Source organism: Lysinibacillus sp. NPDC093688 (assembly GCF_050280145.1).
Lineage (GTDB): Bacteria > Bacillota > Bacilli > Bacillales_A > Planococcaceae > Lysinibacillus > Lysinibacillus xylanilyticus_B.
The window spans coordinates 280,786-337,300 of record NZ_JBNNUX010000001.1 but is presented as its reverse complement, the minus strand read 5'-3'; the positions used below and the strand labels follow the sequence as shown (position 1 = coordinate 337,300).

69 protein-coding genes, 1 pseudogene and 1 other annotated feature (1 of these 71 cut by a window edge) are annotated in these 56,515 nt (G+C 34.6%); of the genes and pseudogenes, 23 read left to right on the top strand and 47 right to left on the bottom strand.

The window, feature by feature from the left end; all coding sequences use genetic code 11:
• The first annotated feature begins 63 nt into the window (after positions 1-63).
• The gene (locus tag ACQKN2_RS01670) at positions 64-1,242 is read left to right on the top strand and encodes a YhgE/Pip domain-containing protein (RefSeq protein ID WP_427413378.1); all 1,179 of its coding nucleotides are present in this window, start codon (positions 64-66) and stop codon (positions 1,240-1,242) included.
• Between the two features lie 146 nt (positions 1,243-1,388).
• On the opposite strand, the gene ACQKN2_RS01665 is transcribed toward ACQKN2_RS01670, so the two are convergent.
• The 5 genes from ACQKN2_RS01665 to ACQKN2_RS01645 form a co-directional block, all read right to left on the bottom strand.
• Positions 1,389-1,604 (bottom strand): hypothetical protein, encoded by a 216-nt coding sequence (locus ACQKN2_RS01665; protein WP_427413377.1) that lies wholly within the window; start codon positions 1,602-1,604, stop codon positions 1,389-1,391.
• Positions 1,605-1,619: 15 nt separating this feature from the next.
• On the bottom strand, positions 1,620-1,823 hold the full coding sequence (locus tag ACQKN2_RS01660) for a helix-turn-helix transcriptional regulator (protein ID WP_427413376.1): 204 nt from the start codon (positions 1,821-1,823) through the stop codon (positions 1,620-1,622).
• A 12-nt stretch (positions 1,824-1,835) separates the two neighbouring features.
• Positions 1,836-2,222: a hypothetical protein gene (locus ACQKN2_RS01655; protein WP_427413375.1), complete on the bottom strand. Its 387-nt coding sequence runs from the start codon at positions 2,220-2,222 to the stop codon at positions 1,836-1,838.
• A 556-nt stretch (positions 2,223-2,778) separates the two neighbouring features.
• Positions 2,779-2,988 (bottom strand): hypothetical protein, encoded by a 210-nt coding sequence (locus ACQKN2_RS01650; protein ID WP_376075702.1) that lies wholly within the window; start codon positions 2,986-2,988, stop codon positions 2,779-2,781.
• Positions 2,989-3,321: 333 nt separating this feature from the next.
• Positions 3,322-3,852 (bottom strand): GNAT family N-acetyltransferase, encoded by a 531-nt coding sequence (locus ACQKN2_RS01645; RefSeq protein WP_427413374.1) that lies wholly within the window; start codon positions 3,850-3,852, stop codon positions 3,322-3,324.
• A 492-nt stretch (positions 3,853-4,344) separates the two neighbouring features.
• On the opposite strand from ACQKN2_RS01645, the gene ACQKN2_RS01640 reads away from it, so the two are divergent.
• Positions 4,345-5,514: a multidrug effflux MFS transporter gene (locus ACQKN2_RS01640; protein ID WP_427413373.1), complete on the top strand. Its 1,170-nt coding sequence runs from the start codon at positions 4,345-4,347 to the stop codon at positions 5,512-5,514.
• Positions 5,515-5,597: 83 nt separating this feature from the next.
• On the opposite strand, the gene ACQKN2_RS01635 is transcribed toward ACQKN2_RS01640, so the two are convergent.
• From ACQKN2_RS01635 to ACQKN2_RS01625, 3 genes are all read right to left on the bottom strand, one after another.
• A complete protein-coding gene (locus ACQKN2_RS01635) occupies positions 5,598-6,104 on the bottom strand; it encodes a hypothetical protein (protein ID WP_427413372.1) in 507 nt (168 codons plus the stop codon).
• A gap of 241 nt (positions 6,105-6,345) precedes the next feature.
• Positions 6,346-6,789: a GNAT family N-acetyltransferase gene (locus ACQKN2_RS01630; RefSeq protein ID WP_427413371.1), complete on the bottom strand. Its 444-nt coding sequence runs from the start codon at positions 6,787-6,789 to the stop codon at positions 6,346-6,348.
• 25 nt (positions 6,790-6,814) lie between these two features.
• On the bottom strand, positions 6,815-7,132 hold the full coding sequence (locus ACQKN2_RS01625; protein ID WP_427413501.1) for a MazG nucleotide pyrophosphohydrolase domain-containing protein: 318 nt from the start codon (positions 7,130-7,132) through the stop codon (positions 6,815-6,817).
• A gap of 148 nt (positions 7,133-7,280) precedes the next feature.
• Between ACQKN2_RS01625 and ACQKN2_RS01620 the strand changes: the two genes are divergently transcribed.
• Positions 7,281-7,856, top strand: a complete 576-nt coding sequence (locus ACQKN2_RS01620; RefSeq protein ID WP_427413370.1) for a TIGR00730 family Rossman fold protein — start codon at positions 7,281-7,283, stop codon at positions 7,854-7,856.
• A 275-nt stretch (positions 7,857-8,131) separates the two neighbouring features.
• Here ACQKN2_RS01620 and ACQKN2_RS01615 read toward each other — a convergent pair whose 3' ends face one another.
• The gene (locus ACQKN2_RS01615) at positions 8,132-9,349 is read right to left on the bottom strand and encodes an ROK family protein (protein WP_427413369.1); all 1,218 of its coding nucleotides are present in this window, start codon (positions 9,347-9,349) and stop codon (positions 8,132-8,134) included.
• A gap of 279 nt (positions 9,350-9,628) precedes the next feature.
• Between ACQKN2_RS01615 and ACQKN2_RS01610 the strand changes: the two genes are divergently transcribed.
• Both ACQKN2_RS01610 and ACQKN2_RS01605 read left to right on the top strand, forming a co-directional pair.
• A complete protein-coding gene (locus tag ACQKN2_RS01610) occupies positions 9,629-10,447 on the top strand; it encodes a purine-nucleoside phosphorylase (protein WP_427413368.1) in 819 nt (272 codons plus the stop codon).
• A gap of 279 nt (positions 10,448-10,726) precedes the next feature.
• Complete coding sequence (locus ACQKN2_RS01605) at positions 10,727-11,974, top strand: nucleoside permease (protein WP_427413367.1); 1,248 nt, start codon at positions 10,727-10,729, stop codon at positions 11,972-11,974.
• Positions 11,975-12,129: 155 nt separating this feature from the next.
• Here the strand turns inward: ACQKN2_RS01605 and ACQKN2_RS01600 are convergent.
• Together ACQKN2_RS01600 and ACQKN2_RS01595 are read right to left on the bottom strand one after the other, a co-directional pair.
• Positions 12,130-12,794: pseudogene (locus ACQKN2_RS01600) on the bottom strand (HAD family hydrolase).
• 26 nt (positions 12,795-12,820) lie between these two features.
• Positions 12,821-13,003 (bottom strand): transmembrane Fragile-X-F protein, encoded by a 183-nt coding sequence (locus tag ACQKN2_RS01595; RefSeq protein WP_427413366.1) that lies wholly within the window; start codon positions 13,001-13,003, stop codon positions 12,821-12,823.
• A 242-nt stretch (positions 13,004-13,245) separates the two neighbouring features.
• Between ACQKN2_RS01595 and ACQKN2_RS01590 the strand changes: the two genes are divergently transcribed.
• The 3 genes from ACQKN2_RS01590 to ACQKN2_RS01580 all read left to right on the top strand — a co-directional run bounded on the left by ACQKN2_RS01590 (position 13,246) and on the right by ACQKN2_RS01580 (position 16,760).
• Positions 13,246-14,394 carry a hypothetical protein gene (locus ACQKN2_RS01590; protein ID WP_427413365.1) on the top strand — a complete coding sequence of 383 codons (1,149 nt, stop codon included), beginning with the start codon at positions 13,246-13,248 and terminating at the stop codon, positions 14,392-14,394.
• Positions 14,395-14,838: 444 nt separating this feature from the next.
• A complete protein-coding gene (locus ACQKN2_RS01585; RefSeq protein WP_427413364.1) occupies positions 14,839-15,975 on the top strand; it encodes a hypothetical protein in 1,137 nt (378 codons plus the stop codon).
• Positions 15,976-16,448: 473 nt separating this feature from the next.
• Positions 16,449-16,760: an RNHCP domain-containing protein gene (locus tag ACQKN2_RS01580; protein WP_427413363.1), complete on the top strand. Its 312-nt coding sequence runs from the start codon at positions 16,449-16,451 to the stop codon at positions 16,758-16,760.
• Between the two features lie 390 nt (positions 16,761-17,150).
• Here the strand turns inward: ACQKN2_RS01580 and ACQKN2_RS01575 are convergent, their stop codons facing one another.
• The 3 genes from ACQKN2_RS01575 to ACQKN2_RS01565 all read right to left on the bottom strand — a co-directional run bounded on the left by ACQKN2_RS01575 (position 17,151) and on the right by ACQKN2_RS01565 (position 20,168).
• Positions 17,151-18,743, bottom strand: coding sequence for a HEAT repeat domain-containing protein (locus ACQKN2_RS01575; protein WP_427413362.1), 1,593 nt, complete (start codon positions 18,741-18,743; stop codon positions 17,151-17,153).
• Positions 18,744-19,026: 283 nt separating this feature from the next.
• On the bottom strand, positions 19,027-19,596 hold the full coding sequence (locus ACQKN2_RS01570; RefSeq protein ID WP_427413361.1) for a hypothetical protein: 570 nt from the start codon (positions 19,594-19,596) through the stop codon (positions 19,027-19,029).
• A 422-nt stretch (positions 19,597-20,018) separates the two neighbouring features.
• Positions 20,019-20,168, bottom strand: coding sequence for a hypothetical protein (locus ACQKN2_RS01565; protein ID WP_427413360.1), 150 nt, complete (start codon positions 20,166-20,168; stop codon positions 20,019-20,021).
• 147 nt (positions 20,169-20,315) lie between these two features.
• Here ACQKN2_RS01565 and ACQKN2_RS01560 point away from each other — a divergent pair, with 147 nt between their 5' ends.
• On the top strand, positions 20,316-20,561 hold the full coding sequence (locus ACQKN2_RS01560; RefSeq protein WP_376075675.1) for a YkuS family protein: 246 nt from the start codon (positions 20,316-20,318) through the stop codon (positions 20,559-20,561).
• Positions 20,562-20,622: 61 nt separating this feature from the next.
• Here ACQKN2_RS01560 and ACQKN2_RS01555 read toward each other — a convergent pair whose 3' ends face one another.
• Together ACQKN2_RS01555 and ACQKN2_RS01550 are read right to left on the bottom strand one after the other, a co-directional pair.
• Positions 20,623-20,925 (bottom strand): YfzA family protein, encoded by a 303-nt coding sequence (locus ACQKN2_RS01555; protein WP_427413359.1) that lies wholly within the window; start codon positions 20,923-20,925, stop codon positions 20,623-20,625.
• Positions 20,926-21,039: 114 nt separating this feature from the next.
• The gene (locus ACQKN2_RS01550) at positions 21,040-21,330 is read right to left on the bottom strand and encodes a hypothetical protein (RefSeq protein WP_427413358.1); all 291 of its coding nucleotides are present in this window, start codon (positions 21,328-21,330) and stop codon (positions 21,040-21,042) included.
• 373 nt (positions 21,331-21,703) lie between these two features.
• On the opposite strand from ACQKN2_RS01550, the gene ACQKN2_RS01545 reads away from it, so the two are divergent.
• A complete protein-coding gene (locus tag ACQKN2_RS01545; protein ID WP_427413357.1) occupies positions 21,704-22,627 on the top strand; it encodes a VanZ family protein in 924 nt (307 codons plus the stop codon).
• A 188-nt stretch (positions 22,628-22,815) separates the two neighbouring features.
• Here the strand turns inward: ACQKN2_RS01545 and ACQKN2_RS01540 are convergent, their stop codons facing one another.
• On the bottom strand, positions 22,816-22,953 hold the full coding sequence (locus tag ACQKN2_RS01540) for a hypothetical protein (protein ID WP_427413356.1): 138 nt from the start codon (positions 22,951-22,953) through the stop codon (positions 22,816-22,818).
• A 206-nt stretch (positions 22,954-23,159) separates the two neighbouring features.
• Here ACQKN2_RS01540 and ACQKN2_RS01535 point away from each other — a divergent pair, with 206 nt between their 5' ends.
• On the top strand, positions 23,160-23,669 hold the full coding sequence (locus ACQKN2_RS01535) for a tubby C-terminal domain-like protein (RefSeq protein ID WP_427413355.1): 510 nt from the start codon (positions 23,160-23,162) through the stop codon (positions 23,667-23,669).
• Positions 23,670-23,835: 166 nt separating this feature from the next.
• On the opposite strand, the gene ACQKN2_RS01530 is transcribed toward ACQKN2_RS01535, so the two are convergent.
• From ACQKN2_RS01530 to ACQKN2_RS01520, 3 genes are all read right to left on the bottom strand, one after another.
• A complete protein-coding gene (locus tag ACQKN2_RS01530) occupies positions 23,836-24,063 on the bottom strand; it encodes a hypothetical protein (RefSeq protein ID WP_427413354.1) in 228 nt (75 codons plus the stop codon).
• Positions 24,064-24,962: 899 nt separating this feature from the next.
• Positions 24,963-25,898: a PD-(D/E)XK nuclease family protein gene (locus ACQKN2_RS01525; RefSeq protein WP_427413353.1), complete on the bottom strand. Its 936-nt coding sequence runs from the start codon at positions 25,896-25,898 to the stop codon at positions 24,963-24,965.
• Positions 25,899-26,153: 255 nt separating this feature from the next.
• Positions 26,154-26,894, bottom strand: coding sequence for a sulfite exporter TauE/SafE family protein (locus tag ACQKN2_RS01520; RefSeq protein ID WP_427413352.1), 741 nt, complete (start codon positions 26,892-26,894; stop codon positions 26,154-26,156).
• A 92-nt stretch (positions 26,895-26,986) separates the two neighbouring features.
• Between ACQKN2_RS01520 and ACQKN2_RS01515 the strand changes: the two genes are divergently transcribed.
• Entirely contained in the window at positions 26,987-27,484 is a 498-nt protein-coding gene (locus tag ACQKN2_RS01515) for a DUF1648 domain-containing protein (RefSeq protein ID WP_427413351.1), read from the top strand.
• 261 nt (positions 27,485-27,745) lie between these two features.
• Positions 27,746-28,465: a metallophosphoesterase family protein gene (locus ACQKN2_RS01510; RefSeq protein WP_427413350.1), complete on the top strand. Its 720-nt coding sequence runs from the start codon at positions 27,746-27,748 to the stop codon at positions 28,463-28,465.
• A gap of 189 nt (positions 28,466-28,654) precedes the next feature.
• Here the strand turns inward: ACQKN2_RS01510 and ACQKN2_RS01505 are convergent, their stop codons facing one another.
• From ACQKN2_RS01505 to ACQKN2_RS01470, 8 genes are all read right to left on the bottom strand, one after another.
• Positions 28,655-29,278, bottom strand: coding sequence for a hypothetical protein (locus tag ACQKN2_RS01505; protein ID WP_427413349.1), 624 nt, complete (start codon positions 29,276-29,278; stop codon positions 28,655-28,657).
• A gap of 8 nt (positions 29,279-29,286) precedes the next feature.
• The gene (locus ACQKN2_RS01500) at positions 29,287-29,454 is read right to left on the bottom strand and encodes a hypothetical protein (protein WP_427413348.1); all 168 of its coding nucleotides are present in this window, start codon (positions 29,452-29,454) and stop codon (positions 29,287-29,289) included.
• Positions 29,447-29,632: a hypothetical protein gene (locus tag ACQKN2_RS01495; RefSeq protein WP_427413347.1), complete on the bottom strand. Its 186-nt coding sequence runs from the start codon at positions 29,630-29,632 to the stop codon at positions 29,447-29,449. The genes ACQKN2_RS01500 and ACQKN2_RS01495 overlap by 8 nt, the downstream gene beginning before the upstream one ends.
• A 272-nt stretch (positions 29,633-29,904) precedes the next feature.
• Entirely contained in the window at positions 29,905-30,513 is a 609-nt protein-coding gene (locus tag ACQKN2_RS01490; RefSeq protein ID WP_427413346.1) for a CPBP family intramembrane glutamic endopeptidase, read from the bottom strand.
• On the bottom strand, positions 30,510-30,680 hold the full coding sequence (locus tag ACQKN2_RS01485; RefSeq protein ID WP_427413345.1) for a hypothetical protein: 171 nt from the start codon (positions 30,678-30,680) through the stop codon (positions 30,510-30,512). The genes ACQKN2_RS01490 and ACQKN2_RS01485 overlap by 4 nt, the downstream gene beginning before the upstream one ends.
• Before the next feature lie 157 nt (positions 30,681-30,837).
• Positions 30,838-31,239, bottom strand: a complete 402-nt coding sequence (locus ACQKN2_RS01480; RefSeq protein WP_427413344.1) for a hypothetical protein — start codon at positions 31,237-31,239, stop codon at positions 30,838-30,840.
• A gap of 60 nt (positions 31,240-31,299) precedes the next feature.
• A complete protein-coding gene (locus tag ACQKN2_RS01475) occupies positions 31,300-31,728 on the bottom strand; it encodes a GNAT family N-acetyltransferase (protein ID WP_427413343.1) in 429 nt (142 codons plus the stop codon).
• 15 nt (positions 31,729-31,743) lie between these two features.
• Positions 31,744-32,184, bottom strand: a complete 441-nt coding sequence (locus ACQKN2_RS01470) for a GNAT family N-acetyltransferase (RefSeq protein ID WP_427413342.1) — start codon at positions 32,182-32,184, stop codon at positions 31,744-31,746.
• A 113-nt stretch (positions 32,185-32,297) separates the two neighbouring features.
• Between ACQKN2_RS01470 and ACQKN2_RS01465 the strand changes: the two genes are divergently transcribed.
• Complete coding sequence (locus ACQKN2_RS01465; protein ID WP_427413341.1) at positions 32,298-33,695, top strand: PLP-dependent aminotransferase family protein; 1,398 nt, start codon at positions 32,298-32,300, stop codon at positions 33,693-33,695.
• Between the two features lie 15 nt (positions 33,696-33,710).
• Here the strand turns inward: ACQKN2_RS01465 and ACQKN2_RS01460 are convergent, their stop codons facing one another.
• From ACQKN2_RS01460 to ACQKN2_RS01445, 4 genes are all read right to left on the bottom strand, one after another.
• Complete coding sequence (locus ACQKN2_RS01460) at positions 33,711-34,109, bottom strand: DUF5412 domain-containing protein (RefSeq protein WP_427413340.1); 399 nt, start codon at positions 34,107-34,109, stop codon at positions 33,711-33,713.
• Between the two features lie 224 nt (positions 34,110-34,333).
• Complete coding sequence (locus tag ACQKN2_RS01455; RefSeq protein WP_427413339.1) at positions 34,334-35,557, bottom strand: GNAT family N-acetyltransferase; 1,224 nt, start codon at positions 35,555-35,557, stop codon at positions 34,334-34,336.
• On the bottom strand, positions 35,554-36,282 hold the full coding sequence (locus ACQKN2_RS01450; RefSeq protein WP_427413338.1) for an AAA family ATPase: 729 nt from the start codon (positions 36,280-36,282) through the stop codon (positions 35,554-35,556). The genes ACQKN2_RS01455 and ACQKN2_RS01450 overlap by 4 nt, the downstream gene beginning before the upstream one ends.
• Before the next feature lie 38 nt (positions 36,283-36,320).
• On the bottom strand, positions 36,321-37,232 hold the full coding sequence (locus tag ACQKN2_RS01445; RefSeq protein ID WP_427413337.1) for an EamA family transporter: 912 nt from the start codon (positions 37,230-37,232) through the stop codon (positions 36,321-36,323).
• A gap of 146 nt (positions 37,233-37,378) precedes the next feature.
• Positions 37,379-37,578, bottom strand: a binding site (T-box leader).
• A 241-nt stretch (positions 37,579-37,819) separates the two neighbouring features.
• Here ACQKN2_RS01445 and ACQKN2_RS01440 point away from each other — a divergent pair.
• Both ACQKN2_RS01440 and fumC read left to right on the top strand, forming a co-directional pair.
• Positions 37,820-38,035 carry a hypothetical protein gene (locus tag ACQKN2_RS01440; protein WP_427413336.1) on the top strand — a complete coding sequence of 72 codons (216 nt, stop codon included), beginning with the start codon at positions 37,820-37,822 and terminating at the stop codon, positions 38,033-38,035.
• A 380-nt stretch (positions 38,036-38,415) separates the two neighbouring features.
• Complete coding sequence (gene fumC / locus ACQKN2_RS01435; RefSeq protein WP_427413335.1) at positions 38,416-39,807, top strand: class II fumarate hydratase; 1,392 nt, start codon at positions 38,416-38,418, stop codon at positions 39,805-39,807.
• A 331-nt stretch (positions 39,808-40,138) separates the two neighbouring features.
• On the opposite strand, the gene ACQKN2_RS01430 is transcribed toward fumC, so the two are convergent.
• Both ACQKN2_RS01430 and ACQKN2_RS01425 read right to left on the bottom strand, forming a co-directional pair.
• Entirely contained in the window at positions 40,139-40,546 is a 408-nt protein-coding gene (locus ACQKN2_RS01430; protein ID WP_427413334.1) for a hypothetical protein, read from the bottom strand.
• A gap of 143 nt (positions 40,547-40,689) precedes the next feature.
• Positions 40,690-40,839 carry a hypothetical protein gene (locus ACQKN2_RS01425; RefSeq protein ID WP_427413333.1) on the bottom strand — a complete coding sequence of 50 codons (150 nt, stop codon included), beginning with the start codon at positions 40,837-40,839 and terminating at the stop codon, positions 40,690-40,692.
• A gap of 321 nt (positions 40,840-41,160) precedes the next feature.
• Here ACQKN2_RS01425 and ACQKN2_RS01420 point away from each other — a divergent pair, with 321 nt between their 5' ends.
• The gene (locus ACQKN2_RS01420) at positions 41,161-41,475 is read left to right on the top strand and encodes a hypothetical protein (protein ID WP_427413332.1); all 315 of its coding nucleotides are present in this window, start codon (positions 41,161-41,163) and stop codon (positions 41,473-41,475) included.
• Positions 41,476-41,520: 45 nt separating this feature from the next.
• On the opposite strand, the gene ACQKN2_RS01415 is transcribed toward ACQKN2_RS01420, so the two are convergent.
• The 3 genes from ACQKN2_RS01415 to ACQKN2_RS01405 all read right to left on the bottom strand — a co-directional run bounded on the left by ACQKN2_RS01415 (position 41,521) and on the right by ACQKN2_RS01405 (position 43,261).
• A complete protein-coding gene (locus ACQKN2_RS01415; protein ID WP_427413331.1) occupies positions 41,521-42,069 on the bottom strand; it encodes a hypothetical protein in 549 nt (182 codons plus the stop codon).
• Between the two features lie 104 nt (positions 42,070-42,173).
• Positions 42,174-42,998 (bottom strand): helix-turn-helix domain-containing protein, encoded by an 825-nt coding sequence (locus ACQKN2_RS01410; RefSeq protein WP_427413330.1) that lies wholly within the window; start codon positions 42,996-42,998, stop codon positions 42,174-42,176.
• A gap of 32 nt (positions 42,999-43,030) precedes the next feature.
• A complete protein-coding gene (locus ACQKN2_RS01405; RefSeq protein WP_427413329.1) occupies positions 43,031-43,261 on the bottom strand; it encodes a hypothetical protein in 231 nt (76 codons plus the stop codon).
• Between the two features lie 227 nt (positions 43,262-43,488).
• On the opposite strand from ACQKN2_RS01405, the gene ACQKN2_RS01400 reads away from it, so the two are divergent.
• Positions 43,489-43,704 carry a helix-turn-helix domain-containing protein gene (locus tag ACQKN2_RS01400; protein WP_427413328.1) on the top strand — a complete coding sequence of 72 codons (216 nt, stop codon included), beginning with the start codon at positions 43,489-43,491 and terminating at the stop codon, positions 43,702-43,704.
• 23 nt (positions 43,705-43,727) lie between these two features.
• Positions 43,728-44,030: a hypothetical protein gene (locus tag ACQKN2_RS01395; protein WP_427413327.1), complete on the top strand. Its 303-nt coding sequence runs from the start codon at positions 43,728-43,730 to the stop codon at positions 44,028-44,030.
• Positions 44,031-44,322: 292 nt separating this feature from the next.
• Here ACQKN2_RS01395 and ACQKN2_RS01390 read toward each other — a convergent pair whose 3' ends face one another.
• Complete coding sequence (locus ACQKN2_RS01390; RefSeq protein ID WP_427413326.1) at positions 44,323-46,242, bottom strand: contact-dependent growth inhibition system immunity protein; 1,920 nt, start codon at positions 46,240-46,242, stop codon at positions 44,323-44,325.
• A gap of 603 nt (positions 46,243-46,845) precedes the next feature.
• Between ACQKN2_RS01390 and ACQKN2_RS01385 the strand changes: the two genes are divergently transcribed.
• Positions 46,846-47,061: a hypothetical protein gene (locus tag ACQKN2_RS01385; RefSeq protein ID WP_403008393.1), complete on the top strand. Its 216-nt coding sequence runs from the start codon at positions 46,846-46,848 to the stop codon at positions 47,059-47,061.
• A 445-nt stretch (positions 47,062-47,506) separates the two neighbouring features.
• The gene (locus ACQKN2_RS01380) at positions 47,507-47,701 is read left to right on the top strand and encodes a hypothetical protein (RefSeq protein ID WP_427413325.1); all 195 of its coding nucleotides are present in this window, start codon (positions 47,507-47,509) and stop codon (positions 47,699-47,701) included.
• A gap of 421 nt (positions 47,702-48,122) precedes the next feature.
• Here ACQKN2_RS01380 and ACQKN2_RS01375 read toward each other — a convergent pair whose 3' ends face one another.
• From ACQKN2_RS01375 to ACQKN2_RS01335, 9 genes are all read right to left on the bottom strand, one after another.
• Positions 48,123-48,941, bottom strand: a complete 819-nt coding sequence (locus ACQKN2_RS01375) for a hypothetical protein (protein WP_427413324.1) — start codon at positions 48,939-48,941, stop codon at positions 48,123-48,125.
• A gap of 16 nt (positions 48,942-48,957) precedes the next feature.
• The gene (locus tag ACQKN2_RS01370; RefSeq protein WP_427413323.1) at positions 48,958-49,086 is read right to left on the bottom strand and encodes a hypothetical protein; all 129 of its coding nucleotides are present in this window, start codon (positions 49,084-49,086) and stop codon (positions 48,958-48,960) included.
• A gap of 190 nt (positions 49,087-49,276) precedes the next feature.
• Entirely contained in the window at positions 49,277-50,179 is a 903-nt protein-coding gene (locus tag ACQKN2_RS01365; protein ID WP_427413322.1) for a hypothetical protein, read from the bottom strand.
• A gap of 2 nt (positions 50,180-50,181) precedes the next feature.
• Complete coding sequence (locus ACQKN2_RS01360; RefSeq protein ID WP_427413321.1) at positions 50,182-51,060, bottom strand: head maturation protease, ClpP-related; 879 nt, start codon at positions 51,058-51,060, stop codon at positions 50,182-50,184.
• 299 nt (positions 51,061-51,359) lie between these two features.
• Positions 51,360-51,506, bottom strand: coding sequence for a Com family DNA-binding transcriptional regulator (locus ACQKN2_RS01355; RefSeq protein WP_427413320.1), 147 nt, complete (start codon positions 51,504-51,506; stop codon positions 51,360-51,362).
• Positions 51,503-51,844 carry a pathogenicity island protein gene (locus tag ACQKN2_RS01350; protein ID WP_427413319.1) on the bottom strand — a complete coding sequence of 114 codons (342 nt, stop codon included), beginning with the start codon at positions 51,842-51,844 and terminating at the stop codon, positions 51,503-51,505. Before ACQKN2_RS01350 ends, ACQKN2_RS01355 begins: the two co-directional genes overlap by 4 nt.
• Positions 51,845-52,178: 334 nt before the next feature.
• Positions 52,179-54,707, bottom strand: a complete 2,529-nt coding sequence (locus ACQKN2_RS01345; protein WP_427413318.1) for a DUF927 domain-containing protein — start codon at positions 54,705-54,707, stop codon at positions 52,179-52,181.
• Between the two features lie 69 nt (positions 54,708-54,776).
• A complete protein-coding gene (locus ACQKN2_RS01340; protein WP_427413317.1) occupies positions 54,777-55,046 on the bottom strand; it encodes a hypothetical protein in 270 nt (89 codons plus the stop codon).
• Between the two features lie 16 nt (positions 55,047-55,062).
• On the bottom strand, positions 55,063-55,233 hold the full coding sequence (locus tag ACQKN2_RS01335; protein WP_427413316.1) for a helix-turn-helix domain-containing protein: 171 nt from the start codon (positions 55,231-55,233) through the stop codon (positions 55,063-55,065).
• 143 nt (positions 55,234-55,376) lie between these two features.
• Here ACQKN2_RS01335 and ACQKN2_RS01330 point away from each other — a divergent pair, with 143 nt between their 5' ends.
• The gene (locus ACQKN2_RS01330) at positions 55,377-56,243 is read left to right on the top strand and encodes a helix-turn-helix domain-containing protein (protein ID WP_427413315.1); all 867 of its coding nucleotides are present in this window, start codon (positions 55,377-55,379) and stop codon (positions 56,241-56,243) included.
• A 49-nt stretch (positions 56,244-56,292) separates the two neighbouring features.
• Positions 56,293-56,515, top strand: the beginning of a protein-coding gene (locus ACQKN2_RS01325; protein WP_427413314.1) for a tyrosine-type recombinase/integrase. Its footprint extends 983 nt past the window's final position; 223 of the gene's 1,206 nt are visible here — the first part of the coding sequence; its start codon is at positions 56,293-56,295; its stop codon lies beyond the right edge, outside the window.

Below are 56,515 nucleotides of genomic sequence, written 5' to 3'. Positions count from 1 at the left end.
AGAGTATATAATCAAGCTAAGAAATAATCAACACGATGTACATTATCTGAAAGGAGAATAATTATGAAAGAAAATAAGTTTTTCGGTGTAGCCTTTATTGCTGTACTCTTATTATCCTTCATTTTTGTAGCAACACAAATTCCTGGAGCACATTCATCCCCTAAAAATCTTCCAATCGGTCTTGTTCTTGAGGATGGGGGTAACATGGGGCAAACGTTTGTCGAGATGATTCAAAAAAATGCACAAGCAACAAAGGAAGTTCCCTTTAAATGGGTAGTATTAAAAAATGAACAAGACATGAAAGAAAAATTAGCGAATCAAGAATTATATGGAGCTATTTATATCCCTAAAGATTTTTCTGAAAAGTATGCTTCATTCCAAACACCAACACCTACATCAGCAATGCTAAAAATTTATATAAACCAAGGAAAAAATGCAAACGCTGCAACTATGGTTACTCAAGCTTTATCAACAATGGTCGAAAAAATGAATGCCTATGTCAGTGCCCAATTATTAGCTGTTTCTGAAAAAAATAATATGGCGTTAAATGCTAATCAAGCACGTACTTATTCAACGCCTATCCAAAACGAAATAGTCACTGTACATGAAACCGGTAAATTAGGCAATGCACCACTATCATTCTTCCAGCCGATTTGGATCAGTAGTTTAGTCAGTGCTATTCTGTTGTGGTTCACTGGAAGAAATCGTAAGTTTAATTCTGCATTGGAGCAAATGAAATTCCGTGGACTTCAGGCTCTAATGGCCATTATCATTGGTTTATTTGGAGGATATTTATTAACTTGGTACACCACTTGGATGCTGGAATATGAGTTTTCAAATTTTAACCATGTTGCTCTATTTTTATCACTGACTTGTACTACATTTATTTTATTTATACTAGCGATCACTACATGGATCCAATTTGCAAGTTTACCGATTTTTATTCTATTAATGTTCTTTGGTTTACCTCTTCTACAAATCGCACCAGAAATGATGCCTAGCTTTTACGCTGATTGGATCTATCCATGGTTACCGTTCCGCTTTATGTTTGAAGGATTAAAGGAGATTCTTTTCTTTAACGGAGAACTTTGGAGTACAGCAGCAGTTACATTATGCTGGATTGCTGTTGTAAGTATTTTAGTAGTACTTCTATCTGTAGTAAAACGGAGTTCCTATAAAGAGGATAATTCATCAAAAAGGAAAATTTCCGAGGATGGAGAAGAAGTTTCAATCGAAATTTAAAAGAGAAGTCGAAACAAGGTAGTGTATTTTATACAAAATATGGATTTTATAAAAATAAGCACAAAATAACCAGGTACTCAAATTATTAAATGAGTCCTGGTTTTTTCCTAAAATATATAAGATTAAACGAATGGCAGATTTTAGGGTTATCCTAACAATAAAATAGCTACTCCAACAATTACACAAACAATACCACTTAAAAACTGGCCGATTCCAGATGCTTCCCCCATTAAAAAAAGATTAAATATATTTTTACTTTTTTGAGTCTTCCCAAAAATACCATCATCTGATTTCATTCGATAAATTCCCCAAGCAGTTAAAACAATCCCAAAAATGATAAAAATACTAACTAAACCTAACATACTTAAATAAACTCCTTATTTGTCATTTTCATCAAAAATAAAAACTTCCTCAATCGATTTATTAAAAATCGATGCAATTTTATAAGCAAGTAATACAGAAGGATTATACTTCTGATTCTCAAGAGAAATAATCGTTCTTGACGATACACTTACACGATCAGCCAATTCTTGTTGAGTTAAATTATGCAGTTTTCTTAAATCTCGTACTCTATTCTCCATGTTCGCCCTCCTTTAAAGGACTCGATCATAGAAAAATTTCGTTACATTATTGAGGATGAAAAGAGCGAGTATTAATAGTAAAAGAACCGCTTTTACAGATAATACAATAAAATTACTCAAAAATAGCAACACTATTATTAATGACGTTATACATTGCATAGTTATATTTGAAGCATGTCCATCAATAAGAGCATCTCTTTCATCATATTCTTTCGATAAATCATCCTCTTTTTCTGATTTTCTTAAATAAATCGTTAGCGATGCAATCAAAATAACAGTACCAGTAATGAAAAGATAGATAGCTGACACTTTATCTGTTTGATTCACCAAAAGACTAATAACACCTAACATTATTGCAAGTAACGCTATTAATAATCTTTGAAATAACTTTCGTTTCAAAACAATCTCCCCTCTAAAACATGAAGTTTACTTCATGTGAAGTTAACTTCATATTAACTTCTTCTTAAAATAAATTCAAGTTAAATATTTGCCAAATGATGAAAATTTTATATAAAACCCTAAAAAACTTATTAAATTTGCGCCACACCATGTTTAAAAATGAACGTTAATAGGAGAAAATAACGTTGAATTTTCATTGTTTTTGAATATAAATTAGAACACGTACATAAACAAAAATAATACCAAATACTGCAAAAATCTTGTATTTGGCATTTAATAATATGTAGCTATAATATTTGTGACTTGACCCATTTAGCTGTTTAAATTTTATTTATTTCTGCTTTCGCTACATCTTTACATGTTGTTTTTAATCCTCTCGCTCATTTAAAGCTACCAAAGTGATGTGAAAAATAGTAAATCGCAATTCCTATAAAGACGATTCATTAAAAGAAATTTTATGGATGAGGAAAAATTTAAGATCAATCATATTACATGAAACACAACAAAAAAACTCATGCAATGTTCATTACTTTTTGCATGAGTTTTTTTATTTTGTTTATTTTACGGACTGGATTATGTTTAGCTCGAGTATTCGAATTTCCTTATTTAGCTTAGTAATGGCTGCTTCTATTTGTTCAAAGCGTTCCAAATGATTTTTACTGACATTGTGCGTGGGTAGTGCTTCTTTTAGCGCTGCCTGCCCTGCATATAGAATTTCAAGTAAATCCAACTTTTCAAAATAAGCTGTGCTATATTGTATCTCCATTCTATCAAAGCTCCTTACGTTACTTTTTCACTACTAATAAAACGATGCCTTTATTAGCACTATAACCGAAAAAAGTAAGCACAAAACCATATCTTAGTTATCATTTATTATCCAATAAAAGGTATACCGATATTAAAAACATATTTACGTAGGTTAAAAGATTTATCATCAATAAAGTGAAACTTTAATCAGTGGTGTTTTCTTCATCCCCACTGATTATTAGTTGAACGAATCGGGCTTTGACGGGCAGTTTAGCTCCCACCCAACTTCCTCATTTTGCTAAATTTCAAGGTAGGATTATTACTGGCCGTTAATAAGGGAGTAAGTAATTCCTTATCTATTGTTTAAAATGGAATAGACAAATGTATCGTGTGCCTGCCCATTTTGATACATATAATCTCTAAGAGTTCCTTCTTTTTGAAAGCCTATTTTGGTTAGCAGCTTATTCGAAGCTTCGTTTTCAAGAAATACTACAGCACCTATACGAGTCAGCCCCATTTGCTGAAAGCCATACGACACAATTTCGGTAACCGCTTCTTGCGTATATCCTTTTCGCCAATAATCAGGATTAATTTCATAACCGATTTCTGCTCGTCTATGTATAGGCGACCAGGCGTGAAAACCGATTGTCCCGATTATCCCCTTTATTCCCTTCCTTTCAATGCCCCATCTTATTCCTCTTTTTGCAGCAAAGTTCTTTGAAAATAATTCCACTAAATCTTCTGCTTGCTGTAACTCTATAAATGGTTCTTGTCCGTAATAACGTGTGACTTCTTCATTAGAAAAACAATTGAAAAGGCTTTGCGCATCATCCTGCGTCAGCTCTCTTAAAATAAGTCTTTCGGTCTCTAAATTTGGAAACACATACTTCACCCCCTTTAATAACATCTATTCTCCATACTTCTATTAAAATCCTTTAAAAACAAAAAAGGACACCAAATAGCATAACGTGAGGTTGATTTCCGTTCCGGCTGTGCGCTTTCCTGGGGGCGTCCGATGAGCCGCTTCACTCGCGTTGCTCGCTCCAGGGTCTCATCTGTGACGCTAATCCCCAAGGAGTCACCCAGCCTCCACTCCAATCAACTTTTATACAAAGCAGAAGTTTTAATAAACATAACGCTAAACTAATATCATTTTCCAAATTTTTAATATATATTGAAATTATTTCTATTTAAGTCTATTAAAATTAACAAATATCTCTATAATAGAAGCTAGACTATGCACTCCTACTTTAAGCATATTTAGGTGATTGAAAATGACATCTTATGAACGAATACTTATAATGGTCCCGCCGTTTCCCTAGCTACGTCTACTCTTTTCTAAAGAAGTAGATTTTGCTTGTAGGAGGGCAATAAGTTGAAAAAATATGTAGCACCATCTTTATTATTAATGATTGTTCTTGTAGCTTTTCCACAGATTAGCGAGACAATCTATACACCATCTCTACCTGATATATCGGATGCATTAAATGCTTCTAATCGCTCTGTACAGTTAACCTTAAGTATTTATTTTATAGGGTTTGCTATGGGGGTCTTTTGTTGGGGATGGCTTTCTGATTTTATTGGACGAAGACCAGCTATGCTGGGCGGTTTAATTTTCTATGGTATTGGAAGTTTCATGTGTTTTTACGCAGAAACTATCACTTTTCTATTAATTAGTAGATTTATACAAGCTTTTGGGGCAGCGACTGGCTCCATTATAACGCAAACCATTTTGCGAGAAAGTGTATCTGGTAGTAAAAGACATGCGATGTTTGCGCAAATTTCTGCAGTGATTGCGTTTACTCCTGCAGTAGGGCCGCTGATTGGTGGCTGGGTCGATCAAGCACTTGGTTTTAGAGCTGTTTTCTTTGTGCTCGTTGCGATGAGTATTTTGTTGTTTATCTACGCTTATTTCAGACTTCCTGAAACAACAGATAAATCAACGAGAAAAAGAATAGCTATTTTCCCAGTTGTAAAGCGAATGATTTCATCTCCAAGAGTTCTTGTCTTTGGATTGCTAATTGGCGGGATAAATGGTGTGTTATTCAGTTACTATGCTGAAGCTCCTTTTATCTTTATCGACCACTTTAATTTATCTCCAGGACTTTATGGATTCCTTGGCATAATCGTGGCTCTTGCCTCTATTATTGGTGCAATGATTTCCAAAAGATTGATCAGCAAATATCAGCCGGAAAAAGTTATTCATCTCGGTTGTTTTGTCATGACGGTTGGTGCTTTATTACTACTAATCGTTAGTATTTTACCATTGCCTACTATCGTCTTACTAATGGGCATTTTAGCGACCCTTTTTATTACGTTATTAGGATCAGGAATGGCTCTACCTAATTGCTTAAGCCTTGCGCTTGTCAACTTTCAAGACGTAATCGGGACAGCTGGCGCGATTTTCAGCTTAGGCTATTACTTACTCGTAAGCTTCATAACGTCAGGTATGAGTTTCCTGCATAATGGTTCATTGATGATGATGCCACTATATTTCTTCATCTTAACGATGATACTGTTCATATTCGGAAGAAAAATTTATTGATTAAACTATTGTAGCGGGAATAACTAAATCAATAGCACTTCCTTAACTGGCCACCCTATATATCTATTAGGGTGGCTTCTTATTTACTGAAAATAATGATTGACTACTTCTTCAGCCGAATGAAAAATAATATTGCTTTGAGTTTTATAAATAAACGTTGGTGAAGTACAAGCTTTTTCGAGACTTTTTGCGTACTTTAATGTATCAGTCATTTGCTCGATAATCTCAGAATAGCCATCTAGGTTATTAGAGATCTTTGGCATCATTGTATCGGAAACGTCTAAAACAATGGAAACTTGATCCTCCGCATAACTATTTAAATTAATGAAAAAGCACTCCTCCAAATCTTTCGAATGCTTGTCAACATTAATAACTGCTTCATTATAATTTGCGATTAGTCCAGTAGATGTTACTGTAATGGTAAAGCCTTGTTCAGTTAATTTTTTATTAATGGCATCTAACAATGTATTGACTTCTGCATCCATTTTAGGTGTTACAGTTGTCTGCATTAAATTATCACAATTTTGATGAATGGTATCAATTTCAGCTTGCTTATCCACAAGTAATTTAAAGTTTGATATCGAGTACACACTAAATCTCCCCTTTATTATAAGTTTGACATTGGAGAGTTTTTTTAGACATCTTTCAGCTATATATTTTTTTGAACAGTGCTCTAATTTAGAAGAGCATGTGTGGCAAGTCGAGGTAGTTGCAGGAACTCGGAGAAAGTTATTGAATTGTTAGTTGTTCAGTTAATTTTGGGGGTTCGTGGATATGTACGGATATAACAGAAGGCTGTAGGAAAGAGCTAATCAGACAGCCTTTCTAAACTTAAACGAGCTGTTTTACCATTGTAAAATAGCTACTGCCCGGGGGATAATCTTTTATTTCGCCAACAACTTGATAGCCCCATCTTTCATAAAACGTACGTGCTTGAAAGTCATATGTAGTTAACAATGCCTTCATAGCCCCCATTTGTTTGGCTGTTTCTTCAGCTTTTTCCAATAACTGTCCCCCAATGCCTTTTCCACGGAATTCTTGACTAAACCAAAACTTATTGATTTCCACCCATCCCCAATACACTTCAGCTGTGATGCCACCAATCCATTGCTGTTGAGGATCGGTTACGATTAAATTTAACGGACGAATAGTACCCTTTTGTCTACTTTCTTTATGGTACGGTGAATGTTCATCGTTGTACTCTCTAATCTTTGTATTTAGAAACGTAGTAAAGTCATCGTGTTTTTCCAATAAAATCTCTACTTGATAATCCATATGAATCCCCTTTCCATATGTATCTCTATGCTTTATAACGCTCCATTAGCTTTTCCTGATGAGCTGAAAAAATTTCTTCAAGTGAGATATCATATTTATTTGCAATAGCTATAATATTCCCTAACACATCTCCAAGCTCCTCTACTAATTCTTGCTTATTTTCATCATAGGATTGAATCTTTTCATCTGGTCGATCCCTACCGATTTCCAAAGCTCGTATAGCTCTTGCTACTTCTCCAGTTTCTTCAGCTAGAAAGCCAATACGCGTAAAAATACTTAAATCAGACCAACCACGTGTATCATAATAATCCTTGACCCATTTTTGAAACTCATTTAATTCCATTTCTTCTTCCTCCATTTCTTTCCTCTTAAAATTAAATTATACTATAAAAGTGAAACGTGAATCGGTGAGGTTTTTTTATCCCTCGCTTCTTATTAATGTTCACTAACCGTTATTGCGGAAAAAACTTATTAGATGTGGAGGAACCATTATGGATAGTATTGCAGTATTTTGCGGATCAAGCATCGGTGCTTCTGAGGCATATAAAGAAGGAGCTATTCTTCTAGGAAAAGAATTAGCAAAACGTAATATTACCTTAATTTATGGCGGAGCGAGTGTCGGTGTGATGGGAACAGTAGCAGACACGGTTCTTCGTGAAGGTGGCAAGGTCATTGGGGTTATCCCGACGTTATTAGAGGAACGTGAAATTTCTCATAAGCATTTAACTGAGCTAATTGTCGTTAATTCTATGCATGAACGCAAAAGCAAAATGATGGAGCTAGCTGATGGCTTTATTGCTTTACCCGGGGGACCTGGTACGTTAGAAGAATTATTCGAAGTATTCACTTGGAATCAAATCGGCCTTCTGCAAAAGCCTTGTGGTATATTAAATATCAATCATTATTATGATTTACTCATTGGGTTATTTGACCATATGCAAAATGAACAATTTTTACAAGCCCAATATCGAAATGCACTACTTGTAGATGAAGACGTTACGGCACTGTTAGATAAATGTGCTTCCTATGTTCCTCCTGCCGTTAAAACTTATCAAACAAATAAATGAGATAAAGTCTTCTTAATTCATTGAATTATAGGATATTGTATGGAATTACACCTTGCTGCAAGTGCATTCCCAAAACTTGATGGGAGAGTGTCTCAAACATTTGTAGCTGATTTCTATATCACATACAAATTTGATAGTGCTAAGAACGAATTCATTGTTGATCAAATAGAAGTAAAACCAATTAAAATATAGAAAGAAAAGCTGACCATTTCGCTATACGGTCAGTTTTCTTTCAATTTATGTGAATCATAAAAGGTAATTAGCATCGCCATTATTCATGGCAGAAGCTCTTCAGTGAAATAATCTAATACCATACAGCCGGCGCCTTGAGCAACGATATTGTATGCTGTAGTTGATTTCATTATCTGGACATTGCTAGTAGGATAGTGCATTAGTCGATTTTGTGCTGTTTCAGAAGCTACTTCGTAGAACAGCGGTTTTGGTACTAAGGTTCCTCCACAGATGACAATATCTGGACGCATAAGGAAAATTAAATTGCTGAGGCCGATGCCAAAATAGTAAGCCGCATCCTTCACTACCTCTAAACAAAGTGGATCTTCCTGCTCTAAAGCATTTAATACATGGTGAAAATCGATATCTTCTACATCATTAACCTTTTCTTGAAGAGATGAAAAATTACCACGCTTCAAACGATGTACTACTTCATTACGAATGGCTGGCAAGCTGCTATATGCTTGTAGACAGCCGTATGCTCCACACGAACAAAGTCTCCCGTGTACATCCACAATAACATGCCCAAAAGCATCCGCCATTTCGTTTTTATTACTTACCAATCTACCTTGTAAAATAGTACCACAGCGAATCCCCATATCACTTGAGACAAAAATTAAATTATCTGTTTTATTCCAATAGTGATTACGGTATTCAGCTAATGCTGCTAAATTTGTTCCATTATCTAAAAATACATGGGTATCATTTTGTTGTTGTAAAAAGTCAACAATATTTAGATGATCCCACCCTCCTGCTGGGAACAAATGAGAATTGATGATGGCTCCACTCTCTTCGTCAATTGAATCAATGACCCCAACCCCAATTCCTAGAAGTTTATCTTTTTGGGTGTTATGTTTAGCCAATAACTCATTAACGCATCTCGTGACAAAATTCAACGTGTACTCCCCCGTACACTGTACTTCCATCTTTAATTTTGCAACATCTATAATATTTAATTTTAAATCTAGTAGTAACACTGTAGTGTATAAACTGGTTATTTCTACTCCTATCAAACAATACTTATCAGGATTGATGACGTACATTAATGGTTTACGCCCACCACTAGACTCTCCAGTGCCACTATCGTATATAAGCCCCTCCTGCACAAGCTCATCTAATAATCGTGCACACGTTACGTGTTTGTATCCAGTTAGTTCGGTAAGTGTATTGATCCTAACTGGCCCTAATTTACGAACTAAGCTATATAAAAGTTTTAGACTTTTTGTTTTCGGTGATGTTAAACCCTCAAATTGCTTTAACATATACTCCTCCAAAAAATGAATTAATAGATTACCCTTATTTTATACGATTTCTTATGAAAGAAGAAGTTGGATAATCCAATCTTTTTTCATTATATACAAAAAGGGTTATACATATTTATGATTAACCTTTTGTTCACCAATCATTTAGTGCACACTTTTTTTCAAAATGATTTTAAGTTATTTACATTAACTATATTATCGATTACACTGTTTTTAATAGATTGTTATTTGAAATGGAAAAACAATTTATTGAAAAGAATATTTAAGGAGGAATATTAAATGCACAATTCACAGAATATTGCGGAAACTATAGATTTTATCATGAGTAAAACTGACCACCGTCCAACAATCGGTTTGATTTTAGGTTCGGGGTTAGGAGCTCTTGCAGATGAAATTGTAAACCCTTTCAAAATCCCTTATAGTGACATTCCTCACTTTGCAAAATCGGGAGCAGTCGGTCATGCGAACGAATTAATAATCGGAGAATTAATGGGAAAGACAGTCGTGGCTATGAAAGGTCGTTTCCATTACTATGAAGGTTTCACTTTAGATGAAGTCACTTTTCCAGTACGTGTAATGAAAGCGCTAGGAGTAGAAAATCTTATTATTACGAATGCCTGTGGTGCCATTAATACAAGCTTTTCCCCAGGTGATTTAATGTTAATTACTGATCATATTAATTTAGTTGGAACAAATCCATTAATTGGACCAAATAATGATGAATTGGGCACTCGTTTCCCTGATGTTTCTCAAGTATACAATCTTGATTTACGTAATATTGCTTCTACGGTAGCTAAAGAACAAAACATTCATTTACAAGAAGGTGTTTATGCTTGGTGGAGTGGACCAGCATACGAAACTCCAGCTGAAATTCGCATGATTCGTACTCTAGGGGCAGATGCTGTCGGGATGTCGACGGTGCCGGAAGCAATTGTAGCAATTCACGGAAACATGAAAGTGCTTGGCATTTCCTGTTTAACTAATATGGCCTGTGGCATTTTAGATCAACCATTAAGTCATGATGAGGTCATTGAAGTCGCGGCTTTAGTTAGAGACAAATTTATCAAACTAGTAAAAGAAACAGTTGCAAGAATGTAAATCCTTTATTTATGGTTCATCACCAAAGATTAAAACGTATGTCATGAATAAAAGTTGATTGCAGTGAAAGCTGGTTAATTCATTTGAGAGCACAGCGTCACAGATCCTAGTTCGCAATTGAAGTGGCTCATAGGACGCCCAGCCGGAACAGAAAACAATCCCACAATATGGTGATGAGCCCTTTTCATCTAAATGATAAGAAGTTTTAACGAAAGCACAGTTTCCAATCGCATTTAAAACATTAATGGGCTTCATCACCTTAATCAGGAGGGTAAAAAAATGGGAATTAAATCACGTCTTAGAATAATGATTTTTCTTCAGTTTTTTATTTGGGGTTCTTGGCTTGTTACACTCGGCTCTTACATGATCAATACGTTGGAGTTTACTGGCGCGCAAGTTGGCGTTGTTTATAGCTCAAAAGGTCTTGCTGCAATCCTTATGCCGAGTCTAATTGGTATTATCGCCGATCGTTGGGTAAAAGCCAATATTTTATATGGTATTTTACATTTCCTTGGCGCGATTGCATTATTTACTGCTGCTCAAATTTCAGATCCTTCTATTATGTTTTGGGTCATGTTTTTTAATTCACTAGTTTATATGCCTACACTTGCTTTATCTAATACGATTTCTTATGTTTCCTTAGAAAGCAAAGGGCTCGATATAGTGAAGGACTTCCCGCCTATTCGTGTTTTCGGAACAATTGGTTTTATTCTTGCCATGTGGATTATTAGTCTTGCGAAAATCGAATTGAGCAACATTCAGTTATACATTGCTGGGGGTGCTTCGGTGTTGCTTGCTCTGTATTCATTTACACTTCCTAACTGCCCAACATCAAATATGAAAAAGGACAAGTCTTTGATAAGTCTGTTAGGATTAGATGCTTTTGTCCTTTTTAAACAAAAGAAGATGGCTTTATTTTTCCTTTTTGCAATGCTTTTAGGTGCTGCATTACAAATTACGAATACATTCGGCAATCCATTTTTACATGACTTTGCGTTGAACCCTGACTATAAAGATAGCATTGCCGTTAAATATCCAGCGATTTTATTATCCGTGTCGCAAATGTCAGAAGTCTTCTTTATTCTAACTATTCCATTTTTCTTACGTAGATATGGAATAAAGAAAGTCATTCTAATCAGCATGCTGGCATGGACTTTACGGTTTGTATTCTTCGGATTCGGAAATCCAGCCGGAGTCGGATTCCTCTTGTTAATACTATCTATGATTGTTTACGGTTGTGCCTTTGATTTCTTTAATATTTCGGGAGCCATTTTTGTAGAAAAAGAAGTCGATCATCGAATTCGTGCAAGCGCTCAAGGCTTATTTAGCACAATGGTAAATGGGGTTGGCGCTTATGCAGGGGCTATTATAAGTGGTAATGTAGTGGATTATTTCACTGTAGATGGCGTAAGAAACTGGCAAAACATTTGGTTGGTTTTTGGAGCGTATACTCTCGTTCTTGCACTAGCTTTCGCGATAATTTTTAAATATAAGCATAATAGTGAGGCAATGAAAAATGTAACTTAGCTTTAATTAGTGGAGGTTTTCTTTCCTCATAAAATTCCTTGTAGTTAAATAAGTTAATGACAAAAAAGGCCAGTATTTAACACTAATAAATCACTGGCCTTCCCTATTGTCTATAATAACTCTTAAATCAGAAGGTAAATAAATTATTAGTTTTTTCAAGTCCTTTGCAAAACCTTTAAAATATCTTGAATTTCTCTTAAATTATCAATGGTGTAATCCGCTTCAACATTTTTCCATGCATCATTTCGTTTCCAAATAGCCATCATTCCTACTTTTTTAGCAGCTTCTACATCATTTAAAGGATGGTCTCCAACGTACAGACTTTCATTAGCGGATATCCCTAGTTTAGATAATGCTCGGTCAAATATTTCTGCATTTGGCTTTTTGATGCCCTCCCATTCAGAGATAAGAATCACGTCAAAAGTATTTTCAATTCCTAACGCTCGTATATTATCTAGTTGAAATTGTCCATATCCATTCGTTATCATACCTAGTTTTAAGCCATGCTTTTTCAAATTGTGCAACATGCTATGCAAATTTTCAAATGGAACACAATGATTTTTAAATTCCTGTAAGTAATCATCTAACAGTGCTTCTAGTGACAACTCAATAGAAAACTCTTTGATTAATTGCTGATAGACTTTATCTTCCATACATATCCATGATTATCGAGCTCAATAAAGCGATGAACATAAGTCTCTTTTAAAATATGTGATAGATGTGGCTTTAACCGCTCGTATTGCTGATCTATAAATGAGCGAACAGAACTATCACGATCTAACAATGTTCCATCTAAATCAAAAATCACAGCTTCAATCATTTGTATCCATCCCCTTTTTTAAATTCTCAACTACGTTTTTTCACTGCCACTACAGCTATTAGTACCATTACTAACTTCATCACCAAAATGAATGCGTAAATGCTAAACGATATGATCACTGGCAAAAGAACTAACCACCAAGACCATGCAATAACACCTGATAGTTTTAATACTACAAAGACAATTGTTAATACTTCAGCGATTCCCAAGTTCGCACCACCTATCAAATTGGAATACAAGTTCTATAGATACCTAAATTTCGCCATATAGAATTAGTTTCTTTCCTAAAGCTAGACTGCCGCTCAAATTTATTGTTATACAACTATTTAAGCACTTAGATGGAATGTTTTAAAGTTTTTAACTTTTTTAAAAATGACGAACCTTCCCACTTGGTAATTCGTCTAAATATTGGAAACTATAAGTTCCAGAGTAAAAAAAGGGAGAAATGATCATGAAAACACCGATTAAAAAATCTTGGATGATTGCTTCAGCACTAACAATAGGAATGGCTGTTCTAACACCGCTACAAGCAGGAGCTACTTCAGTAGAACCAACAACTGATGTTACTGTTCAAATCGAACAACAAATTACAGGAACGATTAAAAGCATCGACGGAGACGGGATTAACTTAAAAGGTAGAGACGGTAAAAACTACTACATCAATTTCTATAAATTTTCTGAAGAACAACTAGAGCAAATGAACTTAGTAGAAGGACAGGAAATCACAGTTGAAGGCGGTGTAGTAGAGGATTATTCTGACTTCTACACTTTCGAAGTGTATAAAAAGTACTTGCCTAAAGAAGTACCAAATGACGAACTAACAAAATTAGAAAAAATGTTTAATGAAGTGGCGAAGTTGAGAAAAGAATTGTCAAATGAAATGACAGACGCAGAGTTTGACAAGAAATTTGAGGAAATTAACAAAATCTATGATGATATGTATAAAATTGAAAAACCATACATATTAGCTAATTGGCAACCTCAATCATTTGAAGAATATATAGAAGATTACGGATTTAGCGAAAAAAATATAATTATTACAGAAAATGATAAAAAACAGTTTAAAGCTATTTATGAAGAATGGGTAAAGCTTGAAAAAGATGGCCAAGAGGAAAAGGCTAACGAAAAAATGGAGAAATTTCATGAAATCCTCAAACCATATTTTGATGAACTTTATCCACCTCTAACATTTGAAGAATATATGGAAGGCTTCGAGTTAGTAGATATCCCCGCTGAAACTTTAGCAAAACTAAAAACTATTTATGAGGATATTCGAAAAGCAGAAAAAGATGACAATACTGACTTATTAAATAAACTATACGGGGAATTTTATGACATCATTGATCAGTATATAAAGTCTCGAACATTTGAAGAATACATGGCTGACTTTGAATTCGAAGTTAGTGAAGCAGATAGCAAGCAATTAAAACAGCTTTATGAAGAAATCTTAAAGCTTGATAAAAAAGAAGAACAAGAAAAAATTTACGAGAAATGGGAAGCATTCCACACTATTTTAGAGCCCTATTTTAAAGCGAATAAAGAAGTTCTAATCTCTGCTTCTAAACTATCAATTAACGGCCAAGAATACCTACCACAATAAGTAGAAGAATCGGGTGTCTCAACAATCATTAAAATGACTGTTGGGATTCCCCTTTTTTGTTGATTCCACAAAAATTTTTGGGGATGTATTCAAAGTCTATACCGCAGTATAATCAGTTAACTTCTATAACAAAGGTATAAGAAAAACTTCCTTTAACCCCCTTTCCAGAACTACGAGAAATATCCCCCCTTCTCTTTGGTGCGGAGAAACACTACCTTCAATTTTTATTGGTTCAATCTCATCATCTTTGTAATATTTTTTCCAACAATATATATCTTGTAATTATTGCTACTGCTCAAGCTTTATTGTTAACACATTTAAAAACTTAGCATGGAATATTGGAAATTTTTTAACTTTTTCAAAAAAAGAAGAACCTTTTTATTTGGTAATTCGTCTAAATATTGGAAACTAAAAGTTCCAGAGTAAAAAAAGGGAGATATGTTCATGAAAAAACCGATTAAAAAAACTTGGATGATTGCTTCAGCACTAACAATAGGAATGGCCGTTCTGACACCCCTTCAAGCAGGAGCTACTACAGTAGAACCAACAAATGGTGTTACTGTTCAAATCGAACAACAAATTACAGGAACGATTACAAACCTTAATGGATTCGGGGTTGAGCTAAAAGGTAGAGATGGTAAAAACTACTATATCAGTTTCTTTAAATTTACTGACGAGCAACTAGAACAAATGAACTTAGTAGAAGGACAGGAAATCACAGTTGAAGGCGGAGTAGTTGAGGATTATTCAGACTTTTACACTTTCGAGGTTTATAAAAAGTACTTACCTAAAGGTGTACCAAATGAAGAGTTAACAAAATTAGAAAAAATGTTTAGTGAAGTGAAGAAGCTAGAAAAAGAAGCTTCAAATGCGATAACAAATAAAAAGATGGACGAGGCTGAAAAGAAATTTGAAGAAATGAATAAAATCACGAAACCATATTATTTAGCTAGTTGGCAGCCCCAATCTTTTGAAGAGTTTCTAGAAGACTACGGATTTAGTGAAAACAATATAGTTATTGCAGAAAATGATAAAAAAGAGCTTAAAGCTATTTATGAAGAATGGGTAAAGCTTGAAAAAGATGGTCAAGAGGAAAAGGCTAAGGAAAAAATGAAAGGATTTAATAAAATACTCCAACCATATCTTGATGAGCTTTATCCAACTCCAACATTTAAAGAATATATCGAACGCTTAGACTTATTAGATATCCCTGCTGAAACTTTAGCAAAACTTAAAAATATTTATGAAGAAGCACGAAAAGCACAAAGAGAAGATAATTATGAGTTATTTGGTGAAATATGGAGTGAATTCCATGATACCCTTAGTCAATTCATAATACCTCCAACGTTTGAAGAATACATGTCTAACTTTGAATTCAAAGTTAATAAAGCGGATAGCAAACAATTAAAACAACTTTATGAAGAAATCTTAAAGCTAGATAGAAAAGAAGATTCAGCAAAGATGGAAGAAAAATGGGAAACGTTTTACAATATTTTAGAGCCATATTTTGAAGCAAATAGAGATATTCTAATCTCTGCTTCTAAATTAACAATTAATGGCCAAGATTACCTTCCACAATAAGTAAAAGAATCGGGGCGTCTCAACAATCATTTAGAGATGATTGGTGGGAGTCCCCTTTTTAGAGTTTGCTTCGTTCGCCAAATACAGACTATTTAAACATTTTAATATATTTGGTATCCTTTAAATGATTAAAATAACTGCCATATAATAAGGGGTGATAAATTGACGCTTTATCTATTCAAAACAATCGCTCGTTAGGGGACGAATGCCGAAGTCAGTGATTATAGGAGAACACCTACTAGTGGAAGATGGAGCGGTCCGTCTTACAGTGGTTGACACAAAAGCATAAAATCAATCGTGGTCCGGATCAAAGGATGAAAAAAGTCTTTGTGAAGCAGGAACTAGAAGTAATCGTTTTGAAAAGCAAGACGGTGAATTCGTCCATTCCCTATAAAAGCCTGGTACTGCTTTTGCAGAAAAAGAAAACGGAACCCTTCCTCCAATGTTGAAATAACATTTTGGAGGAAGAGCAATTGAGTAGAAAAAATGAGAATACAGCATTTCAATGCGAAAATTGTAGTACGATGGTTGAACCATTAAGCAACGGCAGTTTCAGAAATCATTGTCCAAATTGTTTATTTTCGAAACATATGGATAATGTTCCAGGAGACAGAACAAGTACTTGTAAAGGTTTGATGAGACCAATTGGAGTCGATTATACTGGAAAAAAAGGCTTTCAACTTATCCATCAATGTACAAAATGTCAAAAAAAGAGTCGAAATAAAGTTGCTGTTGATTCCATTCAAGAGGATCAAATTATTCAATTTATGCAATCGATCATTTAGTTACGTATTTATATTATGTAAAAGACACATTGGAAATAAACTTCAATGTGTCTTTTTTAAAGGCTGTTTTCTCAAAGATTGTTGCTTCTGGTTTATCTATCTTATTCAACTAAAGCACCCCGTTAGCCATCCATGAAGTGCAAAAATCAGCACTTCACCACAGAAAATGAAAGAGGATTAAGTTCTTTCATGGGAGTTTAACAAGAACAGCGACGCTTCTTCAACAATCCGCCCGATTGTTGAAGATCATGATAATGATTCCTACCTTAGCTTGTTAAACTTACACCTTACACTCCCCGTTAGAAAAAGTGAAATTCATTACAAACACTTCACAATAATTAGTTCTGGATACATTAGGAAATAGAACTATTATAAAATTAATTAAGTTTATCATTGAAAACCTTTTATACAAAATTCAATTTCTCTTACGTCGCTTTTTTCTAATTCACTACCATACTTTGATAATGTGTTCCTAATTGAAACAATTTGGTTCTTAGTTGGTAAATCAAAAGTACGATTAAAATTTACTATCCAATTAATAAAATTGGTTTTCCCCAATCTTGAGATTTCACTTTCTTCCTCATTCACATAAAACTCTATAATATAGATTATTGCATCCCATTTTGAAAGTGAACTTAGCAAAAGAGCAATATTATATTTTGTATGTTTGTAATTCGTCTCTGTATACAAACTATATAATTGTTCCTTGATATCCTTATAATAAACTGTCGATAATGACCTTCTTGCAGCTTTAGATATTCCTTCACCTTTATGATCAAGCAATCCAACAAATTCTGCCTTATGATTTTCTCCATCTAATAATGATATTGCACGGATAGCAGCCTTAACTATTGAAACATTACTATCATCTAAGTATGGAATTATTAACTCTACATGATTTTTCTTACCTACTTCTCCTAATCCTAATAAAGCTCCCCGAACCAATTGATAAGACTTTAACATTCGTATGTAATAAGAGGGGAAGTCGTATTTATTTTGTTTACTTAATATGAATCTTGCTATTGACCTAATCGTACCACTCTTATCTAATAGTGCATTTTCTAGTTCTTTGATGCTCTCATCTGGAAAGAAAGAGAAATATTTCTCTAATACTTTAGCCCGTATCATTGGAAATTTGTCCTTCTTTAAAGTTGGGTAATATAACTTAAATTCATCAACACTAATATCACTTATTAATTCATTAAACAGCAAGAGACGTGGATGAGGTTCTTTTTCTAGTTTTAGATATTTTAAAAGTAATTCTTTATTATACATTTTTGAAGATATAATGACTCGATAACAGAAATATCTTATCTTACCAAAATGAGATTTAGTACCTTTGTCTAAAAAGGGAAATGACTCCTTTTGAGATAAAATATGAACCACCTGTTCAAAAAAATTTCTGTTATCATTTCTATTTGTATTCTTTAACTTAAATATTAATGGAAGGTTATTTACAATATTATTTACATATGAATGTTTTAAACGACGCTCAACATATTTTTTAGCCGTATCCCTTACCTCTGTAACCCAATCGTTACATCTTATAAGCAAATAGGACAATTCTTTACCTGAATCATGCTGATCTAAAAAATGAAGTGCTTTTTCTCTAAAGTATCCGCTTGGATGAAAGCTACATAAACCTAGAATCATTAATCTCACTTCTTCAGTCATATCGGTTGTTAATAAATTCTCTGGAGATTCAGTTTTCCAATCATATGACCAATCCAATGAAGACCGCTCTCTAAACAAATTATCAAGCTTTGATAATTCAAGAATGTTTAATGATTGAACATAGTCATGAAGAACTTTTGCTGCTCTAACTTTCAATTCATTAGAACTGGTTAATAATAACTCAAAAATTGCAGGTATTCGTGATACTTCATATTTGCCAGTAACCTGTAACATTTCTTCTATATAATCTTTTGAATATCTGTCAGCAGGATAATATGCTTGTTTCTTTTTAAAAAATCCCCAATTCAACTCAGTTTTTCCTCCTTTCTATGCCAAATAGACTTCTTTTAATATACTGCCCATTAGTTTAAGTGTAAACCTATACAATCTCTTCACTCAGAACAATTTTCTTTTAACTTGTTGTTCAACAATATGGCCCGATTGTTGAACAACAAGTTAAATAACACTATTCAACTAAACTGCACCGTTAGTTCAATAAAGAAAAAAGAGCTGCTTATGCAACTCAATGATCTTCAAGAAAAGCACCCCGTTAGTGAAACAAGAAATCCATACTTCTATCATTGTTCATTTCCTATTGTCGTATAAATAAGCCGTTTTCTTCAATAATTTCTTTGCATTTATTAAAACCGATTATCGTCTTAGAATAAATAGGGAACGACAAATCATAATTCCCTATTATCACTGAATCCAGAGAAGGAAAGAAAAAATCTGCGAAATATAGTTCAGTTACTGAGAGTTTCGTTAAAAAGACAAGGGCTTCCACATCTCCTATTTTATAAATACCCTTACTGTGGGAAAACAATTTTCGAAAGAGATTCGCCTCCGACCGATTTAAGCAACTTAATTTATATTTGAATGCTTCTTTACTCAATCCTTTTTTATAAATGTGTACATACACTTCACTCTCTTTTAGATGAAAAAGTTGCGTAAAAGTATCCAAGAAATTTGCACCATACTTTAAATTATGATTTTCTCCCAATAACTCAGATGCCTCTTCTTCAGTAAGAACACGATTGAATACGTCCATAATACCGATATGATTGTATAACTCACTTGGCTTTTCAAGAAGGTGAGTGTTAAATCTTTTATATTTTGAATGTAGGATATTGATTTCTTCGTTTGTAGCCAATGTTAATTTCATAATTTACCTCGATTGTTTGCTTGTAATAACATTATTTTATCATCTTGTTTAACTAAACTGCGCCGTTAGTTGAATAGCAACAATCTTTTCGAAAACAGCCTTTTTAAATAAGCCACTTTTTATCGTATTCATTTTACTTCTATAGCAAAAATATAAGAAGAACTTCCTTTAGCCCATCTTCCGAAAACACTATAAATATAAGTCCCCTTTTCTTTCGGTACAGAGAAAACATTATCTTGTACTTTTACTACCTCAATTTCATCGCTGCTTAACCATTTATCTACTTCTATTCCCTCAATAGGTGCTTTCTTAAAATTAATGTTAATTTCACTTTGAGGTGAAACAGAAAACGGAACAATTTCTTTATTAGCAATAATTTCCGGTGGGGGAATTTTATCAACACATTTATTATTTATAAAATTTCACCAACAATAAGTACCTTGTACAATTGATACTTTTTTACCTTCTGACAATACAACAGGCTTGGGTGGTCCAGCAATACTTACCATAACAATCCATACAAATGCAATTATAAATAAAAGACTAAATATTTTTATCTTTAGACTTCCCATTTAAAAGATGCCTCCTAACATTAAATTTTATTCATTAATTTAGAGTCAACTTAGACGCCTTTTTTTTATTATGTATTACAAAAAAATGAATGTAATGAATAATTAGCAATCCTATATGACACATTACATATAGGAGGTGGAAGAATAATGACTAGAATAATTGGTGTGGAACAAACATTAACAAACGTTGAAGACGCTTTAAAAGCAAAAGGTTATGAAGTTATTCAGCTTCGTACTGAAGAAGATGCAAAAAAATGTGATGCTTGTGTAATCACTGGGCAAGATAGAGATATCATGGGAATTAGCGATCCTGTCATGGCAGGACCTGTTATTGACGCTGATGGTCTTTCTGCTGACGAAGTACTTCAGCGTGTCGACAAATATTTCCACTAATAAATAACTAGGTGCTGTCGCTATAGCTTTTTTGACTATAGAGCAGCACCTTTTAAAATCTTTACTTTTGTAGACTTGGTGAAAAAACGTTTTTTATCGCACCTATTATTCCAGGCACGAGTAATGTAATGCCAAAAAAGAAAGTAAGTAAATTGAAATGTTGTATATCATAAAAGGTAAACCACTCTCTGAAAAATGAAGATTCAGTAATTCTTCCAAATAACGTTCCACTAAAATCTCGATAATTAGGAATCCACCCTGTTGCTTCTAATGTAATAAAGATTAGTTGTGACAATACAAATACACCATTAGAAGATACCCAAGGTCGTTTCAAAAATGGAATATGATGTTGTTTATTAGCCAAGTAATATCCCTCCCTCTTTTAAATACTATTTATAAAAACACTTAAAATCAAGGATTAAATACCAATATTAAACAAATGTTCCAACTTAACAAAAAAACACTAAACTATTATTGTCTATTTTCTTATTGAACTATCCTGCACCACTGGACAACCCTTTCCTTTACTATTCCATCCAACATGTTGTTGTGTAGAATAGAATGTTTGTAATGAATCACCAACAATTTTTATGACTTTGATATGCCTTTGTGTTACTTCTCTAACATAAATACATACATCATTTTTACCGATAATCGGTTGCTCTTTCATCATTCCACATATGCTATTAGCAAGAAAATTTAATGAAAAATGACTAGCTTGCTGATCCTCATACATTGTTGCATCACAATACTTCTCCCTACTAGGCAATCCACTGTCATTACTCCACAGCAAAAAAAGAAAGTTTAAGTTCTTAAGAAATCTTCATAAATACCCTCAATAATTATTAATTATTTCCACTTACAATAATGATAAAGCCAAAGGATTCTCTAGGAATGCTAAGTGAAATATAGGCAGTCTTATATGTGTAGACCGCAAAAAATTGTGACTGTTTGGAAATCATCACAATAAAATAAGTCAGGAAAATCGTGTAAGTGATTAATTAGTACCCCTAGTACTCTATGAAGGATTCTTAAATGTTTCCACACTATGATTCCTGTTAGAGGAAATTTTCGAAAAAGTAAAGTACACAAAGTAGTTCGTAAATGACTAGAGGTATCGGTATGAAAAGGAGATAAAAAATATGAAAAAACGAAATTTAATTATAATGATTACTATTCTATACACTGGTCTGATCTTATACTTCATGTTCTTTGGCTTTAATCGTCTAGACCGTTACGAAGATTACAAAAGCTACGGCTACGAATTTTTGCTCATCCCATCAGGTGTTCCTTTGAATTTCCCTAGATTTACGTTTTCTTGGTTGTACGATTTTGGAAATATAGCAGCTTTTATCCCCTTTGGTATCCTACTGCCCTTACTTAATCAATTTGATTATAAAAAATTTATAGGATGGTTCATGATCGTGATTCTTGGATTGGAAACGATCCAATCTTTAGTACATCTTGGGACTTTTGATGTGAATGATATTATTTCAAATACTATAGGTGCAACAATAGGATATGTTGTTTACAAAGTTGGATTCACTTCAAACTTGACTTTAAAAAAACTCATCGCTTCGTCCTTGTCTGCCATTATACTGTTAGTTTGCGTGATGATTGTCTCTGAAGTTTTAGATAAACGAGTAAGTCCTGCACAACCCTTGCATACTATTGAAGAAATAACAGAAGCTAAACCACTAACGAACGATGTACCGACCTTCACTGTAGGTGGTAATAAGATTGAACCCCAATTCAATTTATATAGTAATAAAGGAAATACTACCAAAATCTATACTAATACTATTGAAGATAAAGAGGAGCTAACATTTTTTCTAAACATTGGCATTCCAGATCAAGAGGAATTCAAAGGTGAAGTGACCATAATTACGGACGGAAATGTAATATTCCAAAAAAATGAAGTGAATTTGAAAGAAGAATCCGAAACAATTGAAATGCCATTAGAAATTCCGTTATATTACGAAGCCAAAAAAATGACCATTATGATCACTGGTAATATAAAGCTATGGGATGTAGGCTTCACAGAACTGAAGCATTGGTGGGAATAGAGTGATTCATTTCTCTTTGGAGTAATTACGTCTCTCTAAACAATGAAGAAGAAGCCTTTATTCGTTTTCTTCTTCATACCGTTCCGGTCTTTCTCTTAAACAAAGTGATGCCTAGGCACAAAATCAATTGAGTACTTGGGCTTCACTTTATATTTTTTATTACTACGATGCCAGCTTACAGATACAGACTAGAAATTCCCATTCCCAAACAACGCGTCTAGTATTTCTTTGCCAAAAAACGCAAAAGACAATAGAAACACTACAATTAAAATGGCTAAACTACCGAATATAAACGAGAACACTATCCCCATCTTATTATCATTCAATAAAACCACTCCTACACTAGCATTTTATGTTCCTCAAAAAATCCTTAATTTAACAAACTAGCACTGTTAATACCTCAAACCCTACTTATTTGGATAAATATTTCCATTTACCCTAAATGCTAAAAAATAGTTGTTATTCAACTAACGGTACGATTTAATGGATATTGATTGAATTAATTAAGAGAGATCATTGAGGAGAGACATCGTTGCAGATTTATTCATATAGCATCCCAGAATTAGATTCTTATTACACAAGTATTCCTATTTATAATAAGGACTACCAAGTTATAAGTATCCTCAAAAAAAATCGCCATCGTATCCTAACACAACTGTCTCATATGCTTCTACGATATGGAATGCCCTACTGCTATAATGCTTTTTCAATGAATAATCATCCAATATACAAAATTGATTGTGTATTTACAGGTGTTCGTTATACACTTTATAGCTGCAGTACAATGGATAAGGTTTCAATAACACAAAATCGTGTGCAATTAATTGAAAAGGTGCAATCTTTTATGCTCAACGGGGACGTGTATCAATTTGAGAAAGACTACACTTATTCAGGAACCTTAACGTTAAATGGTGAAAAAATTGCTGTAATTAGAAATTTAAATAGTACAAATACAAATTTAACGAATCGTATCCACATTGAAGCAATCGATGATGACATCGCCTCTCTAATTGCTATCATGTATCAAACATTTGTCTATTAAAAAATGTTTGATACTGTTTTATTTCATGCGCTTTAATGGCAGAATTGATTCTAAAAATTTTTGTAAATTAATCCTGTCTTTATAACGCGCCCTTAAAATTTATCTATTTTTTCAATGCATAATAAAAAGCCACACCTTGATAGAAGATGTGACTAATTACATTTGATTAATCAAATTCTAAAACATTTTTTTCTACTACTACTTTGTAAACATCTATAGTACTAATTAAAATCGTTTTATAATGTTCTGTTTCAGTAAATGAATACCAAGGCTTCTCATTGAACCCGTTAGAAATTTCTTCTACAAATGTTTCTTGTTCAATATTATTCTTGATTTTATATTCTTCTTCATGACCCTCGTTAAAATAATACTTCACTTTATATTCATACTCCATAAGTTAACACCTCCCATCTACCTATATAATGGATTGTAATGACCAGAAATATGAGCATAATAAAAAGCCACACCTAGTTAGGTATGGCATTTTATAAGTAAGCTTTCACTTTTGGCTCACTCGCTCCATTTTCAGATTCAATTCTGCTCACACAATACTTTAAAATACACGCTCATTCTTCTTCCCAATTAACAGACATACCTCTCCAAAAGCCAATGTATATTATTGAAGGTTTTCCATTGGGTTAGTAGAATTTTTCTCCAGAACAAATTTTATTACTTTTACAGTATTCTTTGCCTCTGCTTTGTTAAATAGCGCTTACTGCACATTACTCAGTATTTAAGGGCTCAATATAAAAATACTTTTATAAAGTAAATAATTAAACTGACTGCAACAACCGTATTGAACACCAAAGCAATCTTATATTGAAACCTAATTTTAAATAAAGACACCAGTATATTATGAAGAAGTAAATATATTGTTAATACAACAAAATGCATGATAGAAAACACGAAACTCATTGTGATTAAAGAAAAACGACTTAAATCTCCTGGATAACTATCTGCAGCTGTAAAACGTATACTGCCCACAAAAAGTACAGTTATCCATTGCATATAGTAGGTTAAGATAAACACTATTAAAAAATAAACTACATAAGATAAATATTGAAAAAATGACTTAATATCCATTTCACACTCCTTAACTAAATGAGAGTATTGAACTCTGATTTCTATGTATGATTAGTTACAATAACGATAATATTATTAGATTTGTTGCATATTTCCTATAACCCGTTATACATAATTAAAAAAGCACCGAAAATTAACGGCGCTTCGTTTTTCTTTGATTCTTTCGAGTTTGATGACTTTTTTAGTTGGTCACTCGCTCCATTTTCAAATTCAATTGTGCACACATAATTCTTTAAAATTGCACCCTTTACAGTGCCATTTTTCAAGGGTTTTCTCAAATCCCTCAAAGTCTACAGGTTCATTCGAGAAAATATCCGCCTGATATTTTTTCATTTCCAGCACACTTCGCTGAAACGTATGTAAAATATTGTCCATATCAAATGCTGTAAAGGTGTATTTTTTTCGTTTACCCGTCAATAAATATTCATTATAAACATCAATCTGATCAAGAGATACGCGATATTTTTGCTGAATATAGTAAGCATAGAGTGCTAACTGTTGGCGATCATCATCGGACTCTCCACCTGTTTTCCAGTCGATAATAATCCACTTGTCTGTCATCTCATCAAAATAATGAAAATCCATTACGACAAAAACTTGTACCCCCTCGATTTTCATAGAACGAAATTGTTCAGGCTCACCGATTCGTAGCGAGCCTTTTTGTGCAGTAATTTGCTGGAACGTTTCACTGTTAAGAAAGTTATCAAACACAGCCGTCATGCGCTCCTTATAGTCCTGTACGAGTTCAGGATTTAACTTTCCTTCGTAATAAATTTCTTGCATCATATGAAATTTATTAGGCTTATGTCTCCATAAATCTACATGACGTGTAGAATCGATAAAAGCGGCATTAAGCTGGCCACGTGCACGATTGACTAATTCAGCTACAGTCGGAGTCTCGCGGGTTTGTAAATAATCATTGATCGATTGCTCTATTAAATGATGGACGATTTGCCCAAATAAAATCGGCATCGATTGAAGCTTTTTTAAGCGATAGACATGTTGATGATATGGCTCCACATTGTAACTTAGCCAGCCATTATGAGAAAAATAATATTCATAGCCATATTTTCGCGCACAGCTTGTTAACGTTTTATGACGTGACAGCGACCACGAAAAAGATGGATAAGGTGTGATTTCAAACATGTATACCGCCTCCTTATATCTGTTTTATCAATTTCGCCTTGGCGTAATTGCGTCTGGATTTTGAATTGTGCTCGCACAATTCAAAATCCGTGACATCCGCCGGAGGCTTTGGGCCAACATGAGGTTGGTCACTCAGTCATTGCCACAGGACGTGGCGTTCTTTGACTGAGTTCCTCTATTTCAGTAGATGTTTGGATACCCACTGAAAAGATATTATATCTCCATTTATCTCATCACCTTCATAGGTGATGTCTTCTACTGAATGAAGATAAAATCATAACCAAGCTGTACGATCAACACAATTGTTACAATACGCAACAATAGCTTTACTTGATTTGCATTAACCTTTCTGGCAAGGATAATGCCTATTTGTGCACCGATTACAGAACCAACCATTAATACGATTGTCAACGGCCAATCAATTTTACCTGTGGCAATATACGTAATAGAAGCTCCTGAGCACATCGCAAAAACACCTACACGCGACAAACCTACTGCTTTCATATAAGAGATTTTCTCATGTGCATATGTATAAAGTGCAAGTGTACTGCTACCAGGACCGAACATCCCATCATAAAAACCAACCCCTAAAAGGATTGGACCGTTTTTACGATTCATTGTAAAGCTTTCTTTTTCTCCAAATTCAGCCCCACCTAAAAAGGACATAACAAGGGCAAAGCCTAATAAAATGATGGCGATTAACGTTAATGTTTGACTGCTCATAAATGATGCAAACAAACCTCCGAGTGTACCACCTACTAAAGAAACAAGTAATACTGAACGCATTTCTGACCATACTATTTCTTTTCTTTTATAAATTGTATAGAAGCTTGAAAAAGCACTGACCATATTAGAAACCTTATTCGCACCGATCGCTGAATGGACAGGAACTCCTACTAACATCATAGTCGGTAATGTTATTAACCCGCCACCTCCAACTAACGTGCCAATGACATTGCCAATGATTCCAATTAGTAAAAACAACAAGTATTCCATCTAACCCTTCTTTCTATGACACACATGATGGTATTCTTATGATACAGTATAACAGACTGCAATTTTTTAAAGTTGAACTATGAGGTGAACGAATGCTTGAACAACAAAAAACACCTACACCACGCTTTTGTAAATCGCTAACGCTTATTGTCGCGACTATTTTTTTAGCTGGCATTACGGCAACGCTCATTCAATACAGTAAGCTCCCCGCTTCTATCCCCGTTTTGCAAAGCTTTAAGAGTGAACATGCGCAATTTGGTCCGAAAATCACCATCTTTTATTTACCTTTCATTGCCTTAATGCTATTTTTACTTTTACACTACTTAGAGATGAAAGCAGCTTATCCTATCCTACGCAAAAATAAGCCTAGCTTATCTCATATCCAGCGACAAAATGGAATCATTACCTTTTGTCTCATCAAAAATAGTATACTCTTATACTTTACATATTCATTATTCAATGATTTAACAGTTGCTTTAGGCCATGAACGTATTTTACAGCAGTGGCATGCTTATGTATTTCTATTTGTAATAAGTACAATATTTACAATGGGGATCGTGCGTGGCATTTTATTGAATAAAAAGGAATAGAGCATACCCTACGCTGTACTAATGTATGATAAATAACAGAGAATGTAGATTTAAAAAAGTTGTACTGTTTATAAAAATTATTTTGCCCCTTTAGATATGTTTTGTCTAAAGGGGTTTCTGTGCTCCTTTTATTATGAAAGACGCTTTTCAGAATGTGTACATCTTTTTTTCGATTCATTTATTTTTTAAAGGATTAAAATGCAGTCTGTCGAATAGAAACAACTATAAAGAATAGATGGAATTTATGAGGGGGGAAGCTTTGTGACAAAAATTGCAATTATTTCAGATATACATGGGAATAAAACGGCATTAGAAGCAGTGTTAAAAGACATTCGATTGAGAAAAATTGAAAGAATTTTTTGTTTAGGTGATTTAATCGGCAAAGGGCCACGAGGATCTGAATGTATAGAACTCATCCGAAAGAACTGCGAACGAGTAGTTCGAGGCAACTGGGATGTATTTATTCAATCCCCTACTGATAATGATTTTATACAGTGGTACAAAGATAGATTAACAGAAAAAGATTATGAGTATCTTGGTTCATTACCATTTAACATTGATCTTGAATTAAATGGACAATTAGTAAGGTTTTTTCATGCATCTCCAAGAAGTGAATTTGAACGTATCAGGGTTAATCATCCAATTGAAAAGCGTTTATCTATGTTTGAGAATAGTGAAATAACAAATTCAATCAATAACAATAAACTTCCTGATATTGTATTCTACGGCGATATACATACGACTTTTTTACATACATATAAAAAGGGTATTCTGTGTAACGTTGGGAGTGTCGGAAATTCACTTGACTTAACTTCAGCCTCATATGCGATCCTAGATGGAACACATTCAAACAATGCCATTCAATTTATTAGAGTAGATTATGACAGGCAGTCTGAGCTTATGATTGCTGAAGAATTGGGGCTGCCACAATTAGATAAATATTATGATGAAATTATGTTAGCAAAATATCGAAATGCTTAGAGCCATTTTTATTCTGGGGCGATTGTTATAAATTCGACAGATAAGATTCCATTTTGATCGATCATTTTTCAAATGGATTCTTTTTATTTACATGGATCCATTTGGCTTTTTAAATCATACTACTTTATTTCAAAACTACAGAAAAAAATAGGCTACTTGACGCCAAACAGCATCGAGTAGCCTAATATTTTACAGATCAGTTTTCATATGTTCAAAAGTATGTATTAACGCATATTTTTGTACGCCGCGCGCAAAGGCAATGCTTTCTTTCTGATACTGACCAAACGCGGCTTCATTCTTCAAGGTAGACGCATAAACCGCTTCAATTGCTGGCTGCATCCACGCCTTCGTAAGCTGATCGCTTCGCATGTCTGTTGTTCGTCCTTCAAGTGCAGCGATATAACATTTTGCGTAGCTAGTTAATGGCTCTTTATTTATTTTATTAGCCGCATCCTTTGCTTCCTCTAAATTCTCTTCCATTATTGCCTTTATAAATTTATAGTTATACTTTATAGCTGGCTGCTTATATGTTTCAATAGCTGTTTCTAAAGAATGAATCAAATCCTCTCTTGTACCATAAGCAGCTGCATAAAGATAAGCAAAAAAGGGATGCTTCTTGCGATCTTTTACTAACTTATCCACCAATTTCATATTATTAGTCCAGAATACAATATGTATATGTCTATAAATCATTGCGATGGCAATAAGGATAAAAATGCCGAGTACAATGGATAGGCGAACCCCAGCTAGTGATAGTAATAGCGCCAACATAAAAATGACCAAATAAAATATGGCTAGTTTTGTAATTTTCATAATTCGTCCTATTGTAATTTCCTTCGCATTTTTCGAGAAAAAATAAAACCCGCTCCAAGGAAGAATATAAGTGCCATAAACTTCATGAGAGGAATAATAAATAACTTGCTAATCACGAGAACAACAAGGATATAATAGACCACCATTGCCAGTAATAATAATGTTAGTTTATTCACCGTACCCCCTACTTTCATTCAGTGCTGCTTCAATGGCCGCTAATGCTTTCGGTCCCATCCCGTGTAATTTTTTTAACGTCGATAAATCAACCTTTTCCAATTGCTCTAATCGTGTATACCCTGCCGCATTTAATGCACGTATAGCAGGCTTCGCTACGCCCTTTGGCCATTCCGTCATTTATGCTCGTCCCTTCCTTTTTCGTCTAGTAAGTATCTCTGTTCCTATAATACCTATAAATAGTATAGCTAGTGAGGCGACATGATAATCAACGAAAAAAGTCGTAAATGCTATATTATAATAACGGCATATCGCGGTGATAATCCGCCCTCCCATTAATATAAAACCGATAACCAAGCATCCTTTTACTACCCGCTCGATGAATTGCATTTCTATCACTCCTCTGCTTTATTATGCAATCGAACATGATTAAATGCAAATGAGCTAGGTCTTTAGAGTAGATTAAACATGGCCATGAAAGAGGCGAACAGATTGCCAATGCCATGTATGCCCCAGCTTGTTATGATGGAGCCATTGGATTTTCGTTCATTGATCCATCCCATTAAATAACCTGCAAAACCGGTTGCTAAAACAACTAACACTACAACCACTAAAGGAATATAAGAAAAAAACATCCATCCATGTAAAATACCAAATAGTAAACTTTGCATGATATTTCCGATTTGAAAACCAAACTTATGCATGAATCTTTTCAGTAAAAAGCCTCGGAAGAACAACTCCTCTGATAATCCTGTTTGTACAATTGCATAGAAAAGTGCAGGAATGAGCGCTGAAAGACCAAGCCCTGTAAAACGATTTGACGCTAAGATTGAACTGTCTAGGTAGAAATAGCTAATTGTAAAAAGTGGTCCGAATAATAAAACAAAAATGACTAAAAACCATACAAAATAATTACCTTTGTTTTCAATGACAGGCTTTCGAAGGCCGAGCCATGCTAAAAATGATTGTTCCTTTTTTGCTGAGAAAAACCACCAAATGAACGGTATAACAGACAATACAATGACCTGAAAAACTGCATTTATTACACTTTGCAAAATCATAATTGTTCCCCCTGTTCAAATGTTTTACATGAAGAATGACTAGCGATGGTGAAAAAGTTCTTCTCGGAAATCGCCGGTAGATCTACTTTATCGCCACTTGTTGTTCGAGATTTGCCGGTAACAACCACTTTTCCACCGCTTGACGTTCGAAATTCGTCAATGGTCAATATTCCTGTCCTCCTTCATGTTAAGCATAGTAAATAGCAGAGTTAAATTCAATTTTATTTAATGATAATCATTAAATAATTATCCTTTATAACTAAAAATTGAATGTTAATCAGTATTTACCCATAAAAAATACGACTAGAAAAACACTAGTCGCTTTCATTTTTTATTCGGATTTCGCTCAATAAAGTCTGTAATTTCATCTTTTAATTCATAAACTAAATCAAAATAATGATTTTCGTTCATCGCACCCTTCTTTCGCCACTTTTGCATTTCTTGATAGTGAAATGTCACAAAATAATTTATTATTTCACGTTGGTCAATACCTTCCCTTTTTGCCATATCGATAATCGAAAGTCCCTCTTTCCAATATTGATCATACACTTCTTGCGTAATCCCAAGAACTTTACAAATAGCATCATAATTGTACTTTACATGGTAAACAACCTGTCCTTCCTCACCATTTGCATGTGGTTGAATTACATTTTTTGCATAACCAATTGGTGTAAAGCTCATCATAAATATGCTAGTTAGGAAAAGCTTTTTGAACGTTACTTTCATATAAACCTCCTTCATGTTTCCATTAGTATGTGAGGTTTAAAAAATCATATTCCTTCTGGATCACAATGCTTTTCGGAATGAATAACACCATTTCTCATACCCTAGTCGATCTTCATAAAAGCGATGTGCACTAATCCTTTGGATACCAGACTCTAAAGCAATATAGTGCGCCCCATTTTCTTTGCCCCATTGATGCAGATAATGCAATAGTTTCTCACCATAGCCTCTTGAACGATACTGCTCATCCGTTACTAAATCATAAACAAAAATATGGCGTTCACTGTAAAAGTTGACTCTCCAACTTAACCCGGCGACTGCCACCATTTTCATGTTTTCGTATAAAGCAAATAACATATAGCCATCTTGAGTCATCTCCTTTAACAATAGGAGATACTTTTCTACTGTTAATTCCGTACGAAGTTGCACCATTACGGCATATGCATCCACCCACTCCTGCTCCGTTGTTAATTGTTTGATGGTTACAGTCATTATTCAAACCTCCTTTTACCAATATTTAATATAATGAAATACTCCATCATCTATTTTCATTCCGAGCTTCTCATATAGTTTTTGAGCACGAACGTTATCTGTCGCTGTTTCTAAAGTTATATAACGCGCATCTTTCTGTAAACAATACGAATAGCACTGTTCCATTAGGGCCTGTGCTACCCCATGTTTCCTAGCATGCTCTGCCACAAATAGATCGTTTAAAATAAACGCCTTTTTCATTGCAACAGATGAAAAAGTAGGATAGAGCTGAACAAAACCAACTGGCCGCTCATCTAAATAAGCTAGAAAAATGACCGATTCCTCCTTATTTAAACGCTCCAATAGAAACTGTTCAGCCTGTTCTAAGTCAGATTGTTGACCGTAAAATTCTCGATAGGCATTAAATAATGGCACCACTTCCCCAACTGTTGCTAAAGTTACTTTACGAATCTCCATGCACTTATCTCCCCATTTCTTTTTTATAGGTCATTCTAGTATGATGATAAATAACAAACTGACATTTAAAAAGAAACAGTTCTAAATATTTTAACATGTCAAGGAGGGACTTTATGAAGGATTTTATTTTCTTATTCACAGATGCAGAGGCAAAATATAAACAAATTTATCAGCAAGTCAAATGGTTAATCGAACAAGGGAGATTGAAAACGAATGATTCTCTTCCTTCTATTCGACGGCTAGCCGATACTTTACATGTCAGTCGGAATACAACATTAACTGCCTATGAGCAGCTTGTAGCGGAAGGATTCATACGTGGTGAAGGCCGAAAGGGTTATTTCGTCAATGAATTTGAACAAGTGTTTCTACAGGAGGAGGAACGAACAAGCCTTACTCAAAACAGGAAAAATAACCGTGAAGATATTATCATTGACTTTCGTGCTGGCGCTGTCGATCAACAGCATTTCCCTTTAAAAATATGGCGTCAAATAGCTAATCAAGTTTTACCTTTAAACGAGTGCTATCAATATGGCGATCCTTTCGGTGAGCCCCTTTTAAAGGAACAACTTGTACATTATTTACTTCAAGCTCGTGGGGTTCATGTAAATGAAGAGGACATCATTATTGGTAGCAGCACGCAACAAATGTTAATTTATCTAGGGTTTCTATTAAAGCAGGATTTCCAAAGTGTTATTTTAGAAGACCCTGGCTACAACGGTGCACGGGAAGCGTTCAAGCTTCATGACTTTCATATAGAGACATTACCTGTGTTGGAAAACGGTGCGCAGCTTGAGCATTTAACGCAGTTTCATTCGCGCCTACTCTATGTCACCCCTTCTCACCATTTTCCATATGGTGTTTCCATGAGCATTCAGCAACGACAAGCTTTAATTCAGTGGGCCAAAAATGTTGATGGATATATACTTGAGGATGATTATGATGGTGAATTTCGTTATACGCAACAGCCATTTCCTGCTCTCGCCTCAATCGACAAGTCACACGTTATTTACATGGGGACATTTTCAAAATCATTTTTACCAGCGATTCGTTTAAGTTATATGGTGCTACCAAAAGCACTTGTTCAGCCCTATAAAAAACGCTTTGCCCATTTCGAACATAACGCCTCGTCCTTACATCAATTAACAATGGCGAAATTCATGGAACAAGGCGAATGGACACGTCATATTAAAAGAATGCGTATCACCTATAAACATAAAATAAATACACTTGTAGGGGAACTTAACAAGCAATTCGGAGAAAAAATTACAATTCTTGGAGAGCAATCTGGGCTTTATATATTGGTTAAAGTGCATACACAATTTTCAGAAGAACAGCTCATTCAAAATGGACAACAACACGGAGTAAAAGTTTACCCTACGAGCCCCTATTTTCTACAACAGCCAAGTTCAGTGCCAATTATTCAATTAGGCTTTAGTAAGTTAAAAATGGAGGAAATCATCCTAGGTGTGCGACTGCTAAAAAAAGCTTGGATCACAAAAAATAAGCCATAACTGTAATGGTTATGGCTACTCATTTTCTCGATAATCATATGTTTCATCAGGCACATTCAATGTAACACCGTTAATACTGACTGTATCATCATCGCTCCAGTTAATGTACGCTTCATGTTCCCGATATTGCCAATATATTTTCTGAGATTTTCTCCTCTCATGATTGAAAATCAATTCTCCCAATACCGCATAAGAGGTCGTCGCCCCAGCATCTGAAACATAAGCTTTCACCGTATAGGTACCTTGTGGTGATGTAGATTCAGCAATCAAATCTTGTTTAAATCTAGACCAATCGAAAAATAACCAATAAATACCATAACCTAAAATACCAGCAAAAATCAAAATCCAAATAAGTAGCACTAGAAGAGTTTGTTTGTATACCTTCTTGCATTGTAGCTTCTCGGATTCGTTCATCTGTATCCCCCAATCTGTTTATATAAGAAACGATATTAGCAAAATAGAAGTTTCCTTAATTAGGAAGTGGGGGATTATTTATACTATAGATTAGTTCTTTCGCTAACCCGATAACTTTTCCATTGACCCCGATCAGTTCTTTCACTGACCCGATCAATTTCCCCCTGGACCTATAAAAAAAGGAATCTGCACAGGCTGTCTCTGCACAAATTCCCATACTTTTTTTAAAAATAATCAATAAACGTTGGAATGCCAATTGGTAGTACCGTCTCTAGTAATGCAATTTCAATGGCATTGCCTTGTAAACGCTCAATTTTTTCTAAATAGCTCGGTCGTTTATATCCTAGTAACATTGTGGCAAGCGTTTGGACCGTTAGCTGAATAGCATTTTCTGAATGTGTATCACTCACCATTTCGACTGCAACTTTTCCATTTTGCTTTGTGATGACAAATGTGCCATTATTCCATGCCACAATGCGATCACTAACAGCAAGTCGAAGCTGAAAATCATTTCCCGTGAATGGATAGCGTAGCAGAAATTCTTTTACGTCTACAATTCGTGCCATAAAATAAGGGGATACCTTTTGAATAATCTCACTATCTTCTAGTAAAAAGGCAACGGCTTCATTGCCAGTTGTTTTACCATAGACATTATAAATCATCGAGCTATGTGCTGAGACAAAATTCCATAGGCCTTTACGCGCCTCTTCCTGCAAATAGACAATTTCGTCGATGTAATAATTTTCCTCCATAATGCGGTAAAACATATAACCCTGTGGAAGATCATCCTCATCGTAATACACCGCTGCCTGAAGGTTCACATCACTATCAATAAATTTTTCTTCCCAAAAATCTTCCTGAAACTTTTCATTCCAAGCAATACTATTACGGACCATAACACCATGCGTCTTCTTAGCATAGCGCGCATAAATGGTCACAACATCTTCATGTTTCGGATCAACACGGCGTATTTTACCGTTTAACCCTTCATAATGAGGAAGCTGCGTATCCTTGACCTGAAACTCCACAATATCACTCATAATTTCCCAGCCCTTTTTTCGGTAATAAGGGATAGAATATGGAAATAAATAGGATATGCATAATCCCTCGTTTCGCATCCGCTCTAGGCTCTCAATAATAAGGCTCTCCATCAAACCATGCCTAGAATATTCAGGGTACGTTCCGACCGCAGTAATGCCTCCCATTTCATAGATCCTACCATGAACATTTACCTCAAAAGGTAGGCTTAAAATTTGAGATACAAGATGCGAACCATCGAACCAACCAATGGCATGCCCCTCATTAAATTGCTTACTTTTGGCATTTACAAAGCGACGATCCTTATGAATGGACATGGACATTTGAAAAACATAATTAAGCAAATCGATTGACTGTGCCATTTCATCTAATCGTATTTCTCGCATGACTAAGCCTTTACGTTGATTCATGATTCTCTCTCCTCATCAAATAACTCTGAAAAAATGGATTCCGGTGCATTTAAAAAGCGCTTCGTGACGATGTAATGAATGGTATCTTCATAGCGAACAGACTCAATGTCCCCATTATCAAAACTATAGATTGTCGCATTTGGATAGCCAAGCAAAATAGGTGAATGTGTGGCAATAATAAATTGTGCCTCATGCTCTAAATCTTTAATAATTTTGAGTAAGCTTAGCTGTCTCGTTGGTGACAACGCGGCTTCAGGCTCATCCAATAAATAAATGGCCTTACCTTTAAAGCGATGCATAAATAGCGATAAAAAGGACTCACCATGTGATTGATGATGTAGAGACTTACCACCAAAAGCGGTATATTTTCTTGTATCTTCTAACAAATCAATATGACTTGCAAATTGATAAAATGTTTCTGATCGTAGGAAAAAACCATTCGTCACTTTCGGCATCCATGACAAACGGATATATTCCCCCAGTGAAGATTCCGCCTTATGTACTTCATATAAATTTTGACGACCGCCACCCGCTGTATTAAAATCACAGCGATCCGCAATTGCCTCCAGCAGTGTTGATTTTCCAGAACCATTTTCCCCAACAAAGAAAGTCACATTCGTAGGAAACTCTAGCTCCTGTAAATCCTGCAAACTTGGTATATTAAAAGGATACTGGTCTTTATCTACAATATCTCTCTGTAATACCTTACATGATTTTAAATACATTTTGTTTCCTCCCTTACTACTATTATACCGCGTTTACGCTACTCTGAAACCGCCCTTTTCTCTAAATACAAGCTACACACGCCTAAAATAAACAAAAGACTTATTCCTAGAAGGGATACGGGTGACCAGGATAGCCTTGTATCAAACATCTGAAAGAAAAAAGTGAATATTGGAACAAAGCATAAACTCATCATTATGATTAAGGTCGAACAATACTGAATACCTATCTGCAATAAATACATTGGAAGCATGACACCCACTGCTGTTACTGCGATTATCCATGAAATATTTCCCGAGAAATATTTAAAAAATATGTCGAAAGTCGCGAAAAAAGATAATAAAATTATGCCGTAATAACGATTCGCTAAAATCATTGAAGTCGTCCAACCTGCCTCACTTAATCTCTTCGAATATATCGTACATAGGACAGCTCCAGCCCCACAGCCAACACTTGCTATTAATGCTAAGATCACGGGCCATGTTATGTCCATTTGAACAGCTGATTTCCCACTAACAACTGCTACTATTAATATAGTACAAGCGATAAATGTCCCTATGGCAATTACCCATTGTGCTTTCGGAATTGATTCCTTGGCGAAAACGGCTAACACCAATACAAAAAGTGGTCCAATGCCCATCTCAAGTGCACTTACAATCGCTGACTCTACATATTTTAAAGCGAAATAAAACCCCATAAATGCTAACACGGATGCGACATTTAACTTCACTACATCATTTATATTTCCCTTCCACCGATTAGCTTGTTTCTGTTTGCGTGCAAAGAAAGAGAAATATATAGCTGTTATAAAAAAACTAATACCAGTAAATAAAAATGTTGGTACTTCCTGCACCTGCTTCGCATAGAAAACCTGGCTCATCGATGTTAGAAGTGCTGATAAAACTAGTGCCATTAACCCCACTGTCGTTGCCTGTTTTTTTGTTATTTCCATCCCATTGTCCCCCTTTTTTCGACACCCATCTTTATGTTTTAACGTTTTGTCGATGTAGTTGGGCTTTCAAGAAGCCATTTCTAGTGAAGCGTTTCCCATTTCTCCTGTTCCATTTCCCAAAATAAAAAAACCTCGTCTCCAAAAAACATAGAGACGAAGTTATCCGCGGTACCACTCTGATTAGCTAAAAAGCTCACTTTACTATAACGGTAGCAGCCGTTTATGCTTACTTTCTTCAGCATAAAAACTCCTGGACGAGTTCATAAATGGTTTGCGATGATTTCCACCAGCCATCATCTCTCTAAAGCAAACTACACTCATTACTACTTCCAATCATTGTTAATTTATTTCGTTACATCATAATCGATTTTCATTTTTTCGTCAAGCCACTAAAATGCTTCCAAAATAGGATCCGCCGCAGTATAACAAATGTTCTATACGATAGGTTCATATCATACATTGAGTAAAACCTTCCCCCTTCTAATAAAAATCTCTGTCTCTTTTACAATACAAACGAACATTCAAGGAAGGTAAGAAACTCAAGCTTTTTTCTAGGTTTAATAAAAAAAGTTATAAGGAGAAAAAATATGTTTGTAACTCACTTTTATGAAAACAAAACGTCCGTTTTAAGTCAGCTACTAGTTAGTCTTCCAACTGTCGAAGAGATCATAAAAATTAAAGGACGTAAAGCAAAAGTTGTTCAGATTACTCAAATAGACGACTACAACTATCAAGTTAGTATCATTTTTGAAAAAATACCTAAAAAACAACCATTAAAAGAAATTGGGAAGAAAAAGAGATAGCTCTTCCCTTTTAATCTGCCGACGCTATCATTTAATGGTAGCGTTTTAACTTTTAAAAAGTGGGAATCGAATTCTACTAAAACTTTCATTGCAAATTGTTCTTCATAAGCATAAATATATACAAGCAAAGTATTTGACTTTTCAATTGATAACGATTATCATTATCAATAGATTATTTCTTTACTCCAAAATGCTTAATTCAGAATCCCCCCTATTTTTTTGAAACAAGCATGTATCAAACGGATATTCTTACATCAGACTAAGAATATCCGTTTTTTAACTTCTTTGTGCAAGCACAAAGCCGAATCGGACACAATTATGCCAATGCAAAATTGGTGATTATTAATTGGAGATTTACATAAATAAAGGAGCTGTTTTACATGGATTATCGTATTGAAAAAGACACAATGGGTGAAGTTAAAGTCCCTGCAGATAAAATTTGGGGTGCTCAAACGCAGCGCAGTAAAGAAAATTTCCAAATCGGTACAGAAAAAATGCCAATTGAGTTAGTTCAAGCAATGGCTATTTTAAAGAAAAGTGCTGCGCTCGCCAATAATAAACTAGATAAACTTTCAGATATTAAAGCAAATGCGATTGTGCAAGCAGCTGACGAAATTTTAAATGGTCAATGGGACGATCAATTCCCTCTTGTAGTTTGGCAGACTGGTAGTGGCACACAATCAAATATGAACGTCAACGAAGTAATTGCGCACCGAGCAAACCAAATTTTACAAAGTGCTGGTGAAGCTGATCGTATTCATCCTAACGACGATGTCAACAAATCTCAAAGCTCAAACGATACTTTCCCAACTGCTTTGCATATTGCTGCCGTGTTAAAAGTAGAAGATTATTTACTTCCTCGTCTACGCTTACTAAAAGCAACACTGGATGACAAAGCAGAGCAATTCAAAGATATTATTAAAATCGGTCGTACTCATTTACAAGACGCAACACCACTTACTTTAGGTCAAGAAATTAGTGGCTGGGTAGCAATGCTTGCTAAATCTGAGCATATGATTGTCCAAAATATTGAATATATGAAAGAACTAGCGATTGGCGGAACAGCAGTTGGTACGGGTATAAACGCACATCCTGAATTTGGTGAGCGTGTAGCAACGGAAATTAGTGTTCTTACTGACAAACATTTTACTTCAGCCGCAAACAAGTTCCATGCACTAACAAGTCATGATGAAGCCGTTATCGCACATGGCGCATTAAAGGCTCTTGCAGCTGACTTAATGAAAATTGCCAATGATGTTCGTTGGTTAGCGAGCGGTCCTCGTTCAGGTATCGGTGAAATTACGATTCCAGAAAACGAGCCAGGCTCATCTATTATGCCTGGTAAAGTAAATCCAACGCAAAGTGAAGCGATGACAATGGTCGTTACACAAGTCGTTGGCAATGACGCAACAATTGCCTTTGCCGCTTCCCAAGGTAATTTCGAGCTAAATGTCTTCAAGCCTGTCATTATTTACAACTTCTTACAATCCACTCGCCTACTTGCAGACACAATGAAATCATTTAATGATCATTGCGCTGTAGGAATTGAGCCAAATAAAGAAGTGCTTGATCATAATTTACAAAACTCATTAATGCTCGTAACTGCATTAAACCCTTATATCGGTTATGAAAACGCGGCAAAGATCGCGAAGAAAGCCCATAAAGAAGGTACAACTTTAAAAGAAGCAGCAATTGCATCAGGGTTACTAACAGAAGAACAGTTCGATGAATACGTGGACCCTGCGACTATGATTTATCCAAATGTAAAATAATATAAATGTAAGTTGGGCACATGATGGTTATAAAACGTTGGTATATCAATGTTTCAGATATTATCCTCCCTTATGCACCTAGCAAGTTAATGCATAATATAGCATGTTTTTGGGGCTAAGTGGGGCTAGATTGGGGCTAATAAATACGGCGAGCGTGTGTACAGGAATGCGTGAGTAAGAAAGATTGGGGCTATTTGCTTCAATCTTTTTTTGTTGGTCAATATAAGTAAAGCTTACTTACATAAAAAATAGCACTGCTAGGCACAGTGAGTTTCTGGAACGTGATGTAATAAAAGCACCCTCGAATGAGAGTGCCTTCTTTTAAATTACTTTAACTATTTAATAGTTTCAAACCACTTTTTAGATAATCTCCTAGTGGGGCTTTCCCTACTATCTGGTTCACTTCTGCTTCTTTAGAAACCCACGACAGACTTAAAAAAACCTCGCTATATAATAATTCAGGCAAAGTATTTTCGTAATCCTCTGGGTCTCTGCCTAAATACATTACGGTTTGTATAAATTTCACTTCTTCGTAACTTCTATTCATCAGAAAATCCTTTAACTTATTTTCTTCTAACTCCATTTTTTTGCCGTCTTCAGATTCAAGAAATTCCATAAATTTCTCCATAGAACCAGGCACACTTTCAGGCTGCATTTTCTCTCCAATTAATCGACAATTTTCTGCCAACTCTATAACTTGCTTTACTAAACTAACTTTTTCATATGTTAAAAAAGCCATAAATATCCCTTCCTTTCATCTACTCAATTCACCAAAAGGAAAGCGTTTCCTTCTAAACCGAATAATAGAAAAGACTAGTTTATGTTTCATCATATTCACTAATCTACACTAAAAAACATCTGCTGTAGCAAGTGCTTATTTTATTACTTATCTTTATTCGCATTTTGTTGAGATTCAAGTTCATTACGTTTTTGTTCTTCTTCCAACCGTTCTTTATAGATGCGTGGTGCTGATGTTCTCATGAAGAAAGCATGCATACGTTGTTGTGTTTCAATAGATGGTATGGTTTTCAATGGTAATCACCTCACTTTCCTTAAAATACGTGAATGGAACCAATTAACTCACTTAGTGTTACCTGCCACGTTGTACAAGATTGGATAACGAAAGGTTCCACGATCTTGTTTTTGTATAAAATTGCTGTAACTTGAGTCTGTTCTTATATTAACCTTAAATCAAATGGAAAAACACTACTACAATACTATGCTCCTTCCGAATGTCTTCAACTTGCAAGTTGTAGTTACTGCTTGTCTATTTTGAATAACTACTATTTCAATTAATTTCCTCCCCCCTATTAGCTTTCTGTTACAATTTGGTTAGAAAGGTAGGTGATAGATTTGATAAACAATAATTCTGGTAACAACAATCCAAATCAGTATCAAGAACTTACAGATGAACAAAAAGTTATTATTCAAGATTGGATTTTTAAAAACTTTGAACGTATGGATCGTTTTAATCTTTCTAACAGCTCATACAACCTGAAACACCTTTTTGAAAACTCACCAGAAGGCTTTTATATTACAAATGGTCAATTTAAAGGTGCTATGTTAGCCGCTGAATACAATGTAAAAGACGAAAAAGAAATAAATTGGAATTTTAACGTTTCAAAACGTTCAATCGAAAGAGTAAAAGAAAAAATATATTCAAATTAAATGTTTAAACTTCATGTTCTTCTAAAATAGTCGTGGTCAATTTATTCATTCCTCAGTTGCTGCTGTTACAGCAAGTGAGGCTTTTTTATTTTCTTCGCTTTTATCCACAACTTTCGCTACTGTTTCAGTTATATACGTTAACACTTCCTCAAAGCTTTCTGGTTCCCTACCAAATTCTTTAGTGAATGTTTTTATATTGTTTTCCATAGTAAAGTAGTTCCAACCTTCTACACTGTTTATATCAAGCTTAGTAGCTGCATCAATCGATTGCTCTGATTCACTTTTAATCACTATCTCATACAATTCTTGTGCATGAATGTTAAGAGTATCAACTTCTTCTGACATATCCTTGAATAACGGAAAGAATGCCATATCAATTAAACGTACTGTATCTTGAATTTCTAAAATAGACAGACATGCCATACCACGATTCTCATGCCAGCCTTTATGTGTAATATCATCAAGTTTATTTAGTAAACGAGCTACTTCATTCTGTACAGTTTTTAATTGAATCATTTGTGCAGATAAGTTATATACGTTGCTACTATTTTCATGTGCGACTGTTTCTAATATGTGTTGTGTATGTTGCTGCATGTTCTTATTCCCCTTTTCATCTATGTTTTATTTAGTTGCGACTGCATTCAAAAGTAATTGTTTGTTACGATCAGACATTACGCGCCATTCTTTAACCGTTACTTTCATTTGCATTCACTTCCTTTCTTATTAAATACTTCTGTTGGTCCAATACGTTCTGATAGCCAATTGTAGAAAGGCACTGGACGCTCATTTACAGGTTTTTTCTTCTCAGATAGTTTATTTGTTATGGGATGCTTATATCTACGTTGTAATGCCTTCTTATGAGCCCCTACGAAAATGGCACGTATTGTTTTAGTAACCTTCAGCACTCCTTCTTTAATATCGTTGGCCATTTTAAAAATGATGTTCTTGGCCATAATAAATTCTTGAATGTTACTTACATTAGACGCTAGTACTACTTTATGTAGCTCATCCTTAAAGCTATCCGGAAGAGGTAATGAATGCATAAAATCATGAAGCATTTGCTGGTACTCATTCATGTATTCTTTGCTTCCCTCTATTTCAGCATGTGCACTGCTGTAAACGGCTTGTAATGAAACTGCATCACTTTGTATCACTTCTTGTTCAGAAGGCTTGTCAGAGCTACCACATGTTTCAGATTGGTTCGGCAAAATTATATATATGTTTGCACCACGACCTCCCTTCACCTTAGTAGTTTCATGTTTCTTGATTATCCCTAGCGATTCCAGTTTTGAAGTAGCTCGAAAAACTGTCTTTGTGCTGATCTCCAATGCTGCAGCAATTGTGGAAGCTTTTAAATGACATGCTCCTGGATACTCTAAGCTGTGACTAGCAAGCTTGAAAACGATGGCACGTTCTGATTCAGTCAAATCATAGTAATGAACAGCCATGTGTTCCTCAACAGCTGTGTCCATATCTGCTACTGATTCAAATGTTGTATATTGTGCTAAGTATTCGAATGCCATCGTTTTCACCTCACTTTCCATTTCCAAATAAATTAATAAACTACATGTACGGATCCATCTTCACCGATTTGAATCGGTTGTCCATCAACATCATCGAAATAAATGTAACCACCCCAGTTGCCATCGAACTGTCTTTCTCTACTTCCTAGGTTGTAACAGTCACCATAGCGCTTTTGAAAATAAGCGCGCGCCTCAGTCACATTTGAGAAACGAGGAAAATTAGCTTCATCTTCTCTTGAAATTACAAAACCAAAGTATGTCATAGTGTTTCACCTCTCTTTCCTGCAGCATGTCAGCTATTTCTGGTCCATTTACCGACTAACCTTCGATGGTCTGTTTCGTAAAAATTCATTCACTAATCTAAACTATATATTCGCCTTTCTAAACACATAATATTCTTTCCTAAATTAATTGTCAATAATATTAAATAAAAAGTTTAGAATACTAAACTTGAATGGTATAATTAAGGAAATGGAGGAAGGAGAAGATTATGTCATTTGAATATAAGCAGTTATTTAAAACGATGATTGACCGTGAAGTTACACGAGAAGAATTAAAAAAGGAGTTGCAACTATCTTCTGCCACAATGGCAAAACTCGCAAAAGGTGAAAATGTTTCGATGGCTGTGTTAGATAAATTATGTAACTATTTAAATTGTGAAATAGAAGATATTATCCAGCATAATAAAGCCAAAATAGAAGATTAAATAATCAAATTTGGAGGGGTATTATGATTGGGGTAGTCGGAACGGCTCATGTGAAAATTTTTGATGACAATGAATTAAATAAACTTCATATTGATCAAGAAAATCTTAAAGTTAACATTTTGAAATCTGACGAAAAATCAGGTAATTATGTAATTAAGTTTTTTATTACGATACCGTACAATTCAGATTACAAATGCTTAAATGACTATAAAAGTTTTGTTCACCCAACACTTAAACAACATATACGAGTTTTCATTATCTCGACACAAATTATTGAAATAGTGGAACTGGGAATCCAGCCAATTAAACATATCTCACAATTATAAATCAAAAAACACTTCCGGCTCATCGTGCAGCTGAAAGTGTTTTTCTTTTGACCATAATAAAAAGCAACCACATTTCTGCAGCTGCTTGATTATATATATTAATTATTAAGAGCATGTTTTAAAAGATTAAAAGAATAAATGATTAAGATTCAAATTTTATAGGTTCATGCTTACTCCCACAATGGTTTTCAGTATTTTAACGATAGGACATTGCAGTGGGACATTAATACCATAATAAGGACCACCCATCATCACGGAGGATCTTTTTCTATATTATTTACTAATCCTTTACTTATATATTTTCAGTTAATTTACCTTGAAATTCTTTCAATAATTCAGCATATTCCTCTTTATCTTCAATACTTACCCAATCCAATTCGTTCAATTTTAAAGATACTTCAGAAACCAATTCTTTAATATCTCCAATAGAATCATTAAGTTTATTCAAATCAGTTGATAATAGCGTCTCCATTAATTGACCATCAAATTTGCTCCCTGCTAACGGATCCTCACGTAAGTATTCAATGGCCTTATTGAATGCCAACCCCTCCAAAATGTTCTGTTCTAACATTCTAATAACATCCATAGTTGATATATCATCAATCTGTTTATTATAAAGTTCCATATACCATTGTTCCAAGCTATGTTCATCATTTTTATGTGGTGCAGGTAGATTATAAATTTCACCAATTTTCTTGCTTATTGACATTTTTTTCATTCCTCCATATCCGGAAAATAAATCTTCAATTTTTTTAATATATCTATTTACTTTATCTAAAGCCTCTTGCAATATCTTACGTTCAGTTTCATCTAAATTGGGATTCTTTAGTGAACCTTCTAATCCCTTTTTGATTTTATTTAAACCTTTATAAGAATCCTTCATTTCCTTCAAATGGTTCCAATATCCACCGCCTGGTTTAGGTACTGGATTACCTTGCAGATCTCGAAGCGTACCAGTAAAATCACTATCTTTTAGATGGCCTTCCACAATATTATCCAAAGTCTCTAAATTTCTTTTTTGTGCTCTTGATAGATTTTCACCTGTCTCTGTATCCTCCGCTTCTCTAGCCTTTTCCTCATCTTTGGCTCTAATAAAAACATATTCAGCGATTGATTCATCAACACCAGTTCCAGATGCAATTTCAGGTACTGTAGCATCACGTATTTTTACACCTGTAGCAACATCTATCCAAGAACCTACCGCTGTATCTAAAACAGCCGTAGTACCATCTACAGTATTTAAAAGTGGTTGTTTCCAATCGGCTACACCTTCCCACGGTATACCATCTGGCAATTGTAATAAGGTTTGTCCATCAGTTGATAAGCCAAGTCTATAGCCATCTTGTGTATATGCTTGTGCACCTGGATTATAAACACCAAGTTGACCATTAGGGATAGCACGCTCTCTTATCCATTCGTCCAAACGACTATAAGTACTTGCATCAGGACTAACAACAGTTCCGTCTTGATATTCCAATGAAATACGTGCACCAATGGTAGCACCAAACGAAATCATACCTGCAGGAGTTTTAACATTACTTGCTGCTTGCGCCAAAACATTATATTCAGCAAGTGATAATTCACCTAAATTTATAGATGCTTTGCCAGAACCATTAACATAAATTTTTGCATAGTCATTTTTATCACCAAATGTCCCTGACTTCAATAAAACTTCAAAAGAGCTATACGCGCGACTTTTTGCATTATTAGAATCTGTATATGTTAACAACAGACTATCAGAACTAACATTTTCAATAGACAACATCGCATGACCACCGCTAGATAAAGATGTATATTTTACACCACCTACACTTGTGCCTGTATTATCACCAAACGTTGGTTTAAGCGCATCCAACGCACCTGTTATCCAATCTCCTACAGTAACAATACCGTCAGCCATTTGATCAAGACTGGATAAAAAATTTTGTTTCATATCAGGCGCCATTTTTGTCCAAGATTCTTTAGCTGTCTGATACATAGCGTCCACATTGTCTTTTAAATACTGCTCTGCATGCATAGCACCAGTGGCAAGGGCAAGTGTACCTGTAACTACAGTGGCATATGTTGCAGAAGCCCATTCTTCATAATTCGTAGTCCAGGTATTAGCATAAGCTTCTGAAGTTTTAAAAGCACCATAGTTCGTACTAAATAAAAGTAACAGTGCCATTAGAATGATTAAGATTTTATTAATTAACTTTGTACTATGTAACATTTCTAACTCTCCTTTTTAAAATTCTACATATACCAATATACCAAAACTACCATATATAACCTTAAAAAGGAATATTATCTGTACAAAGATACCTTACTGTGAATATATCAAATTACTTATTTTGTTATCTTGATTGTGGAAGGCTATCCCTTTTCTCTAACCAATTATAGAAAGGCACAGGACGTTCTCTATGCTGTTGGCCCTCCACAGAGGATGATTTAGTAAGCTTATTACTTAAACGCTCTACAGCTTTACTATACGCCCCTATAAATACGGCTCTTTTGATATTTCAAGCAAATTTCAATATTATTAATGTTGGCGATAGATAAAATATAAATGAGGATTTCAAAATGAACAGATTAGAACAAACAACCCAAGAATTACTGGAAGCTGGTTATACGATTGAGGAAATTAAAGCAGCCTTTGAGGATTATTGAACAAGCTAAACAGTCCGATACGGAACGTGGAACAGATAACTAACAAAGTTGTTTGTTTTTATTATGTTTTTGGTCACTCAAATGAGTGGCTTTTTTCTTCGGTATAGAAATCATTTGATTTATATTTCACATGATTTATAATAGTCTTAAAAAAGGAGTGTTAGGCATGAAACTTACAGAAAAAGTAGAGGCAGTTGTTAAAGCTGCACAGGCTGCTAAAAATGGTGAGGGCGAACATACATCGTATCGAATTTTTAAAGAGTGTGGGCTTACACAAGGGGCAATCAAACGCTATGTAGATGGTGTAAGTGACATTAGTCGCATGGGATTGGGCGTAGCTGAAAAGCTTGGTGAATACTACGATAATCATCTAGCAAAATAAATAAAAAAACTTTTGTAAATCACTTGATTTATATATCAAATGATGTACAAATCAAGTATAGAAAGGAGGTGAAGGATAAGATTCTAGCTACCTAGTAGCTATCGCAACAATCGCAAACTTACTTACAAGTTCAGCGAAAAACATAAGCGATATGAAAAGTAAGAAAAAAGAAAAGCGACGCTCTCCGGGCAAGAAGAAACGTCGCAAATAACTACACCGAAGGAGGTTAAGCCCTCCTTCCCTATAATCTTATCACATCCATCTCATTATGAAAAATATAGGATATGTTGTGGCATTGGCATTTGCCTTGTATGTATTAACAGATATGGTGAACTGGAAAGAACCAAAGTTCTTCGATTATTCAATGATTGTCATTTACTCAATCTGCTTTTTATTAGCAATATTAAATATCGTAGTTTATTTCAAGAAAAGGAGAGGATAAACGTTGACTGAGCAAAAAACATCTGAAGCACAGAAACGTGCTACACAAGCGTACCGAGAAAAAAACAGAGAAAAGACACGTAAACAATCGGCAAAAAGCGCAGCTAAAACGTACATTAATAAATACTGTGATTTAGATGATCTAGCTGAATTAAAACAGCTAATAGATGCTAGAGAAAAGGAAATACAAGGTGAATAATCACAAAATGACCAGGTACTCAAATTTAACGAGCGCCTGGTCATTTATTGCTCATCTCTCAAAAAGTTTATAGTTGGAATATAACTCACTATTTCAGCACAGAATAGTTTTTAACTGAATAAAAAAGAGGTGAGTAAAATGAAATTTATATTTATAATAAAACCTACCTTCAACCAGCTAATAATTCTTTTGCTTTTAGTAAAAATCCTCTTCTTGTAATTAAATAATTAAGAAGATGACGGCACTTCAAACGAGTGTTGTCAAACTTTAAATAAAGAAATACATAATGATTGTTTTGCTTTAGGTATAACAAAAAGCCGCACCTAATTAGATGTGACTTTCAAAAAAGATATACATATAAGACTTATACATTGCAAAGAATGTTAAGAGTGATGCAATAAAATGAGCAAACTTGTAAGGTTCACAAATCCCATTGCTCTTTTAATTTAGTCAAAAACTTCATCTTACTTCCATCATCCCCAGACACATCTGGATGGAACTTCTTTGATGCCATTCTGTAGATTTCATGTAGCACTTTCTTTTCATCATCTGTGTAGTTACAGTGTGAAGTGGTATAGTAACTACTACTGCCATTACCCGAATAATTACTGTAGTTACGCTTAAAACTTTCCTCGTAACTACGCCTTGTATATTCTTCTTGCACCTTTTTCTTAACCTTTAGCTCCTCTAAGTAAGTTGGATTACGCAATGTTCCAAATACGTCGTAGCAGTACTCATATTCGTCCTGACCATATTCCTTGTTAAATGCCGCTTCTGCCGTTCTGTGTGCTGCAAGTATCGCTTCTTGTTCCTTCTTAACTCTATATTCTTCCGTCTGCTGGAACTCCTGCTCAATTCGCTTTATTAATGGCTCTAGTTTAGTATGGACAAGCTCGTGAAACGTATTTTCTTCAATACCCATTTCATTTAGTTTTTCCTTTAATGTACGGTCAGAATAATGATCACCGTACCAGGAGTCTACGAAATCGTAATAGCCCATTGTGCAGATTACCCATTGTTTCTTTTTCACTTTGCCCTGTTCTCTATAAGAGTGGTGAATACTAATCTTATAGGCATCTAGTATGGGTCTTTCAAAACGCTCATCACTATACATGTAGCCATAATGTACAGAAGGTCTATCATTTCCTATGCTCCAATTATTAATTGTCACTTGCAGTTCCTTGTGTGTGCCATAGGGATCCTGCTTCTTCTTTTGTATTTTCTGAATGACACAAAACATATATACGACCCCTTTCTTATGTAGTTACTCTATCAAGTTGTGTAGTACCTACATAAATGTTGTATTTAAAACTAACGATTGAGGCGGGTACTTGAATATCTACATTTATTTCACCTGTTTTGAGCTCGATTTCAACCTTTTTCACATCTCTCATCCCGATTCATTAAAAACGCTGTACGGGCTTTCTGAGCACCAAAAACCCCTATATAAACGTCATCTACAAACCTTGGCACACTTAATCATTTGTAAAAGACCACTCATAAAGAGTGGCCAATGTAAAACTTCACATATTTATCTTCTAATCCAACCAGCAATCACATACTTGGAAAGAGTTTTTACATCTTTTGATTTCTTCTTTGTTCAGCACTTTCCATAGCTCTTGTATTACTTTCGTACATGGATTGTTTACGGTCATACTCTCGTTGGGCCTCTTCCTCATGAAATTTACGAATACTCTCTTTTTTCACTTCAATTTGTTGACTCGTAAATTCATTAAAAGATATGTCTGCACGTACCTCTAACCATTTCATATACATTTCTGTTAGATTGACATTATTCTGAGCTTTTTTACAGTAGTGAAAAACGTCTTCTTTTAACAGATCTTCTGGTGAACAAATTTGTTCAGTTTCTTGTGCTGTTTTCGCACGGATAGTGTGCTTGAATTGTTGGACCCGTAACTGCTCTGATTGATCTTGTAAAAAGTCAATCAGTTTATCCAATGACCCTTTAAGATTCCTTAAATCTGAATATGTTGTGGGATAATAACTCTCATAAGCTATGATTAATTGTTTCAATTGCTGACGTTGGTCATATGATAAATATCCTTCTTGAGAAATATCATATCCTTGTAATAAAACTTGCTCATTAGCCAATTGTTCGGTTAATTCTTTAACTGCGGACTTCAATTGTTGTACTTTGTTAAGATCGCCCGATAATTCAGCCTTTGCTAATTCCCGTGCTTTGATTTCTTGCTGACGCTTCAATTCAAATATTTCTTGCTTTTTTTGTTGGATGCTACGCTGCGCTTGCTCTTTGATTAGTTGCTCTTCTTGAAAGAAATTAGAAAGTGCTTGTTCTGCTTCATTTTGAGCATTCAAGGCCTTTCGTTGTGACTCCTCTGCGCTTTGAATGTGGGAAGCTACGATATTTTCAATACTTACTTTTAAAGGGTGTATATCCAACATGCCATTTTTCAAATTTGTCGTAATAACTTGTTCTAGCGTTTTTCCAAATTTCATCTTTATTCAACTCCATTTTTTAAAATATCCGCTAATGCGGCTGCTTCTTGTAATTCAGTAAATGACATTCCAGGTACACTATTATTTTCAACTAGTTGTTGTTGAGCCTTTTCCTCAGATGAAGCTTTAAATGCTTGAACTAACATTTGTTCTGTATGATTATTTTCTGCCATCTTGCCATGTGCTTTTAATAATTGCATGTCTCTATTTTGTGGCGGAATGGCTTTATTATTTGTTCCTACCTGATTACTCTTTTGCGCTAACTTCTGGCGCATTTTATCAATAACAGCCTGTGGTAAAACACCATTTGTTAACAGTGGAATATCAAAACTGGCAACAGCACCTATTTCCTGTTCAAACATGATTGTGTCGATAAAACCTAACTCTTTAGCTTTCTGTGCATTCATCCAGGTTTCTTTGTCCATCATGGCTTTTAATTTTGCTTCACTCAAACCCGTTTTGGCTGTATAAGCATTCATAATAGACTTGTTAATATTTTTAAGAAATTCACTTGTATGATCCATTTCACGATAATCACCATGTACAGAAACACTTGCATTATGAATCATTAATTGAGCCGTTGGGGACATTTCAACATGGCTACCGGCCATCGCAATTACACTTGCTGCCGATGCAGCCACACCCACAATTTGAACGATTACTTCTCCAGGAAATGATTTTAAAGCTGTATAAATTTCAGAAGCACTGAAAACAGAGCCTCCTCCACTATTTATTAAAACGTTCACTTTTGTTGACTTTGTTTTTTTAGCAGATTCTAATTGTTTATTGATAATACCTGGACTAGTCGCAGGAATATTGAAATAATCATAAATCTGCTGCTCGCTATCTGAAATGATTGGACCACGTATGTTAATATTCATTTGTTCTCAATCCCTTTCTTACTTTCGCTTTGTATACTTTCCTTACTTTCGCTTTCTGAGTATGAAAATCTGATTAATACTAGGATTGTTACTACTCAAAGCGAAAGCGAAAGTAAAAATTTTTGAATAAAAATAGACCACTTTTGGGGCTCGCAAGCCCCGCACGTAAATAAAGCCTCAGAAGGACCCATATGCTGGCCGGACTTCTAATTGAACTCAACTACCACACCCCCTAATAAAGAAAAGCCTAATAACATACACCTCGCTGTGCAGCTACTGGACTTCATGAGTCTCTAATGTTATTTAACTTTGTAATGATTGATTGCTTTACAGCGTGTGCATTTAATCTCTGTATCATAGTCGGCATCTGCTAACCTATATACCCGTGTAGTTTTTAGGAATAGTCTTTTACATGCTTTGCATTTAACTTCTTTAAACTCTGTCATCCTTTTGCCTCCCTATAATAAAATGCTACTGGTAACCATCTAGGAGAATGATAAGCTCTCGTTTCTTTCGCAATTGGTAATGGTATAGAACCACCATCTGCTATGTAAGCAATCAGATGAATAGTTTTACAGATGATAGAACCTTCTTCCAATAACTCATTAATTAGGGCTACAGCCTCATCATTCCAATCTAGCCATAGAATGAGATTTGTATCACCTTGTAATGATTGATCTCCTTCATAATGAAAATGATTTTCTTCAAATAGTCGTTCTATTTCCACAAACGATGTACCAGAGTGTGTTTCGATATAATTTAATAGTTTTTGTTTGATCGTCATAATTCACCTACCTAAAATTTGTAACAACACATTCTTAAATATCAAATTACGAAAGTTGTGTAATTAAATGACACACAATTACACACGTTTGTCATACTACAAACGCCCTTATATCTACGTTTCATTAGGTAAATTACAAAATTACACATTTTTTTATAATAGGTCATAATATAAAATTAACTCTTGTTAAAAATAACTACTTCATGTGTAATATATATATTTGTGTAATTTGTGTAATTTGTGTAATTCATATTGTTTACTCCTACTGCTTAAACATTTTAAAAGAATTACACAAAAAACATCTACAACATAAACTGTGTAATTTGTGTAATTATCACCGACGTTCGGAAAAATCAAATCCCAATTCTGCTATTATTGAATTATCTAATGCAATAGCTCTAAACGGGATTTTTTTATGAGTAATGGCTTTATAATCTACTTCCTTTCCTCTATGTTCAAATTTCTGAGTATATCCACGTTTTAACCATACTGCGCGAATAGTTTTTTCTTCTATACCAAGAAAATCTTTGAGAAACTTGGGTGTTATCCACAATGTGTTATTCTTGAATAATGCCTTTATTTCAACACTAGGTTCATATTCGTAAAAAATAGATTTACGATCAGCTTGTAAGTCCTGTAGCATCATTTCAAGTAGTTGCTTAGGCTTGTCCAAGGCTTTGTTTTCGGAAACCAATTCATCAAATAATCTGTATAGCTGTATCAAATCAATATCTGTTTTGAAGAAAATATTCAGTAGCTTGGCTGTAAAAATTAAGACTGCAAAGTTTCGAGCAACGCGAACAATAACTGGATTGCTCTCAGCTTTTTCCTGGCACACTTTTACATACCCCATAAACTCAGGAATTAGAGTTTTTTTATGTTGTTGCCATTTTGCTACAAACTGCTTGCCAACTTCTCCATAATAAGAGTCGATTCCGTTATGTAAGCTAGTGAAGAAACTAGCCTTCACATTTTCAAATGGAATCCCCTCAATGGAGATAATACGTGCAGCCACTCCACCTTTTTGCTCCGCATAAGCTGTAAGGCTTGCCTCACCAGTTGAAATTAAGATGTTATTCCAAGTAAACTCTTGCTGACTCCCTGTTGTGGATCCACGCCCTTTTGAACGCCCACCACTAAAGTTATAAATGAAATCACCTAATGTTTTTTCATTTGCTTTTCGTGAATCATCCAGTATCAAAGGAAAACTATTCAAAAAAGTGGTTTTACGCTCTGCTGCTACCTTTGTTATGTTCCATTCACTCATTAATGTGTCCGTACCCCAAACACTTGCACAGGCTCGTAGAATAGTAGTTTTACCGTTCGATGTTTCACCAGCAAAATCAATTACAAAAGGCTGCAGCTTCAAATCTTTTAATAGAACAGATGCAAAACTAGCTAGTACCATTAACAATGCTCTGAGATGCTTTATAATAGGATTTAAAACATGTTCAATCCAATCTTCAACTGTTCCAGACGTTTGAAAGGCATCTAGTAGCTGCTTTTCTCCTAAATCATTTGGCTTAATCATTACTTCTTTTGACAGCATCGGATGAACGAAATAACCTTTAATATGGCCAATTCGACTAACCAAATGTTCTCGTGTTACTTTAGATTTGTTATGCAATAAGTAACTGTAAAAGTAATCAATCATATTTTTCGCATTATTTTCTGTGACAGCTAGGGATCTATTGGATAACATAACTAACTCTTTCCTGGAACCAATTTGAGAAGCGAGAACAATAGCTTTTCTCAGTCGATGTTCGTCTTTCCAATTTAGTTCATAATACAAATCATCCGTCTCAACATTTTCAAATGATCTCACTATCAAAGGAGATTGACTACAAATTAAATTTTCCTTTTGCTCTACTGATCCATCACGAAATACCTTTTCGGAAATTTGATAAAGCGCACCATATTTAATTTGGTACCCATATGGAATCAAATCAATTTTTTGATCTGGAATAAAAGTATTCTTACACTCTCGAATCGCCTTATTAATTTGTTCATCACCATAAGTGGTTCTATTTTGTTTACGATCCCACTTATCACGCATTAAGGAGGATTTCCTAAAGATACTGTCCATCATTTGATAATCACAATTAGCCCAAAATGCCAAGTCATTTACAAATGCCATATCTGCTTCGGATTGAGAACTATAGACTTGCTCCCACCCCCCATAAAGGAAAGCTTTAAATCGATCACCGTTTTTACTTTTCCCAGCAATTTGTATAATTTCAGATTCGGAGAGTACAGCTTTACCACGTCCCTCAGTTTGTTGTGGAAGTGGAGCTTTTGATTCTTCACGTTTAAATACCTTTTCAATAAACGATTCAATATCCTTTCCTTCATTTATCGATAAATCATTTAACGCCTCTCCAGTGAAAGTAATAAATCGCTTGCTACTATAAATCTCATAACCAAGCTTTGTATTCTTATTCTTAAATTTATCACTATAAAGCTGAAAATTTTTAATCCATACATGTATTCCTTTTCCACTTGGTGATATCTCTGCATACGATAAATTAATAATTTCATGTGCTAACTCTGGTAATGTATCTATGCTTTCAATATTATCTATATCAATGCACACGTATGGATCCGTTTCAGATAAAACAAACCCTATACCTTCCCCTACTCCATCTTCATAAGCTTCATATATCTTATCGAAAGTATTCCAGGTTCGAGAGTTAGTGCTACTCGCTTTTTGTATCCCATTACTACGATAAGGAACCTTTGTAAATACACTTTGCTTCTCATCCCATTCGGCCTTCCACAGTATCCAATTTTTAAATTGTTTGAGTTCTTCTGGAATGTTTTCAGCAGCGACTAAAAGAATTTTTTCTTTCTCCAATATTGCCATCTACTCACCTACTTTCTTTTCTGCCGTTGTTAATTCCCCCTATACACACGCCGCCCATGCTGTGTATTTTCACCATTCACTTGTAATTTCACTAATTACTTCAAAAGCCTGTCTCGCTGGCCACCAGCGTTTACGATTTTTCTTAACCTCAATGGCTCGCATACGTACATCACATACAATTTCGCTTTCTAAAAATCTAGGTGACATACTCATTAGCTCTGCCATCTTGTTTAGATCTATCAGCCACAATACTTCCCTCACTTCCTCATCAAGCCTCTTCTCTATGTACTGTCGGATGGCTTGTTTATCAATATTCACCTCGATGTTTGCCGGGATCATAATTACCACCCCTCCATTAAGCTGTTGGTGCAGCTAACCATTGTTCAATTGTTTCGCGATGAAAAACAATCTTTCCACGCAATTTCTTATACGGTATTTGATTATTTCGTACCATTAAATAAACCGTTGCAGTACTTAAGTCGAGTAGTTTCGCAATCTCTGGAACTGATAAAACGAGCTTATCCATTTTAAACACCTCTCCAATCAAAATATTCATACTAGGAATATTCCTGATATGAATATTATTATAAATTATAAAATAATGCAATAGATTATATTCATTTTGGGAATATTAATGTATATTAGTATTAAATAAACGGAGGTGTAAAAATGTTGAGTTTGGGCAAAACCATTAGAACTGCTAGAAAAGAAGCAAGTTTAACAATGAACGAATTAGCTGAAAGAACCGATCTAACTCAAGGTTATGTTTCAAAAATTGAAAATGATTTAAAAGTACCGACTCAAGAAGTTCTACAAAAAATTTCCACTACATTAAAAACACCTTTTAATGAGCTAATGGCCAAAGCTGGTTATATAAAAACGTTTGGTCAAAGTGTGCGAGAATTCAGAGAAGAAAAAGGTTGGACGTTAGAAGAGTTGGAGAAAGAAACCATAAATTACGAATATGGTGAACCCATATTCATTAATAAAGAAAAGTTATATCAAATAGAAAATGGTGAGTATAATGAGCCATCAGTATATGAAATATATTTATTATCCTATGCTTTAGATGTACCGCCTTGGTCTTTCTCAACTTTCGAATTAAAAACTCCAAACACTGACCTAATTGAATTTTTAAATACACCGAACAAACCTGATCCAATTAAGCTAATGAATAATGTGTTAAATACAATGAAAACTAGATTAAACGAGGAAGAAACAACAAGTAACAGTAAAACAGGGATTCTTTCACAAATTCATTCTGTCGAAGATAATAAGAAAAGATATATCGACCAATTAAATAAACTAAGTCTAAACAACAAACACATTATTGAAGAACCCATTTCAGAACCTGAATCTGAAGAAGAAAAATTAGATAAATTAAAAGTTATGCTTTTATCAGAGAGCCCTACTTACATGAATGGGGTAGAATTAACCATTAAACAAAAAGAAACGATTCTTCAAGCATTAGACGGAAATTTTGAACTTATTAATGAACACTTGACATTAGATAAAACCGAATCTGATAAAGATTGATTATTTATACTCACCTATTCCTGTACACACGCCGCCAAGCATGAAAGGAATGGACAAGGTGAAACTATATAAATCAGTTAAAGAACCTGAAATATATCACTATTTCAATGCAAATGAAGAAAAGCTATGGATGTTTCGACATAAGTATTATGATGCTACTGGAAAGCGGAAAGAAAAGAAGAAAAGTGGCTTTAAAACAGAAAAAGCAGCATTGAAAGCCCTACTGGAAGTTAAGGCTGCAACGCTGCGTGGTGAAACTAAACATATAGAAA

Bases quoted from the DNA above. Each gene is read 5' to 3' on its own strand.
- ACQKN2_RS01670 (WP_427413378.1), top strand. From the start codon at position 64: ATGAAAGAAAATAAGTTTTTCGGTGTAGCCTTTATTGCTGTACTCTTA.
- ACQKN2_RS01665 (WP_427413377.1), bottom strand. From the start codon at position 1,604: ATGTTAGGTTTAGTTAGTATTTTTATCATTTTTGGGATTGTTTTAACT.
- ACQKN2_RS01660 (WP_427413376.1), bottom strand. From the start codon at position 1,823: ATGGAGAATAGAGTACGAGATTTAAGAAAACTGCATAATTTAACTCAA.
- ACQKN2_RS01650 (WP_376075702.1), bottom strand. From the start codon at position 2,988: ATGGAGATACAATATAGCACAGCTTATTTTGAAAAGTTGGATTTACTT.
- ACQKN2_RS01630 (WP_427413371.1), bottom strand. From the start codon at position 6,789: ATGGATTATCAAGTAGAGATTTTATTGGAAAAACACGATGACTTTACT.
- ACQKN2_RS01625 (WP_427413501.1), bottom strand. From the start codon at position 7,132: ATGGAATTAAATGAGTTTCAAAAATGGGTCAAGGATTATTATGATACA.
- ACQKN2_RS01620 (WP_427413370.1), top strand. From the start codon at position 7,281: ATGGATAGTATTGCAGTATTTTGCGGATCAAGCATCGGTGCTTCTGAG.
- ACQKN2_RS01615 (WP_427413369.1), bottom strand. From the start codon at position 9,349: ATGTTAAAGCAATTTGAGGGTTTAACATCACCGAAAACAAAAAGTCTA.
- ACQKN2_RS01610 (WP_427413368.1), top strand. From the start codon at position 9,629: ATGCACAATTCACAGAATATTGCGGAAACTATAGATTTTATCATGAGT.
- ACQKN2_RS01605 (WP_427413367.1), top strand. From the start codon at position 10,727: ATGGGAATTAAATCACGTCTTAGAATAATGATTTTTCTTCAGTTTTTT.
- ACQKN2_RS01590 (WP_427413365.1), top strand. From the start codon at position 13,246: ATGAAAACACCGATTAAAAAATCTTGGATGATTGCTTCAGCACTAACA.
- ACQKN2_RS01585 (WP_427413364.1), top strand. From the start codon at position 14,839: ATGAAAAAACCGATTAAAAAAACTTGGATGATTGCTTCAGCACTAACA.
- ACQKN2_RS01570 (WP_427413361.1), bottom strand. From the start codon at position 19,596: ATGAAATTAACATTGGCTACAAACGAAGAAATCAATATCCTACATTCA.
- ACQKN2_RS01565 (WP_427413360.1), bottom strand. From the start codon at position 20,168: ATGGGAAGTCTAAAGATAAAAATATTTAGTCTTTTATTTATAATTGCA.
- ACQKN2_RS01560 (WP_376075675.1), top strand. From the start codon at position 20,316: ATGACTAGAATAATTGGTGTGGAACAAACATTAACAAACGTTGAAGAC.
- ACQKN2_RS01545 (WP_427413357.1), top strand. From the start codon at position 21,704: ATGAAAAAACGAAATTTAATTATAATGATTACTATTCTATACACTGGT.
- ACQKN2_RS01530 (WP_427413354.1), bottom strand. From the start codon at position 24,063: ATGGAGTATGAATATAAAGTGAAGTATTATTTTAACGAGGGTCATGAA.
- ACQKN2_RS01525 (WP_427413353.1), bottom strand. From the start codon at position 25,898: ATGTTTGAAATCACACCTTATCCATCTTTTTCGTGGTCGCTGTCACGT.
- ACQKN2_RS01520 (WP_427413352.1), bottom strand. From the start codon at position 26,894: ATGGAATACTTGTTGTTTTTACTAATTGGAATCATTGGCAATGTCATT.
- ACQKN2_RS01515 (WP_427413351.1), top strand. From the start codon at position 26,987: ATGCTTGAACAACAAAAAACACCTACACCACGCTTTTGTAAATCGCTA.
- ACQKN2_RS01505 (WP_427413349.1), bottom strand. From the start codon at position 29,278: ATGAAAATTACAAAACTAGCCATATTTTATTTGGTCATTTTTATGTTG.
- ACQKN2_RS01495 (WP_427413347.1), bottom strand. From the start codon at position 29,632: ATGACGGAATGGCCAAAGGGCGTAGCGAAGCCTGCTATACGTGCATTA.
- ACQKN2_RS01490 (WP_427413346.1), bottom strand. From the start codon at position 30,513: ATGATTTTGCAAAGTGTAATAAATGCAGTTTTTCAGGTCATTGTATTG.
- ACQKN2_RS01480 (WP_427413344.1), bottom strand. From the start codon at position 31,239: ATGAAAGTAACGTTCAAAAAGCTTTTCCTAACTAGCATATTTATGATG.
- ACQKN2_RS01475 (WP_427413343.1), bottom strand. From the start codon at position 31,728: ATGACTGTAACCATCAAACAATTAACAACGGAGCAGGAGTGGGTGGAT.
- ACQKN2_RS01470 (WP_427413342.1), bottom strand. From the start codon at position 32,184: ATGGAGATTCGTAAAGTAACTTTAGCAACAGTTGGGGAAGTGGTGCCA.
- ACQKN2_RS01465 (WP_427413341.1), top strand. From the start codon at position 32,298: ATGAAGGATTTTATTTTCTTATTCACAGATGCAGAGGCAAAATATAAA.
- ACQKN2_RS01460 (WP_427413340.1), bottom strand. From the start codon at position 34,109: ATGAACGAATCCGAGAAGCTACAATGCAAGAAGGTATACAAACAAACT.
- ACQKN2_RS01455 (WP_427413339.1), bottom strand. From the start codon at position 35,557: ATGAATCAACGTAAAGGCTTAGTCATGCGAGAAATACGATTAGATGAA.
- ACQKN2_RS01450 (WP_427413338.1), bottom strand. From the start codon at position 36,282: ATGTATTTAAAATCATGTAAGGTATTACAGAGAGATATTGTAGATAAA.
- ACQKN2_RS01445 (WP_427413337.1), bottom strand. From the start codon at position 37,232: ATGGAAATAACAAAAAAACAGGCAACGACAGTGGGGTTAATGGCACTA.
- ACQKN2_RS01440 (WP_427413336.1), top strand. From the start codon at position 37,820: ATGTTTGTAACTCACTTTTATGAAAACAAAACGTCCGTTTTAAGTCAG.
- fumC (WP_427413335.1), top strand. From the start codon at position 38,416: ATGGATTATCGTATTGAAAAAGACACAATGGGTGAAGTTAAAGTCCCT.
- ACQKN2_RS01430 (WP_427413334.1), bottom strand. From the start codon at position 40,546: ATGGCTTTTTTAACATATGAAAAAGTTAGTTTAGTAAAGCAAGTTATA.
- ACQKN2_RS01415 (WP_427413331.1), bottom strand. From the start codon at position 42,069: ATGCAGCAACATACACAACACATATTAGAAACAGTCGCACATGAAAAT.
- ACQKN2_RS01410 (WP_427413330.1), bottom strand. From the start codon at position 42,998: ATGGCATTCGAATACTTAGCACAATATACAACATTTGAATCAGTAGCA.
- ACQKN2_RS01405 (WP_427413329.1), bottom strand. From the start codon at position 43,261: ATGACATACTTTGGTTTTGTAATTTCAAGAGAAGATGAAGCTAATTTT.
- ACQKN2_RS01400 (WP_427413328.1), top strand. From the start codon at position 43,489: ATGTCATTTGAATATAAGCAGTTATTTAAAACGATGATTGACCGTGAA.
- ACQKN2_RS01395 (WP_427413327.1), top strand. From the start codon at position 43,728: ATGATTGGGGTAGTCGGAACGGCTCATGTGAAAATTTTTGATGACAAT.
- ACQKN2_RS01390 (WP_427413326.1), bottom strand. From the start codon at position 46,242: ATGTTACATAGTACAAAGTTAATTAATAAAATCTTAATCATTCTAATG.
- ACQKN2_RS01385 (WP_403008393.1), top strand. From the start codon at position 46,846: ATGAAACTTACAGAAAAAGTAGAGGCAGTTGTTAAAGCTGCACAGGCT.
- ACQKN2_RS01375 (WP_427413324.1), bottom strand. From the start codon at position 48,941: ATGTTTTGTGTCATTCAGAAAATACAAAAGAAGAAGCAGGATCCCTAT.
- ACQKN2_RS01365 (WP_427413322.1), bottom strand. From the start codon at position 50,179: ATGAAATTTGGAAAAACGCTAGAACAAGTTATTACGACAAATTTGAAA.
- ACQKN2_RS01360 (WP_427413321.1), bottom strand. From the start codon at position 51,060: ATGAATATTAACATACGTGGTCCAATCATTTCAGATAGCGAGCAGCAG.
- ACQKN2_RS01355 (WP_427413320.1), bottom strand. From the start codon at position 51,506: ATGACAGAGTTTAAAGAAGTTAAATGCAAAGCATGTAAAAGACTATTC.
- ACQKN2_RS01350 (WP_427413319.1), bottom strand. From the start codon at position 51,844: ATGACGATCAAACAAAAACTATTAAATTATATCGAAACACACTCTGGT.
- ACQKN2_RS01345 (WP_427413318.1), bottom strand. From the start codon at position 54,707: ATGGCAATATTGGAGAAAGAAAAAATTCTTTTAGTCGCTGCTGAAAAC.
- ACQKN2_RS01340 (WP_427413317.1), bottom strand. From the start codon at position 55,046: ATGATCCCGGCAAACATCGAGGTGAATATTGATAAACAAGCCATCCGA.
- ACQKN2_RS01335 (WP_427413316.1), bottom strand. From the start codon at position 55,233: ATGGATAAGCTCGTTTTATCAGTTCCAGAGATTGCGAAACTACTCGAC.
- ACQKN2_RS01330 (WP_427413315.1), top strand. From the start codon at position 55,377: ATGTTGAGTTTGGGCAAAACCATTAGAACTGCTAGAAAAGAAGCAAGT.